The organism is Trinickia mobilis (assembly GCF_017315705.1).
In the GTDB taxonomy this organism is placed as follows: domain Bacteria; phylum Pseudomonadota; class Gammaproteobacteria; order Burkholderiales; family Burkholderiaceae; genus Trinickia_A; species Trinickia_A mobilis.
Map to the genome: position 1 here is coordinate 1 of NZ_JAFLRF010000029.1, position 57,671 is coordinate 57,671.

47 protein-coding genes and 4 pseudogenes (1 of these 51 running past the window's edge) are annotated in these 57,671 nt (G+C 59.9%); 26 read left to right on the forward strand and 25 right to left on the reverse strand.

Translation table 11 applies throughout. The features are described 5' to 3' along the window. Positions 1-153: 153 nt before the first annotated feature. The 8 genes and pseudogenes from J3489_RS27465 to J3489_RS27500 all read left to right on the forward strand — a co-directional run. Positions 154-564, forward strand: a pseudogene (locus tag J3489_RS27465) (transposase); the annotation flags it as partial. 371 nt (positions 565-935) lie between these two features. Beyond that, the gene (locus J3489_RS27470; RefSeq protein ID WP_207003560.1) at positions 936-2,195 is read left to right on the forward strand and encodes a flavin-dependent oxidoreductase; all 1,260 of its coding nucleotides are present in this window, start codon (positions 936-938) and stop codon (positions 2,193-2,195) included. 59 nt (positions 2,196-2,254) lie between these two features. Beyond that, positions 2,255-3,154, forward strand: coding sequence for a dihydrodipicolinate synthase family protein (locus tag J3489_RS27475; RefSeq protein WP_207003562.1), 900 nt, complete (start codon positions 2,255-2,257; stop codon positions 3,152-3,154). Continuing rightward, positions 3,154-3,588 (forward strand): GlcG/HbpS family heme-binding protein, encoded by a 435-nt coding sequence (locus tag J3489_RS27480; protein WP_207003564.1) that lies wholly within the window; start codon positions 3,154-3,156, stop codon positions 3,586-3,588. Before J3489_RS27475 ends, J3489_RS27480 begins: the two co-directional genes overlap by 1 nt. A gap of 43 nt (positions 3,589-3,631) precedes the next feature. Then, positions 3,632-4,297 carry a hypothetical protein gene (locus J3489_RS27485; RefSeq protein ID WP_207003566.1) on the forward strand — a complete coding sequence of 222 codons (666 nt, stop codon included), beginning with the start codon at positions 3,632-3,634 and terminating at the stop codon, positions 4,295-4,297. Positions 4,298-4,384: 87 nt separating this feature from the next. Beyond that, positions 4,385-5,782, forward strand: coding sequence for an MFS transporter (locus tag J3489_RS27490; protein ID WP_207003568.1), 1,398 nt, complete (start codon positions 4,385-4,387; stop codon positions 5,780-5,782). 199 nt (positions 5,783-5,981) lie between these two features. After that, positions 5,982-6,998 carry a porin gene (locus tag J3489_RS27495; protein WP_207003570.1) on the forward strand — a complete coding sequence of 339 codons (1,017 nt, stop codon included), beginning with the start codon at positions 5,982-5,984 and terminating at the stop codon, positions 6,996-6,998. A 70-nt stretch (positions 6,999-7,068) separates the two neighbouring features. Further along, the gene (locus J3489_RS27500; RefSeq protein ID WP_207003572.1) at positions 7,069-7,977 is read left to right on the forward strand and encodes a LysR substrate-binding domain-containing protein; all 909 of its coding nucleotides are present in this window, start codon (positions 7,069-7,071) and stop codon (positions 7,975-7,977) included. 413 nt (positions 7,978-8,390) lie between these two features. Here J3489_RS27500 and J3489_RS27505 read toward each other — a convergent pair whose 3' ends face one another. Further along, on the reverse strand, positions 8,391-9,449 hold the full coding sequence (locus J3489_RS27505) for a DNA-binding protein (RefSeq protein WP_207003575.1): 1,059 nt from the start codon (positions 9,447-9,449) through the stop codon (positions 8,391-8,393). A 162-nt stretch (positions 9,450-9,611) separates the two neighbouring features. Between J3489_RS27505 and J3489_RS27510 the strand changes: the two genes are divergently transcribed. After that, entirely contained in the window at positions 9,612-10,820 is a 1,209-nt protein-coding gene (locus J3489_RS27510) for a tyrosine-type recombinase/integrase (protein ID WP_374193492.1), read from the forward strand. Between the two features lie 76 nt (positions 10,821-10,896). Here J3489_RS27510 and J3489_RS27515 read toward each other — a convergent pair whose 3' ends face one another. The 4 genes from J3489_RS27515 to J3489_RS27530 form a co-directional block, all read right to left on the reverse strand. Further along, a complete protein-coding gene (locus tag J3489_RS27515; protein ID WP_207003577.1) occupies positions 10,897-12,474 on the reverse strand; it encodes an argonaute/piwi family protein in 1,578 nt (525 codons plus the stop codon). After that, positions 12,471-14,306 (reverse strand): PDDEXK family nuclease, encoded by a 1,836-nt coding sequence (locus tag J3489_RS27520; RefSeq protein ID WP_207003578.1) that lies wholly within the window; start codon positions 14,304-14,306, stop codon positions 12,471-12,473. Before J3489_RS27520 ends, J3489_RS27515 begins: the two co-directional genes overlap by 4 nt. Before the next feature lie 138 nt (positions 14,307-14,444). Next, entirely contained in the window at positions 14,445-15,104 is a 660-nt protein-coding gene (locus tag J3489_RS27525; protein WP_207003579.1) for a GNAT family N-acetyltransferase, read from the reverse strand. A 147-nt stretch (positions 15,105-15,251) separates the two neighbouring features. Further along, positions 15,252-16,514, reverse strand: coding sequence for a serine/threonine-protein kinase (locus tag J3489_RS27530; RefSeq protein WP_207003580.1), 1,263 nt, complete (start codon positions 16,512-16,514; stop codon positions 15,252-15,254). A 604-nt stretch (positions 16,515-17,118) separates the two neighbouring features. Here J3489_RS27530 and J3489_RS27535 point away from each other — a divergent pair. After that, positions 17,119-17,940 (forward strand): hypothetical protein, encoded by an 822-nt coding sequence (locus J3489_RS27535; RefSeq protein WP_207003581.1) that lies wholly within the window; start codon positions 17,119-17,121, stop codon positions 17,938-17,940. A 456-nt stretch (positions 17,941-18,396) separates the two neighbouring features. Here J3489_RS27535 and J3489_RS27540 read toward each other — a convergent pair whose 3' ends face one another. After that, the gene (locus tag J3489_RS27540; protein WP_207003582.1) at positions 18,397-19,149 is read right to left on the reverse strand and encodes a GntR family transcriptional regulator; all 753 of its coding nucleotides are present in this window, start codon (positions 19,147-19,149) and stop codon (positions 18,397-18,399) included. 276 nt (positions 19,150-19,425) lie between these two features. Here J3489_RS27540 and J3489_RS27545 point away from each other — a divergent pair, with 276 nt between their 5' ends. From J3489_RS27545 to J3489_RS27570, 6 genes and pseudogenes are all read left to right on the forward strand, one after another. Next, entirely contained in the window at positions 19,426-21,108 is a 1,683-nt protein-coding gene (locus tag J3489_RS27545; protein WP_207003584.1) for a thiamine pyrophosphate-binding protein, read from the forward strand. Positions 21,109-21,155: 47 nt separating this feature from the next. After that, positions 21,156-22,784: a GMC family oxidoreductase gene (locus tag J3489_RS27550; protein ID WP_207003586.1), complete on the forward strand. Its 1,629-nt coding sequence runs from the start codon at positions 21,156-21,158 to the stop codon at positions 22,782-22,784. Beyond that, positions 22,781-23,287, forward strand: coding sequence for a carboxymuconolactone decarboxylase family protein (locus tag J3489_RS27555; RefSeq protein ID WP_207003588.1), 507 nt, complete (start codon positions 22,781-22,783; stop codon positions 23,285-23,287). The genes J3489_RS27550 and J3489_RS27555 overlap by 4 nt, the downstream gene beginning before the upstream one ends. Next, entirely contained in the window at positions 23,284-24,018 is a 735-nt protein-coding gene (locus J3489_RS27560; RefSeq protein WP_207003590.1) for an N-acyl homoserine lactonase family protein, read from the forward strand. Before J3489_RS27555 ends, J3489_RS27560 begins: the two co-directional genes overlap by 4 nt. 48 nt (positions 24,019-24,066) lie before the next feature. After that, positions 24,067-25,395, forward strand: coding sequence for an MFS transporter (locus J3489_RS27565; RefSeq protein WP_207003591.1), 1,329 nt, complete (start codon positions 24,067-24,069; stop codon positions 25,393-25,395). A gap of 349 nt (positions 25,396-25,744) precedes the next feature. Beyond that, positions 25,745-26,215, forward strand: a pseudogene (locus J3489_RS27570) (IS6 family transposase); the annotation flags it as partial. A gap of 231 nt (positions 26,216-26,446) precedes the next feature. Here the strand turns inward: J3489_RS27570 and J3489_RS27575 are convergent. The 10 genes and pseudogenes from J3489_RS27575 to J3489_RS27620 form a co-directional block, all read right to left on the reverse strand. Next, positions 26,447-27,226, reverse strand: coding sequence for a GntR family transcriptional regulator (locus J3489_RS27575; protein WP_242540361.1), 780 nt, complete (start codon positions 27,224-27,226; stop codon positions 26,447-26,449). A gap of 20 nt (positions 27,227-27,246) precedes the next feature. Beyond that, positions 27,247-28,149 carry an allantoinase PuuE gene (locus tag J3489_RS27580; protein WP_207003593.1) on the reverse strand — a complete coding sequence of 301 codons (903 nt, stop codon included), beginning with the start codon at positions 28,147-28,149 and terminating at the stop codon, positions 27,247-27,249. Positions 28,150-28,184: 35 nt separating this feature from the next. After that, positions 28,185-28,907 (reverse strand): SDR family NAD(P)-dependent oxidoreductase, encoded by a 723-nt coding sequence (locus tag J3489_RS27585; RefSeq protein ID WP_207003594.1) that lies wholly within the window; start codon positions 28,905-28,907, stop codon positions 28,185-28,187. 59 nt (positions 28,908-28,966) lie between these two features. Then, positions 28,967-29,881 (reverse strand): NAD-dependent epimerase/dehydratase family protein, encoded by a 915-nt coding sequence (locus J3489_RS27590; RefSeq protein ID WP_309491433.1) that lies wholly within the window; start codon positions 29,879-29,881, stop codon positions 28,967-28,969. After that, positions 29,878-31,572, reverse strand: a complete 1,695-nt coding sequence (locus tag J3489_RS27595; protein WP_207003595.1) for an ATP-binding cassette domain-containing protein — start codon at positions 31,570-31,572, stop codon at positions 29,878-29,880. Before J3489_RS27595 ends, J3489_RS27590 begins: the two co-directional genes overlap by 4 nt. Then, on the reverse strand, positions 31,569-32,414 hold the full coding sequence (locus tag J3489_RS27600) for an ABC transporter permease (RefSeq protein WP_207003598.1): 846 nt from the start codon (positions 32,412-32,414) through the stop codon (positions 31,569-31,571). The genes J3489_RS27595 and J3489_RS27600 overlap by 4 nt, the downstream gene beginning before the upstream one ends. Continuing rightward, complete coding sequence (locus J3489_RS27605) at positions 32,411-33,451, reverse strand: ABC transporter permease (RefSeq protein WP_207003600.1); 1,041 nt, start codon at positions 33,449-33,451, stop codon at positions 32,411-32,413. Before J3489_RS27605 ends, J3489_RS27600 begins: the two co-directional genes overlap by 4 nt. Before the next feature lie 66 nt (positions 33,452-33,517). Then, complete coding sequence (locus tag J3489_RS27610; protein ID WP_207003602.1) at positions 33,518-35,068, reverse strand: ABC transporter substrate-binding protein; 1,551 nt, start codon at positions 35,066-35,068, stop codon at positions 33,518-33,520. A 202-nt stretch (positions 35,069-35,270) separates the two neighbouring features. Then, complete coding sequence (gene hydA / locus J3489_RS27615; RefSeq protein WP_207003610.1) at positions 35,271-36,707, reverse strand: dihydropyrimidinase; 1,437 nt, start codon at positions 36,705-36,707, stop codon at positions 35,271-35,273. 332 nt (positions 36,708-37,039) lie between these two features. Continuing rightward, positions 37,040-37,162: pseudogene (locus J3489_RS27620) on the reverse strand (IS6 family transposase); the annotation flags it as partial. Between J3489_RS27620 and J3489_RS27625 the strand changes: the two are divergent. Further along, positions 37,154-37,888: an IS6 family transposase gene (locus tag J3489_RS27625; protein ID WP_207003697.1), complete on the forward strand. Its 735-nt coding sequence runs from the start codon at positions 37,154-37,156 to the stop codon at positions 37,886-37,888. The pseudogene J3489_RS27620 and the gene J3489_RS27625 overlap by 9 nt on opposite strands. Before the next feature lie 738 nt (positions 37,889-38,626). Here the strand turns inward: J3489_RS27625 and J3489_RS27630 are convergent. From J3489_RS27630 to J3489_RS27665, 8 genes and pseudogenes are all read right to left on the reverse strand, one after another. Next, entirely contained in the window at positions 38,627-39,979 is a 1,353-nt protein-coding gene (locus tag J3489_RS27630) for an MFS transporter (RefSeq protein WP_207003613.1), read from the reverse strand. Positions 39,980-40,253: 274 nt separating this feature from the next. After that, positions 40,254-41,348: an enolase C-terminal domain-like protein gene (locus J3489_RS27635; RefSeq protein WP_207003616.1), complete on the reverse strand. Its 1,095-nt coding sequence runs from the start codon at positions 41,346-41,348 to the stop codon at positions 40,254-40,256. A 151-nt stretch (positions 41,349-41,499) separates the two neighbouring features. Next, positions 41,500-42,423: a 2-dehydropantoate 2-reductase gene (locus J3489_RS27640; protein WP_207003617.1), complete on the reverse strand. Its 924-nt coding sequence runs from the start codon at positions 42,421-42,423 to the stop codon at positions 41,500-41,502. A gap of 105 nt (positions 42,424-42,528) precedes the next feature. Then, entirely contained in the window at positions 42,529-43,089 is a 561-nt protein-coding gene (locus J3489_RS27645; RefSeq protein WP_207003619.1) for a TetR/AcrR family transcriptional regulator, read from the reverse strand. Positions 43,090-43,418: 329 nt separating this feature from the next. Further along, complete coding sequence (locus J3489_RS27650) at positions 43,419-43,739, reverse strand: cytochrome b (RefSeq protein ID WP_207003621.1); 321 nt, start codon at positions 43,737-43,739, stop codon at positions 43,419-43,421. A 53-nt stretch (positions 43,740-43,792) separates the two neighbouring features. Further along, complete coding sequence (locus tag J3489_RS27655; protein WP_207003623.1) at positions 43,793-44,572, reverse strand: 2-keto-4-pentenoate hydratase; 780 nt, start codon at positions 44,570-44,572, stop codon at positions 43,793-43,795. A gap of 119 nt (positions 44,573-44,691) precedes the next feature. Next, positions 44,692-44,793, reverse strand: a pseudogene (locus J3489_RS27660) (thioredoxin domain-containing protein); the annotation flags it as partial. A 28-nt stretch (positions 44,794-44,821) separates the two neighbouring features. Next, positions 44,822-45,628 carry an SDR family NAD(P)-dependent oxidoreductase gene (locus tag J3489_RS27665; protein WP_207003632.1) on the reverse strand — a complete coding sequence of 269 codons (807 nt, stop codon included), beginning with the start codon at positions 45,626-45,628 and terminating at the stop codon, positions 44,822-44,824. A gap of 326 nt (positions 45,629-45,954) precedes the next feature. Here J3489_RS27665 and J3489_RS27670 point away from each other — a divergent pair, with 326 nt between their 5' ends. From J3489_RS27670 to J3489_RS27685, 4 genes are all read left to right on the forward strand, one after another. After that, positions 45,955-46,566 (forward strand): TetR/AcrR family transcriptional regulator, encoded by a 612-nt coding sequence (locus tag J3489_RS27670; protein WP_207003698.1) that lies wholly within the window; start codon positions 45,955-45,957, stop codon positions 46,564-46,566. Between the two features lie 6 nt (positions 46,567-46,572). Continuing rightward, positions 46,573-46,887 (forward strand): site-specific integrase, encoded by a 315-nt coding sequence (locus J3489_RS27675; RefSeq protein WP_207003634.1) that lies wholly within the window; start codon positions 46,573-46,575, stop codon positions 46,885-46,887. After that, entirely contained in the window at positions 46,884-47,894 is a 1,011-nt protein-coding gene (locus J3489_RS27680) for a site-specific integrase (protein WP_207003642.1), read from the forward strand. Before J3489_RS27675 ends, J3489_RS27680 begins: the two co-directional genes overlap by 4 nt. Before the next feature lie 559 nt (positions 47,895-48,453). Next, complete coding sequence (locus J3489_RS27685; protein WP_207003644.1) at positions 48,454-49,038, forward strand: alpha-ketoglutarate-dependent dioxygenase AlkB; 585 nt, start codon at positions 48,454-48,456, stop codon at positions 49,036-49,038. Between the two features lie 134 nt (positions 49,039-49,172). Here the strand turns inward: J3489_RS27685 and J3489_RS27690 are convergent, their stop codons facing one another. Next, positions 49,173-52,976 carry a hypothetical protein gene (locus J3489_RS27690; protein ID WP_207003646.1) on the reverse strand — a complete coding sequence of 1,268 codons (3,804 nt, stop codon included), beginning with the start codon at positions 52,974-52,976 and terminating at the stop codon, positions 49,173-49,175. 380 nt (positions 52,977-53,356) lie between these two features. Between J3489_RS27690 and J3489_RS27695 the strand changes: the two genes are divergently transcribed. From J3489_RS27695 to J3489_RS27715, 5 genes are all read left to right on the forward strand, one after another. Beyond that, positions 53,357-54,202 (forward strand): RNA polymerase sigma factor, encoded by an 846-nt coding sequence (locus J3489_RS27695; RefSeq protein WP_207003648.1) that lies wholly within the window; start codon positions 53,357-53,359, stop codon positions 54,200-54,202. A gap of 1 nt (position 54,203) precedes the next feature. Further along, positions 54,204-54,740 carry a hypothetical protein gene (locus tag J3489_RS27700; protein WP_207003650.1) on the forward strand — a complete coding sequence of 179 codons (537 nt, stop codon included), beginning with the start codon at positions 54,204-54,206 and terminating at the stop codon, positions 54,738-54,740. A gap of 95 nt (positions 54,741-54,835) precedes the next feature. Then, complete coding sequence (locus tag J3489_RS27705) at positions 54,836-55,600, forward strand: sigma factor-like helix-turn-helix DNA-binding protein (protein ID WP_207003652.1); 765 nt, start codon at positions 54,836-54,838, stop codon at positions 55,598-55,600. Next, positions 55,597-56,235, forward strand: coding sequence for a hypothetical protein (locus J3489_RS27710; RefSeq protein ID WP_207003654.1), 639 nt, complete (start codon positions 55,597-55,599; stop codon positions 56,233-56,235). The genes J3489_RS27705 and J3489_RS27710 overlap by 4 nt, the downstream gene beginning before the upstream one ends. A gap of 47 nt (positions 56,236-56,282) precedes the next feature. Further along, positions 56,283-57,671 carry the beginning of an ATP-dependent helicase gene (locus J3489_RS27715; RefSeq protein ID WP_207003664.1) on the forward strand. Its footprint extends 2,007 nt past the window's final position, so the window shows 1,389 of its 3,396 coding nt (coding positions 1-1,389); its start codon is at positions 56,283-56,285; the stop codon falls past the right edge of the window.

A 57,671-nucleotide genomic window follows, 5' to 3' on the forward strand; every position in this document is an offset into this window, starting at 1 on the left:
GCCGGTATCAAGCACTTCGCGGAACGCTGGGGGTTCCTCGATTCGCAGCCGAATCACTAGGCCTACTATGACGAGCTGGGCGCTGAACACAAAGGAGCCTGTCAGATTTCTTGTGTGTCGAGGTCATGAGACGATACCGAAAGAAACGCCCTTATGACCGAAACAACAAACATGACCAAGAAGAGCAAGAAACCGAGCGCGCCGAAGCTGTTTCCGGATGAGCTGATCGATCAACTGCTGGCCCAGGTGCAAAACAAGGATGCCGAGTCGATTCTCGGCGAATCGGGATTGGCCGGCCAGCTCAAGAAGCGGCTGGCCGAGCGCATGCTGGCGGCCGAACTGACGCACCACCAGACAACCGAGGCCGAGCAAGGCAAGGTCGGCAACCACCGCAACGGCACCAGCCCGAAGACGGTCATCACGCCCAATGGCGAGCTGACGTTGGATATTCCGCGTGACCGGCAGGCCACCTTCGAGCCGCAACCGGTCGGCAAATACCAGCACCGGCTGCCGGAATTCGACGACCACGTGATCAGCATGTACGCGCGCGGCATGAGCGTGCGCGGTCGGCACCGCTGCCGTTGCGCGGCCGTTATTCGGATGCGGAACTCGCCGCGTTTGCCGCCACGTTCGACGGCACGCGAAAGCAGCTTGCAAAGACGTTGGGACTGAGCGAACGAACGCCTTATCGACGGCTGGCGAATACGTCGTCCGACTTGGCGGGATTCGAATCGTGACCGGCGAAAGTCAGGCGGCGAGCCGGTAAAAAATGTAAGAAGTCCGCTGGATAAGGCTTTCGAGCATACGTTGAACCTCTGCATGTGAGACCTAATTCATATTTTTAAAATATAAAACGCCTCTCTATACTGGCCTCCGCATAAGCACAAAGCCATTCGCGTGAGCGACGGGCTTGTTATTCACTGGAGGCAGGCGGAATGGAAAAAGATACCGAAGTGGCAATCATCGGCGCGGGCGCCGGGGGGCTGGTGCTGGCGTTGAGCCTGCATCAGATCGGCGTGAGTTGCCGCGTGTACGAGGCGGTCCAGGACATCAAGGCGGTTGGCGCGGGTATCAACCTGCTGCCGCACGCGGTGCGCGAGCTCGACGAACTCGACCTCGTGCCGGCGCTGGACAAGGTCGGCATTCGCACCAAGGATGCGTCGTACTTCAACCAGCACGGACAGCACATCTACACCGAGCCCGCCGGCGAGGCGGCCGGTTATCCGTGGCCGCAGTTCTCGCTGCACCGCGGCGACATGCAGCGCGTGTTCCTCGATGCGGTGCTGGAGCGTCTCGGTCCCGACAGCGTGGCGACCGGCCATCGCTGCCTGAAGGTCGAACAGGACAGCGACGGCGTGACGGTGTTCTTCGAAGCGCCGAACGGCGAGCGCATCGAACCGGTGCGCGCGAGCGTCGCGATCGGCTGCGACGGCATCAACTCGGTGCTGCGCCGTCAGCTATATCCGAACGAAGGCGATCCGATCTATTCCGGCCTGACGATCTGGCGCGGCGTCACGCCGTTCAAGCCGGTCCTGAGCGGCGCGAACACGATCCGCGCGGGCTGGATGACGTGCGGCAAACTGATGGTCTATCCGATCCGCAACAACATCGACGCCGAAGGCAATCAGCTGATGAACTGGGTCGCGACGCTCGAACGGCCGCGTCCAGCGTCGTACGACTGGAATCGCGCGAGCTCGCTCGACGCGTTTTTCGAGCCGTACCGCAACTGGCATTTCGACTGGCTCGACGTGCCGGGCCTGCTACAGAAAACCGATCCCGCGCTGATCTTCCCGATGGTCGATCGCGATCCGTTGCCGACATGGACTTCCGAGCGCATCACGCTGCTCGGCGACGCCGCGCATCCGATGTACCCGCGCGGCTCGAACGGCGCCGGCCAGGCGATTCTCGACGCGCGCTATCTGACCGGCTGCTTCAAGCGCAAGGGCGTGAGCGTCGAGGCGCTGGAGGAATTCGACGAAGTGCGCGTCGCGGCGACTTCGAAGGTGGTGCTGATGAATCGCGCAAATCCGCCCGACACGGTGCTGCGCGTGGTCTACGATCGCTCCGGCGGCAAGCCGTTCAATCACATCAGCGACGTGATCTCGGAAGCCGAGTTGCGTGAGATCGGCGCGCGTTACCGCGCGGTCGCGGGCTTCGACATCGAAGCGTTGAGCAAGCGTGCGTCCTTCGTATAGGCGATGCGCGAGGCGGCCGGCGCGATACGCCGGCTGCGCGAACCACATGGAGGAGACGCATGAGTAACGCAGGCTTGCTGGTCCCGCCGCTGACTCCGTTCAGCGACGATCTGAACGTCGATTACGCCGCGCTCGCACGGGTGATCGACTACGTGGTGCAGCAGTGCCGTCCGCAGATGGTGGTGGCGGCCGGCGTCGAGGTGCAGGAGTACCACTACCTGACGCTCGAGCAACGCAAGGAACTGATCGCCCGCACGATCGAGCTGGTGGACCGGCGCGTGCCGGTCGCGGTCGGCATCTCGCATTCGTCGTTCCGGATCGCGATCGATCTCGCGCATCACGCCGAATCGCTCGGCGCCCAGGCGGTGCAGTTGCTGGTGCCGTCGCGGCCGTTCGGCGGCGAGTCGACCCAGGCCGAACAGATCGCGTATTTCGAGGCGGTCGCGCGCGAAACGAAGCTGCCGATGGTGCTCTATCTGAATCCGGGACCCGGCGCCGACGTGTCGATCGACGCGACCATCGAACTCGCGAAGCTCGACAGCGTGCACTACATCAAGGAGAGCTCGCGCGACCTGTCGCGCGTCGCACGGCTGATCGTCGAGATCGATCGCGCCGGGCTCGCGAAGTACTACACGACCATGCAGATGCTGCTGATCTCGCTGCAGCTAGGCGGCTCGGGCGGCACCTTGCCGCCGCCGGCCGCGGCGCTCGGCGCACGCGTTATCGACGCGTGGAAAGCGGGCGACGTGCAGGAAGCCGCGCGCCTGCAGGTGCAGTTCTCGGTGTTCCCGGCGCGCTGGATGAAGCACGGCCTGCTGCCGGTTTCGAAAGCAGCGCTGAAAGTCGCCGGCGTCGACGCCGGCAATCCGTACCCGCCGTTCAAACCGCTGCAAGGCAAGGATCTCGACGATCTGACCACCTGCCTGCACGCCACCGACCTCTTCAAGAAGGAGCACTGATGCTTACCGTCCAGCGGCTGTCGATCGAAGAAAGCGCGATCCTGATCGAGGGCGCGGCCATCAAGGCGCGCGACATGAACATTCCGATGTGCATCGCCGTCACCGACGAGGCCGGCAACCTGATCCGCTTCGACCGGATGGACGGCGCGAAGATCAGCAGCATCGCGATCGCGATCGACAAGGCGTTCACCGCCGCGGCGGCGCGCAACGGCACGCACGTCTACAACAAGCTGTGCGTGCCGGGAGAGCCGACCTTCGGCATCCACGTGACCAACGGTGGCCGTTTCTGCGTGATCGGCGGCGGGCTGCCGGTGCGCGTGAATGGCGTGGTGGTCGGCGGCATCGGCATCAGCGCGGGCACCGCGATTCAGGACGTGGAATGTGCGGAAGCGGCGCTCGCCTACTTCTACGAAAAGACCAGCTATCCGGCATGACATCGCCGGCCGCGTGCGTGGCCGGCCGCACAGGAGATATGCAATGTTCGGAAAATCGATTCTGTTCTCCGAGATGACCCCGGGCGCGGATTGGGTCGACAGATTCAACGAGTGGTACGACACGGAGCACATTCCGGTGCGCATGGTGCTCGACGGGTTCGTCGGTGCGCAGCGTTACACGCGTGCCGATCAGCCGAGCAACCTGGTGGTGTACGACATGACCTCGCGCGGCGCGCTGAAGACGCCCGGGTATCAGCGCGTCAAGAGCGAGCCGAGCGAGCGCACGCGCTGGATGCTGCAGAACGTGACCGGCTTCACGCGCTACCTCGCCGACGAGATCGGCACGGCCGGCACGCTCAATGCGCGCGCCGAACAGGCACCGGTGCTTTTCACCGCGATGTTCGCGGTGCCGGAGGCGAACCTCGCCGACTTCGACGCGTGGTACATCGAGGACCACATTCCCATCCTGTTGCAGAACAGGGACTGGCTCGCGGTGCGGCGCTTTGCGATCGCCGATGGCGAACCGGGCAAGTACAACCGGCTCGCGATTCACTATCTGCAGAGCGACGCGGCGCTGTCGTCGCCCGAACGCGCGCGCGCCCGTGATACGCCGTGGCGCAGCCGCATGGCGGTGCACGCGTGGTTCAAGGAAGGTACTTACGCGACCTTCGCGCGCCACGGCAAACGGTTCGACACGGCAGGTTCGTAAGCCCCGTCAGGGGCACCGGACGATCGATAAAGCGGGCCACGAAGCCCGCACGATGTCCATAGCGCTCATGCATCTGGAGGAGACACCATGCAGGCGAATCAACAGAACTATCAGGACAGGGTAGTCGTTCAGGACCTCATCGAGGCGCGCGGGGTCACGTCGTTCAGCATCACAGTCGCGGTACTTTGCGCGGTGGTGCTGTTCGCCGACGGCTTCAACACGCAGATCATCGGCTTCATCGCGCCGGGCATCTCGCGCGAATGGGCGATCGACAAGGTGGCGCTCGGCATGGTGTTCTCGTCCGGTTTTGCCGGGCTACTGGCGGGGCTGATCCTGCTCGCGCCGTTTCCGGGACGCATCGGTACCGCGCGCGTGGTGCTGATATGCACGGCGATGTTCTCGGTCTGCACGATGCTGACCGTGATGGCCAACAGCGCGACGAGCCTGATGATCTATCGCTTCGTCACCGGCGTCGGTCTGGGCGGCGCGATTCCGGGCGCGATCGCGCTGACTGGGGAATACGCGCCGCGCAAGTATCGCGGCACCATCATGATCCTGATGAACACCGGCTTCGCGTTCGGCGCGGTGGCCGGCGGTTCGTTGTCGAGCCTGATGCTCACGCGCTACGGCTGGCGGCCGATCCTGTTCATCGGCGGCATCATTCCGGCGGTCGCGCTGCTGCCGCTGTTGCGCTATTTGCCGGAGTCGGTCAGCTTCCTGATCCGCAAGCCGGCCGAGCGCGCGAAGGTGCAGACGATTCTGCGACGCATCGATCCGTCGTGCCCGCCGCTCGCCGACCACACGCAGGTCAGTTACGGTCGCACGCCGCCCGTGCAACTGAAATCGTCCGACATTTTCTGCGACCGACGCCTGCTCGGCACGCTCGCGATGTGGGGCGTGTTCTTCGTGACGCTCCTCGAAACCTTCTGCCTGCAAAGCTGGCTGCCGACCGTGCTGATCGATCAGGGCTTCGGCATCGCCGCGGCGACCTCGACCGGCACGCTGTTCAGCGCGAGCGGCATCGCCGCGGTGCTCGTGGTCGGTCCGTTCATCGATCGCTTCGGTCCGTACCGCGTGATGAGCACGCTGTTCGTCGTCGGGACGCTGTTCATCGCGGCGCTCGGCCCCGCGATGACGCTGCCGCTCGGCGTGCTGGTCGCAACGATCGTGCTGGCCGGCTTCTGTGTCGGCAGCACGCAGAAGGCGGCGGCCTCGCTGCCCGTCTACTTCTATCCGACGGATCTGTGCGCGGCCGGCGCGGGCTGGTCGTACGGGGTAGGTCGGCTCGGCGCGATCGTCGGTCCGTATCTGATCGGACTCGCGCTGCACAGCGGTCTTCCGGTGTCGACGCTGTTCTACTTCAGTGCGCTGCCGATGCTGATGGGTGCGTTCTGCGTACTGACGCTCGGACGGCAATCGCGCAAGGCAGGGCACCAGGCGCGTGCTGTGCCGGCCAGCGTGGTGCCCGCGTCCAACCGTTCCTGACGGGCGGCGTTACCCGCCGCTGTTCCAACCGCAATCCGTTCTTCGCGCGCAGCGCATGCCTGTGGCAGGCCCCGCGCGCGGGGACGGCTGCGTCTCGAGTCGTCCATTGTCCGGGACTTCGCATGGCAGTGCGTGTTCGCGCGGCCGGATCAAAGCGGCAACGAACGACCAGAACAAGAATAGACATGAGGAGTCGGGAATGAACGGAAAGTCCTTGCTGCTGGCGCTTTGCATCGTCGCCGCGCCTTGGGTCGCATACGGGCAATCGCGCGTCGAGCTGTACGGCATCGTCGACACGTACGTCGGTTCGATCAAACGCAGCGATCAGAGCGGCGCCGCCGCGGTCGTCAACGGCGGCGGTACGTACACGTCGTTCTGGGGCCTGCGCGGCTTCGAGGATCTCGGCGGATCGATGAAGGCGCTGTTCGTACTGGAGAGCTTTTTTCAGCCGTCGACCGGCGCGATCGGGCGCAACAACACCGACCCGTTCCTGTCGAAGAATGCCTACGTCGGCGTGTCCGGCAATTTCGGAGAATTGACCGGCGGCCGCTACACGATTCCGCTGCTCAAGGCGACTTCCGCGACCAACCCATTCGGCGCGTCGCTGCAACTGTCGCCGCTGATGCTGCAGACGTGGATTCCGAATTACGGCCGCAACGTCGTCGGCGACAGCGTGTGGAACAACGCGGCGCGCTACGTGAGTCCGCGAATGGCGGGCTTCGAGGGCACCGCGTTGTTTTCGTTCGGGCAGGTGCCGGGCACGAACGGCGCGAACAACTGGAGCTTCTCGGTCGAATACCGGAACGGCCCGTTGATGGCGGTCGTGCTCAATCAATCGGCGAAAACGGGCCCGGGTTTTCCGGTCGGCGTGAGCCGTCAGACTACGTGGATGGGTGGCGCGACCTATAACGCAAAGTGGTTCACGCTGTACGGCAGCTACTACAAGACCAGTACGGTCGGACGCGACATCAGTGATCGAACGGGCCAGCTCGGCGTGTCGGTGCCGATCGGGCCTACCGCCCTGATCTCGGCGTCGTGGGCCGACAGCCGCATCGACACGCAAGGTGCGGCGAACCAACGCCGCGACGATTACGCGGTTGGCTACACGTATCTGCTGTCCGTGCGCACCGCGCTCTATGCGATCTATCTGCTCGACAAGATTGGTGGCCGCGGCGGTGCGAGCAGCGTCGCATTCGGCATGCGGCATACGTTCTGAGTGCGCGCGAGGCCGGTGCTAACATCGCAGCGGCGCCACTTCCGGCGCCGCGACATCGCAGGGGCGCCCCATGGAACTGAGACATCTGCGTTACTTCGTCGCCGTCGCCGAAGAAGAGCATGTGACGCGCGCGGCGTTCCGGCTCGGCATCCAGCAGCCACCGCTGAGCCAGCAGATACAGGCGCTCGAGGACGAACTCGGCGTCAAGCTGTTCGTGCGATCGGCACGCACGATCCGCCTGAGCGCGACCGGCAAGTTCTTTCTGAGCGAGGCGCGCAAGATCCTCGCGCAATCCGAACAGGCGATCGAACGCGTCAGGCGTTTCGACCTCGGCGAAGAAGGGCGCCTGCGCATCGGCTTCACCAGTTCGTCGTCGATGCACGGCGCGACGCGCAGCCTGATCCGCGCATTTCGCGCCGCTTATCCGCTGATCGCGGTGGAGATCGACGAAGGGGCGACGCACGATCTGCTGTGCGAAGTCGAACAGGAGCATCTCGACGTCGCGTTCATCCGCTCCGACGTTACGCGCTATCCGGCGCTCGCGACCATCAGTCTGCTCGAAGAAGAAATGGTGGTCGCATTGCCTGCCGAACATCCGCTCGCGATCGATCCGCGCGAACGGATCACCCTCAGCGAATTGCGCGACGAGTCCTTCATTCTGTACCGGCAGATCAACGGTTCCGGCATCGCGAATATCGTGCTCGACGCGTGCGAGCGCGAAGGCTTCGTGCCGAAGGTCGTCGGTGAGCCGTCGCGACTGATGAGCGCGCTTTATCTGGTGGCCACTGGAATCGGTATTTCCGTGATGCCGAAATCGATGGTGCAGTTCCTGAACTCGGACGTGGTCTACAAGTCATTCGAAGCGACTAGCAATCCGCGCGTGCCGGTCAACATCGCGTATCGCAAGGCGGCGGATTCGGTGAGTATGATCCGCTTTCTGACACTTGCAAACGAGGCGCGGCGGTTGCAACCGCTTTAGGCGATGTTCTCCCAGGGCTCGGAAGATGCAGCTCACAGCTAATGAGATGCAGTTAAATTAGACATAAGGCTGTCTCAGGGTGGGCTCCGACTCTCCGCTGGACCGCTTTGAATAGTAGTGGTCCGTGTCCCACTGGGAGAAAGATTGGCTGACGAAGGGCATTCGCCTTCGAACGAACGCCGAATTCGGCCAAAAAGAGACATCCGCGCATGCAAGCATGATCGTCAACAATCGGCTCCAGATTTGATGGCCGCATCCATTTTGCGAGACAAACGATGAAGGTAACGATCGCACACATCCAAGAACCCCCGTTCGGTTGGGCGGAGGCGGATGGTACCGCCCGCTGTCTCGCGTCGTGTCGTCATGGCATCCCGGACTTTTCATACAGCGGCGCGGTTGCACATGTCCCTTCCCTAATCGACGGCGCGCACACGCCTCCGAAAAACATCGTCCGAAAGCTTCAATTCACGCCGCTGTCTGCGGGCGCTCGAAACGGGAGAAGGCAGGGCAGAGCGGCGGCTGACAGCGCCCGGTCGCGCTGACGCCGCCTTTTCGTCCGACACAGCAAGTCGGTGGCGCAGTGACTCAGCTTCACGTCCAAGCTCCGCGAGAAAGGCGTCCTTCGCGGACAGCTGGGCTTCGAGGCCTGCGCGCTCTCGTTCGAGCGCGCCTTGTTGAGCCGTCAGGCGAGCGACGGTGTCGCGCAAGGCGTCACGCTCAGCGCGATGCGCAGACTCGAGCTGATTGATCCGGTCGGTTGCCAGCTGCAGCTCCTTTCTCGCCCGACCGGAGGCCGCCCGTTCGTTATCAATTTCGAGCAGCGCGCGTTTTTCGGCTGCTGCCAGCCGCTCTTCGTTCTGACTGAGTGACTGTCGCAGTTTCTCCAGTTCAGCCGCAAAGTCCCGGCGAGCGTCAGCGAGCGCCTCCGTGGTGGCGTTCGTCTCGGCACGCGCGCCCGCCAGTTGCTCGCGCAGCAACGTCTGCGCAGTCTGCTGTTGCAACAGCTCGGCTTCCAGCTGCGCGATGCGCGCCGCGTCGGCGGCAGCCTTTTCGCCGGCCGCCCGGATGGTTATCAGCGCGGACGCATGGCGGGCTTCTGCCTCGCTTGCACGTTCCCGGGCAGCGTCCACCTCCAGTTGCGCCTCCTGCCGGAAGGCCTCGAGCGCGCCGCCGGCGGCGTCGGCAGAGAGACGCCACAGCCTGGCGACCAGCTCGCCCGCCGCGTGGGCCACTTCGGCGGGCAGATCCGGTTGGCCGACGTCGACCCGGGATTTCTCCCGAACCTCGGTCCAGAAGTCCCGCAGCGCTTTCGCCGGCGCGCTCATGCTGCCTTTGCGCACCAGCTGGTACAGCTTGTTGGCCGTGGGCGTCTCGCCGTAGCGAAAGAACATCAGCGCGCAAACCTCGCGATACAGCGCCTGCGTGTCGGCGACGCGTTCGCGGACGGCATCAATGTCGGCTTCGAGGGTCATGAGGGGCCAAATGAGGTGGTTCGGTAGGATGTGTTGATAATACAACGTATAACTCGAAAAAACAACGTTCTGTACGCAATACACGACATTAGTACTATAATGTCGTGTATCATAGAACCAGCGTTCACCCCGATCAATCCCCGTTTTCGGAGCCTCCAGACCGTGCCCGATACCCAGCTCGCCACCGTCCAGCCCGTGGAATCGCTCGTCGTGCCCGACGTGCTCGACGGCCGCGACGGCATCAACCGTGGCTCGATCGAGCATTCGCAGCTGTCAGCCCGTAACGATCTGGACGCCGTGCGCGCCTGGCTGTCGAACTTTGCCGATACGAAGACCACGTTCGACAACTACCGCAAGGAAGCCGAGCGACTGCTGCTGTGGGCCGTCGTGCAGCTCGGCAAGCCGCTGTCGTCGCTGACGCACGAGGATCTGCTGCTGTTCAAGGGCTTCCTGGTCGATCCGCAACCCGTGGGCCGCTGGGTCTCGGCCAACGGCGGGAAATATCCACGCGGCGACGCACGCTGGCGCCCCTTCAACGGTCCGCTGTCGCCGGCGAGCCAACGCCAGGCGCTGATCATCCTCAACGCGATGTTCACGTGGCTGGTGAACGCCGGCTATCTGCGCGGCAACCCGATGGCGCTGCTGCGTCAACGCGCCAAGCGTTCGGCGCCACGGGTCACGCGTTACCTGTCGGTGTCGCTGTGGGACGAAGTCAAGGAATTCGTCCAACAGCTGCCCCAGGAGACGGAGGCGCAACGGGCCTATTACGCCCGCTGCCGCTGGCTGACGACGCTGTTCTATCTGCAGGGCATGCGGATCTCAGAGGTCGCGGGTGGTCAGATGGGAAATTTCTTTCGCCGACTTGGTGCCGACGGCCAGGACCAGTGGTGGCTGGAAACGCTGGGCAAGGGCGACAAGGAGCGCATTGTGCCGGCCTCGCCTGAGCTGATTCAGGAATTGCGCCGCTACCGGACGGCGAACGGTTTGTCCGCCCTGCCGACACGCGCGGAAGAAACCCCTCTTATCCTCCCCTTCAAGGGGAAAGCACGCTGCCTGTCGCGCTCCGCGATTCATGACGCGATTAAAGGTGTCTTTGGCAGCGCGGCAGCCTGGCTACGCAACAAAGGCCCCGAGTTTGCCGACCGCGCCGACGAACTCGAGCGCGCCTCGGCACACTGGCTACGGCACACGGCCGGCTCGCATCAGGCAGACGGAGGCGTTGATCTGCGAACCATTCGCGACAACCTCGGCCACGTCTCGCTGAACACGACGAGCTTGTATCTCCACACTGAGGACGATGAGCGCCATCGCGAAACGGTTGCCCGTCATCGCATGAACTGGAATGACGCGAAAAATCCGTCTGGCTCGTAGCGCGGATGCGATCGCGGTACGCCGCAGGCGGAACCAAGATCTAGAACTCCATAAACTGCGCTTACCGCATCTCGCTCTATGCGTAATATTTGAAGTTGTGTCGCCACTTTTCGGACGGCAGTCCCGGATTGGCGAGTAGAATCTCGCCGACCCTGTCAGAATATTTGACCGTGATAGGCTGGCCTTCGCCCAGCTGGCAGGCGTTATAGTTGAGCTTCGTAAGCCCAAGGATGTCTTTGGCAACCTGCACAATATCGGCGTCGCCGTGTTGAATGCTGATCGCCAATGGAACCGGCACCTCGAACCCATCGTAGGTTGCGATCCGTGGCTTAAAACCGTTCGTGAACAATAGCCCGTACCGCTCAGAGCGTTGCCAGAACACTCCACGTTGAACAGGATGCTGACCGCGCTTCGTCACGTTTGGATGTTCGTCGTATCGATAGAGTCGCAAGCCGCCCCGGTCCTGACGAACGCGTATTGCCGTCAGCTTGACGCCTGGCGGGCACGCGCGGAGAAAGCCAGCGTATTCTTCCGCGTCGATTCCCGAGCGGACATGCAGGAAGATCTCCTTCAGAGGACGTCCATCCTCCTGCTTATACGTCTCGATTGTGCCGCGAAGGAGTGCCTCCGCCTTGTCGGGCGGTAGATGGAATTCGCCGCGCTCCTTTGAGTACCACGGGCCGAACTCTCCGACGAAAACAACGCCATCTCCGCTGTCAAGGAACATCTGGGCGGCACAACACGCGTTGCGACCGTCCTCCGTCAGCTTGTATGCAAGACCAACGTAGCACACCCCGTCTCGCGCCCACGGCGTCTTCCACGGTTTGGCGCCACATTTATAGAAAACTGCTGTTCCGAAGTTCCAGAGCCTGTCCGACAGCGGATTGGTCCCAGGCTCACCATTGCGGACCGGTGGCACGATTCGTAGCGTCGACTCCCTGATGATCTGAACCGGCAGCTCGTGCGCCATCATTCTGGCCTTCAGCTGACGCCGAAAGTCGGGTGACAAGCCGCGAGCTTCCTCGAATTCGTCCATTTCTTCCAGCACCCCGAGAACGGCCGGATCTTCGTCGTCGAACATGCGGACCTGGCCGCTGTTACGATCGTCGATGGCTTTTTTGAGAAACTTCTCCTCCCGCCTGCTGCGGGCGCTATCGCTACGCTTCGCTAACGCAACTGATGAATTTGGTCGGCAGTTTTCGTACACCTCGTCGGGGACCACACAGACCGCGAGCGCCGGCCGGGCGTCGAGCTTCGAAAGCCGGTCAGTTGGCTCAATATATAGTCCTGCTACCGCATAAGCGCGCTCGTATTTGTCGGCCTTGCGCGAGGCGTCCGACAGACTGTCAGCGTCCACGAGGTAGCGCCGGACAGGATTCGGCCACCGTGCGCCGAATGCAACGTCGAACCCTGGAAATGGCGGCCACGCGCGGTGGCGCGCGGGATCAACGCAGGCTGCAGGGGCATTCAATGCAGTGCACCAATCGTTCCAGAGTTCGACCCCTTGAGGCGTGCCGATGACAATGTGGTCGGGCAATTGCGTGCGCGGTTCTGCCGGGCCAAAGAGTGCGAGACCATCATGCGGGTCTTCGGCGGTTTGGCCATGGCCGAATTGAAGCAGAGGCTCGCCAAGGAAGTGAAATACATCAGTCATGGCGCAGGAGCTCCTTTGATCGGGGATGACGCATCACCCTCTTCATCATCATCTAGTCGCTCGCGGTACTGAGCGATCTCCTCTCCAATATCCGACATGCCAGACAGTGCCAACACATCGAGCCCTACTGGACACTCCCAACTGAGCGGCCGGGTCTGCATAATTACCGCCCGCTTCCCTTCGCCTATCATGACCTGACCGGGCGAGGTCTCAAGCCCCTGAACTACGCCCAGCATGCGAGCGAGCCATTGCTGGTTCCACCACGACCTTGTCACGACCTTTCGACGTCGACCGATCTCGATTCCCTCGAACAATTCGCCTTCGAGTGTCGTGACACGCACATAAACCTTGACGACCACGTTCCATGACCCATCAATGTCAAGCTGTGGACGAAAAATCGGCGCTAGCTGGTAGAAGAACCGTGAGGCACGTTCCCCCCACCCTTTCGTGCGTTCGCCCGTAAGCTGCACACTTGTGGCGCGCCCGTCGACGTGACGTATAGCCTGATTCCACACACCTGACTCGCGGTCGGGAAAATAGAAAACCTTGCGGTCCGGGCAAAGTCGTAGCCCTCTCTGTGCGCACACCACCTGCAGACTACGCCAGGCAAGTTCCTTCGCAAGATCCTGAGTTCGCTTGCCGTCTTGCTCCTTCACGTGTTGCCACAGGAATTCAGGCGTACGGGTCACCTTTATGGCGGAGATGGCGTTCTCAGGGGGCTGAGTGAAAGCAACAAGCCGAGTCGCGCCCAGTTCGACATATGCCCATCGAGCACGCAGATCGACGGCCTGTTCTTCCGTAAGCGCCCTTCTAAGGTCGAAAAGAAGCATCGACTCCGGAAGCTGAAGGGGAAACACGTTCGCATAGACTGGCTCAGGCTTCGCGACCGTCACCCGCGTCGGCAGGTAATCACGAAGAGCAATCTGCCGCCCTCGATCCAGATCCAGCATTGGCTTGATTCCCAGCGTGTTCAGCCGAGCAAGAACCTGGCCCAGCCCGACGTTCCATGACTCAGCGAAGGCGGCTGGGACCAATTTGGCCAGTCGCGAAGGCATGCGTGCATCTGAAGCGACAGTTACAGTGCACGGAAGTACGAAGTCCGACTTGCTCAAGGCGATCGTGCATCGCTCAGCAAAAATGGTATCCGCCAGACTGGCAGTCGAAACGACTGGAAGGTACTGGACTGCACGGGTCCGAAGCAGCTGTTGGACCGTATCGTCGGCGTGCTCCCCCGCAAGAGGCGCGGTTCCGTGACACCACGTCCGATATCCCGCAAGTGTCAAACGGCGAGCTAGCCATGTGGCAACCGCGTGATCCTCCTTCACATGATCGATTAGCAACGTATCGTGGCTTTCAGCGATCGACTCGCCACCGCATTGCGGAAAGAACGGCGGTGCGAAGATGCCTGGGTGCTGCGCAATCAGATGCCGTTGTGGTCCGACGAGTTGCACCCGCAGTCGCTCAAGATCAAACAGGTCGAGCGTCCACCCGTACGTGTCGCCAACAAATTGATGCGCAAAATCCTTGTCGGACGCCGATAACGCCTCAGTGCAAACAAACACGAAGACATCCGGAGCATGACCTGCGTCATGAACCCGTTTGCAGTCGCTGCGGAGCTTGACGCGCCAGTCAGATCGGACCGTGTAGGCGAAGCTGATTTTTCGGCCTAGGCCGTCACTTCGGATAACCGCATCTCGACCTTCGTCACCTGTCCCACCAAGCGGATCGATCTCAGGGTATCCCAGCCCCGCCAAAACGGCTGAGCTCAGTCGTTCGAAATCTCTGTAATCGGAGATGCACTCAAGACAGTAGGTTATCGGATCGGCAGACATGACGATGTGAGGTTAGAAAATTGCCGCGCTGGGTTTCTATGGATATCTCGACAATCTTGCCACGGTAAGGACGGCCGCACCACGTGACACGTGCTCAAGTCCGTTGCGAGAAATTCGGTGAAACGGCTGACATCTGGTTCACGCGGAGGTCTCATTCCCATTCGACGTGACATCCCTCACCGGGACCTCGGGCGACCGCACCATGACCTGCGTACGCGGTACTTGAAGAAAGCCCACCTGACGATAATAACTTCGCAATTTGGAGGTCGCTTTGGGCATCGGTACATGGAACTGGTCATAGCCAAGTTTTGCTTCGTCAGGTCCCTCTGGCTTTACAGAACGATCTCCCTCGTATTGCAGCGGAAACGCTTTGAGGGCGATCAGGCCGGCCCCGGCGCGAAACCTGTGTATCAGCGCACGCAGTGCAACCAACCCCACGCCACGACCCCGGTATTCGCGATAAACGACCAATCGATCCAGGATCAGTAAGCTAGGATTCCACAAATAGTCATCGCCATGAGCAAGGCGAGCCACCCGGGGCTTTATATCGTCGTTTCCGTCATACAGCGCCTCGTAGTACTGGATGCACGTGCTATCGCTGTCAAAGACATCGAAGACGGACTCCCTCTCGGTCACGGCACCTCCGACATCGACGTATTTGACACTGAAATACCCTACATCAGTTTCTTCGTCGGCGCGGTCTGGCAGCAATAATTTTCCATCGTATTCGAATATGAACCGCGAAGGCTCATCGTCTTCAGCGAGGAACTCATTTTCCGAGCAACGTAGCGTCAACATGTTTGGCAACCAGATAAGAAAATGAGGTTCGATATTCGAGCGCCTTACTACGAAAAGCTGCCCCGAACAGATATCGATGACACGCTGGTTTTGCGAAGCCCGCAGTGGTCACGGCGATGTGGGCAGCAGCGTGCCCCGCTGATGAGATCAACCGGGAAACAGCCGATTTAGGGTGCTCTGCACCCGCATATTGTCCTCCTCTGCCTTGCGTCGTTGCAGCAATTCCGCACGTTCCGCCGCTGCTTTTGCTTCTGCATCTCTCTTCAACTGGTCCTCATATACACGTGTTGCTGTAGGAAGCCAGTTCTTGAAGTGTTGAACGATGGCCTCTATCTCGTGTTCCTGCGCGTCGATAGACGCTACTTTCCCCGAAAACTGAAACCGCTCGGGGCCTTTGTTCATCAGTGAGGAATAGTTGCCCATCTTACCAAGCGCCTGAAGCCACTTCGGGTTGACCGATTCGCTAAATTCGAGGCGAAGCGTTCCCTTATCCCACTTGCCTCCGACGACTCGGATACCGTTGGCTACGATCGGATCATCCACGTCGCTAGCCCGGATCACAGCCTGGTCAATCCGGCTGATCTTCTGCAGGGATACAGCGTTCTCGTGCTGGAATCCAATTTCCCGCTTCAGCGCGTCGATTGACGCCGGGCGTGCTGCGGGACCCTGCCGCAGCATTGAATCAACAATTCCGTCTAGCCACGCGAGATCGGGCACTGCGTCAGCGATCTTGCGATACCCTGTGCCGTGAGGGATCTGGCCGGTGAACATCTCGTTCAAAATCAAACCCAAGGAATAGATGTCAGCCGGAACGCCTACCGGCTGATCTCGCATGCGCTGCTCGGGAGCTGCGTACTGGAAGTTTGCCAGGCGGGTGCCCGGCTTGGTCTCGATGGCCGTGATCAAGTCTTCGGCATTGAACCGCGCGACGCCAAAGTCAGCAACCGCCAGACGGTTCGTAGCAGAACGGTAAAGCACATTTTCTGGCTTCAGGTCGCGGTGCACAACGCCTTTCAGGTGCGCCGCTTCCACGCCGTCCAGAATCTGACCGAATAGCGGTAACACATCGGCAGTTGCAATCCCTCGCTGCATCAACCCACGCAAGCTCTCGTCGTACGTCTCCATGACGTAGAACGGGATGCTCGACTTGTCGGTGAACTGGACGCCATGGTCCACCACGCGCACAACGTTCTCGTGTTTTGTACTCTGCAGGAAGCCGATTTCGTTCTTAAAACGGCGACGTTTGTCTGCAGTGACGCCCTGTCCATGCAACAACTTCAGGGCGTACGCCACGCCCGAGTCGTCTCTGACAAGGTACACCCGACCCGCGCCGCCCTCTCCTAGCACGCGCTCAATCGTATATCGTGCGAATGTCGTTTCGAAATCTGCTTCTTTCGCGTTCGTGGCCATGCCAAAGTATCCCATTAGTCTCGGGCGCTCTTAAATGAGGAGCATCGGCGCTAATGATACGGGCGATATCGATTCGCAGGGCGACGCGTAGTGATAAACGGCATGCTGCACTGCAGCGATTCTTGTTTTGTGAGTTCGATGTATGGACCAGGGCACATCCTGGGGCGGCGATAGGCCCGATGCCGCGACGGTACCGATCGTTGTTCGATCGAGCACTCGCAGCTCCCACCGGCATCACGATCTGTTCGCCGTGTGCGTGGGATCCCCTTCAACCAAGAAAAACGTTGCCTTTCAAGGTCTGCTATGCACGACGCCATGGGTGTCTTCAGCGGCGCAGCTCACTGGCTGCGTTCCAAGGGACCGGAGTTCGCTGATCGCGCGGACGAACTTGAGCGCGCATTTGTACACCGACTACGACATACCACCGCTTCTCACCACGCCGATGGCGGCGTGGTGCGGACAATGCGCGACAACCTTGACACATCTCACTGAACGCTACGGGTATGTATCTGCAGACCGGGGGTGATGAGGTAGATCGCCACCAGATGAACTGGGATGGTAAGGCAACAAGATAGAATCCAACTGACACCCAATAGGTACGCAAATGACCATCGTCGTGCTTTGGCATAACGCTGAAACTAACCAGCATTGCTGTGCAGCGGACACGAGAATCTCAGGCGGCGGCGATACTGCGACTGACAACGGCCCAAAGATTCTGCCTGTTCCCGTGACGTGCTTCGAAGAGATGCCCGGACAGAGAATCTGGTTTCCTACCCAATTTCGCAGTTTTGGTTTCGCCTATTCCGGTTCGAGCCTCTCGGCGATGAGCGCGTATGGGCTCGCGACTGCATGCACGCAAAATCTCTCCGGAGTGCCCGGTCTGAAACGTCCGGTTTCCGTCGCGGCCGTCGCCAATCTTTTCAGGAGCGTGGCGCAGCACTACATATTGGACATGTCGTCCCGACTGGCCATCAATGACGACTACAGTCGCTTCTTCTTCAAGGCAATGCTGTTCGGTTTTTGCCCTGCCGATCGTGCATTCAAAGCATACACAATGGAACCGTCAATGGTCGCTGGGGCATGTCAGGTTATCCTCCGTGAGCTTTCTACGGCGGCAGGCGCTATTCATCCGATGGGCAGTGGCAGTCACGTTTTCACGAAACTGCATGACAACCGCGAGCGCGAGCATGGCGACCGGGACCCGATTCACACACTGCAGGAGATGCTTGCTGGTGAAGTACAGGATGACGTCGGTGGCTCCGTACAGATTGGCGTCAGCGGACAGAGCGGTTTCCGGGTTCTTCCCGTGTTAGCGCAAGGGCGCGAGGCGGACGCCCCTACCGTGAGCTTTCTTGGCTGGGACGTCGCAACTGCTGGTGACATAGACGGCTACGAAATCGGGTATAACGCCATTGGCTTTGATTGAGCGCGTGCAATGTTCCGCAACCTGTAATGAGGCGCCCTTCACGCTCCTAGCATCCGGCTGCCGCGCCTGGCGCGGAAAGAGCCGAGAATTCTTCAGCATGACGTGACGAGCCACCGCGCCGCGATCGAACTTAAGGTGCTCGCGCATGCGCAGGTCAATAGGTCGCCGCGTCTTGCCGACGTAAAAGTAATTTTTCGTGTCCGCGTCGCCGCGCGTAAATAGTCCGTAGACGATGTAGGTCATTAGTTTCAGTCGTCAAGGAATCACACGGAACATCGACGGTACACGTACAGGACACTGCAGCTCGATTGCATAGCTTTTCTGTGTGATTTTGATCGGGCTAGTGGTCGAGAACCTGGTGTTCGGCCTAAGCGGAAAAACACACGATCAGGGTGGGGCACGGAATCGTGAGGCGCGTGCGTGAATGCATCGGCCGGCTCGCAATTCGCTGAAGTTTCAGGCCGGCCCCGACTTACGTGATTTGCGCGCGGTCTTCGGAGCTGCGCCCGCACTGGCGCGTTCGCGCGCTTCGATTTCGGCGATCGCGGCGTCGCGATTTTCGAGCGCCAGTTGCCGGTGCGTGGCCTCCGCGAGATTTTCATCGCGTGCGGTGATCGCGTCGATCAGGCGGCTCCAGCTCGCAAGCGATTGCGTGCGCCGCTTCTGCGTGGCAAGACCGAGCCGCGCATAACGACCGATGCGCTGCGCGAAGCCGACCAGCAATTCGGCGAGCTGGTCGTTACCTGAAAGCTGCGCGACGTCGGTCACGATCATCCCGCTGGCTCGCGCGTACGCATTGCCGTCTTTCACTGCCGCCTTCAATCGCGCGAATCCCGCAGCCAGTACCGGCGCGTGTTCGGGCTGGAAACGCGCGGCCGCGCGGCGCGACGCCAGCGCGACCAGCATTGCGCGAATCTCGAACAGGTTCATCAACTCCTGAGTCGACAGTAGCGTCACCTGTGCACCGCGTTGCGGAAGGATCCGCACGAGGCCGCGGCTTTCGAGGATGCGCAATGCGTCGCGCACCGTGGCGCGGCTGACGTTGAAAGTGGTCGCGAGATTGACTTCGCGCAGGCGCTCGCCGGGAGCGAACTGTTCTTCGGTGATTGCGACGCCGATCTGCTCGGCGATCTGGATCGCCAGCGTCGCGGCTAAGGCTGCTGGAACGAAATTGGGCTGCAGGGAGCCGGTGTTGTCGCTGAGTGGCACAGCAGTTGTCGTATCGAAAGAGGTGTAAGGGGTCGAGGAAAGCCGATGGTGAATGTCGGCATTCGGACGAGATCGTGCAGACGATTCTAGCAGGGTCTCTCGGCGAAATCCGTCACTTCTGGGCATCGTGCTCACGCCTCAAAGCGAAAGTCATTTCATTCAAAACTTGACCTAATGTCGACATTTGGTCAATATTGAGAAAAGACCGTTCGTCGCGAAGTGCGGCGAGCAAACAATCGAGGTTCGTCCCACGTCGTTTTTTTGAGGAAACAGACAATGAACAGCGTCTCAGGAGGCAGTGCGGTCGTCGAAAGTCTACGCAGTGAAGGTGTCGATCATGTGTTCGGGCTGATCGGTTCGGCCGGCATGGAAATCTTCGATGCGTTGTACGGCGCGCCCGATATCCGTTTTATCGGCGTACGCGACGAACGTACCGGCACGCATATGGCCGACGGCTATGCGCGGGCGAGCGGCAACGCCGGCGTGATCCTCGCGGGCCAGAACGGTCCTGGCGCCACCAACCTCGTGACGGGTCTAGCGCAGGCGTATGCGGCCTATTCGCCGGTCGTCGCGCTGGCGGGTTCGCTGTCGAGCGCGCATGTGTATCGCGATGCGTTTCAGGAAGTCGACCAGCAATCGCTGTTCAAGACGGTCACAAAAAAAACCTGGACAGCGACGCAGACCAAACGTCTGCCCGAACTGGTGCACGAAGCATTTCGCACGGCGCTGACGCCGCGTCGCGGACCGGTCGCGCTGAACCTGCCGCGCGACATCCTCGCCGAGACGATCGAATTCGATCCGGGTCCGAGCGCGTGGCACGATGCGCCGCCGCCGGCCGGCCCGGCCGATGTGATCGAGCGCGCGGCGCAATTGCTCAAGGGCGCTGCGCGGCCCCTGATTCTGGCAGGCGGCGGCGTCAAGAACGGCCGTTCCCACGCGGCCGTGCTGAAGCTCGCCGAACTGCTCAATGCGCCGTTGGCGATGTCGCCAGGCCACGGCGATGCCTTGCCTTGCGGCCATCCGTTGTACGCGGGACAGATTGGCCCGCGCGGCAACGTCGTCGCGACCGATTGTGCGAGGCAGGCGGACGTGATTCTCGCACTCGGCACGCGGCTCGGCTTCAATACCACCTTCTACACGAACGACAACCTGAACCCGCAAGCCGCGATCATTCAGGTCGAAACGGATCCGCTCGCGCTCGGCCGGCTGGTGCCGATCGAGGTCGGCGTCTTCGGCGATGCGGGTGTCGTCGCTACGCAACTCGCGGCGGAACTGTCGGCACACAAAGCCACCGCCGCGGTGCAATGGGCCGCCGGCTTTCGCGAGCGCCGCGCGGCGCTGCTCGCCCAGCGAGAGGAGGTCGGCGCGCAGAACGCGACGCCGTTGCAGCCGGCCGCGCTCTTCAAGATGCTGCGCGCGCTGAGCCCCGCCGATTCGATGTTCACGATGGATGCCGGCACACTGTGTCTGCAAGCCACCGATCAGATGCCCTACGTGCAACCGCCCGCGCTATTCACGCCGCTCGATTTCGGCCTGGTCGGTTTCTCGTATGCATGCGGACTTGGCGTCAAGCTTGCCTGTCCGGAGCGGACCGTGATCAGCCTGATGGGCGACGGCGGGTTCGGCATGACGATGAGCGAGATCGGCACCGCGGTCCAGCACGGCATCAACTCGATTTGCGTGGTGATGAACAACGGCTGCTGGGGCGCGGAAAAAGCGTATCAGCGCGATTTCTTCGACGGCCGTTATATCGGCGCGGACGTGCCGAATCCGCCATACGACAAGGTCGCCGAACTGTTCGGTGCAAAGGGTTTCCGGGTAAATCATGCGAGCGAGTTCGAAGCCGCGTTCGGCGCGGCGCTCAGTTGCGGCAAGCCGGCGATCATCGATGTCCAGATCGATCCGAACGCGCTCTACAGCTTCCGCCGCGATTCGTTCAAGCATCGCGCGAAGAGCTGACACGAACCCGCAAAACTCGCAAAACAGGTAACCAGATCGACACTCGCATGACTAGCGATTACGACTACATCATCGTCGGGGCGGGCTCGGCGGGCTGCGCGCTCGCTGCCCGGCTGAGCGCAAGCGGCCAGCAGCGGGTGCTGCTGCTCGAAGCCGGCGGCCCGGACAACAATATCTGGATTCACATACCGCTCGGGGTAGGCAAGCTGCTCGGCAACGAACGCTATGCATGGAAGTTCGAGACCGAACCGCAGGCGTCGATGTGCGGCCAGCGCGTCTACTCGCCGCGCGGCAAGGTACTCGGGGGATCGAGTGCGCTCAATGGCATGGCCTACGTGTGGGGAGATCCCGCCGAATACGACAGGTGGGAAACGCTCGGCTGCGAAGGCTGGAATTTCGACACCCTGCATCCGTACTTCAAACGGCTCGAATGTTATCCATACAACGACGATCCGCGACGGGGCCACACGGGGCCGGTGCGCATCACCGACCGCGCGCAACGCGACACCGATGCGCTATCCGATGGCTTTGTCGCCGCTTGCGTCGAAGCGGGTGTCGCACGGACCGCCGACTACAACGGACACAACTACGAAGGCGTGCGCTACCTCGAACAGACGGCATGGCACGGACGCCGCTGGAGCACCGCCGTCGCGTATTTGCGCGCCACGCGCCGACGGCCGAACGTGCGTATCGAAACGAATGCGCTGGTTTCGCGCATCCTGTTCGCCGGTACACGCGCGACCGGTGTCGAGTACTGGAAGAACGGCGAGCGATGCGTCGCGCGCGCGCATCGCGAGGTGTTGCTGTCGGCCGGTGCGATCAAGTCGCCACAGTTGCTGGAGTTGTCCGGGATCGGCAACACGGCGCTGCTCGACCGGCTCGGCATTCCGGTGGTAGCGCCGCTGGCCGCGGTCGGCGAAAACCTGATCGATCATCTGCAATTGCGCTGCACGTATCAAACGATGCTGCCGATCACGATCAACGACGTGATGCGCAGTCCGCTGCGACGCATGCAAGTCGGGCTGCAATACATCGTGTCGCGGCGCGGGTTGATGGCGGGCACATCGTCCACCGCGCACGCGATCATGCGCACCGATCCGGCGCTGCCCTCGCCTGACGTGATGATCCGCATCTATCACATCAGCGGCAAGGATCGCTATTCGCGCACACCTGGCGCCGGCATCGATCAATACTCGGGCTTCTCGATTGGCGGCTTCAAACTGTATCCGGCTTCGCGCGGCACCGTGCATATCGGCTCGGCCGATGCGCGCGAACAGCCTCTGCTGCAACCGAATTACCTGTCCGATCCCGAAGATGCACAGCATGCGGCACAACTGCTGCGATCGATCCGGCGCATCGCCGCGCAGCCGGCGATGGCGCAACTGATCGTCGCGGAACAGCGGCCCGGCACCGGCGTCGACGATGCGGATGATGCGACGTTGCTCGACTACGCGCGCGAAATTGGCCAGACCGCATGGCACACCGTCGGCACTTGCCGGATCGGGCCACGCGGCGAGGGCGTCGTCGATAGCCGGCTGCGGGTGCATGGGGTCGACGGCTTGCGGGTGATCGATGCGTCGGTGATGCCGACGCTCGCCTCGTCCAACACCAACGCCCCCGCGATCATGATCGGCGAGCGCGGCGCGGACTTCGTCCTGGAGGATGCAAGATTATGAGCAAGAAAGCGGCTGAAAATGAAGGTGCAAGTGGCAACAGCAAAGGTTCGAAATCTCTGGCGCCCTCGCCCGCAAACCACGCAACGCCCTACACCGACTCGCAGATCGCACGCGGCGACTGGAATCCGCTTTGGGACACGCTGCGCGCCTGGGACCCCGCGTTCATGGAAGCGTATCTCGCGTTTCGAAGCGTGCCGCATCAGAACGGTCCGCTGTCGCCGAAGGTCAAGGAACTGGTGATGATCGCAATTAATGTCGCGACCACGCACATGTACGGCCCCGGCGTGCGGCGCCATATGCAGAACGCGCTAAAGCAAGGAGCGACCCGCGACGAGATTCTCGAAGTGATCCAGTTGACCACCGTACTCGGCATTCACGCGTGCAATCTCGGTGTGCCGATTCTGGCTGAAGAGATGGCTCGCTGGGAAGATGCGGGGACCGCTTCGACGCCTTTGGCTAAGCAGCCGCGCAAGAAAGCGAAACACAGCGGAGCGAAACCGTGAGCGACGTCGTGTACACGATCGAGCCGATCTATCTCGGCAAGCGCACCGCCGATACGTCGATGTTTTTATATCTGACGGAACCAGGCGTGCCGATCGAGATTGCCTACCGGTTGTGGCTGTTGCGCTCAGTGCACCGCAGGCTCATCATCGACACGGGTCCGCCGACCAGCGAAGGGCGCGCGCGCGGCCTGACCGAAGCGCTCGATGCCAGCGACGCGCTCGCCGCACACGGCGTGGATGCGAAAACCATCGATACCGTGCTGCTCACGCATCTGCACTGGGATCACGCGGCCAACGCCGATCAATTCCCGAATGCACAGTTTTTCGCGCAACGTGGCGAGATCGAATTTCTGTGCAGCCAGCGCCGGCAACATCCGGCGTTCGACAGGTTTTTTAGTCAGCACGTGCATTTGGAGCATCTCGTCAATAACGGCCGCTTGCATGCGCTCGATGGCGACGTCGAGATCGACCGGGGTCTGCGCGCGCTGCGCGTCGGCGGCCATACGCCCGGCTCACAGATGTTCTGCGTAGATACCGAGGAAGGCCGCGCCGTGTTGACAGGCGATGCCGTGCCGCTACACCGCAACTATATCGATCGCATTCCATCAGGAATTCTCGTCGATGTCTTCGACGCGATCGCTGCGATCGAGCGGGTTCACGCGCTCGATCCCGTGCGGATCTACACCGGCCACGACATCGAACCGAGTCTTCGACTCAAACGAAGGCGCTAAGCGCGCCGGGAACGCAGGAATAAACGAGATTCCAATCAGGAGACCACCATGAAAAGCACCTCGCTGTTCGAAGCGTTCAACAACGCGCCACTCAACGCCTTCCACAAGAAAGTCACGTTTCTATCGGGAATGGGCGTGTTTCTCGAAGGTTATGATTTCACCAACATCGCCTCCGCGCTGATTTTTCTGATTCCATACTTTCATCTGAAGCCGGCGCAGATCGCGCTACTCGCTACGTCCACGTATGTCGGCACGATTGCCGGCGCGATTTCGATCGGCTATCTCGCGGATCGTTTCGGGCGCAAGTTCATGTATATGGCGGACATCACGCTCTACGCGCTATTTGCGCTGCTGAGCGCGTGTTCGACCTCGTACGAAATCCTCGTGATCGCGCGTATCGGCCTGGGCTTTGCGATCGGCGCGGACCAGGCCCTGAGCTTTACGATCATCGCCGAATTCGCGCCGCGCAAATTGCGCGGCAAGCTCAACGCCAGCACATGGATCATGTGGACCGTCGCCAGCGCGGCGACATATCTGCTCAGCTTCGGACTCAATCCGCTGCTCGGCGGCGAAACGTGGCGCGTGCTGTTCGGCATTGCGGTGATTCCGTCGATCATCGTCTTCATCGGCCGGCGCGATATTCCGGAATCCCCGATGTGGCTGGTTCGGCAAGGACGTCTCGAAGAAGCGCGCGAAGCGATGGACACGGTCGTGCCCGGCAGCGGCGCGAGCCTGAGCGGTGCGATCGATACGCCGAAGGGCGCAGCGCGGGGGATCGGCTCGCTGTTTCGGACTAAAGCGCAGACGTTCAATACGCTCTACATCTTTTTCATGTGGTTCTGCATCACGTTCAATACGTATGGCGTCGGTTATTTCACGCCGTACATTCTGCGCACGCTCGGCTTCACCGACACGCTTTCGCTACTCGGCGGCGTCGTGGTGTCGCTGTTTGCCGTGATCGGCTCGATCATCATGTTCCTGTCGGTCGAACGCGTGGGACGCAAGCCGCTCGCGACCGCCGGTTTCATTCTGCTCGCGATCATCGATCTGGGCCTCGCACTTGCCAGCGACTCGCACGTGTTTGCGCTGCTGCTGGTGCTGTTCAGCGTGTTTCAACTGGTGGCGTGGATCGGACCTGCGGGACTCGTGGGCGTCGTGGCGCCGGAAGTATTCCCGACCGATATCCGCTCGTTCGGCACGGGCCTCGCTGCGGGTATCGGCCGGGCCGGTGCGATTGTCGGCATCGTGATGTTTCCGATCATGATGCGAGCCGGTGGCCTGAAGTGGGCCATGCTGATGTTCTGCGCCGATGCGGCGATTGCGGCGATCGCGATGATCGTATTCGGCCGCGAAACCAAGGGGATAGTGCTGGAGTGAAACCCGCAACCAGTTGTGGCAAAGGTATTGTCAAGTTATCAAGCGATATGCGCTCGAACACGCAGTATATTAGAATAACTAATTTAAATGGCAAGACGCTACAACATCGGAGCGCCCGTCACGCTTTCTCACGCCTCGAAGGCCTGGGCGCGTAGCGCCCGCTTTTGCTTTGCGTCGGTGTGGTAGCGGCAATGCATCGGCGTTGTTGAATAAATCGATCTTCCGGCCTGAGGGCGGGCGATCTGGCGTTCTGTCGCGCTAACGCGGTGAAGTAGAATCGGTCGAACCACAAAGCATGACGCGCATGATGGCAAAGACGAAGACGCCACGCAAGACGCTGCCCACCGGCATTGGCAGGAGCTGGCGCGTCGACGAGACCTACGTCAAGATCAAGGGCCAATGGAAATATCTGTATCGCGCCGTCGACAAGGCGGGCAATACGGTCGATTTCCTGCTGCGCGCCCATCGTGACAAGGCCGCAGCACGGCGTTACTTCGAGAAGGCGATTGATCAGAACGGCGAGCCCGAAACGATCACGGTGGAAAAGAGCGGCGATAATCTGGCCGCCCTTGAAGCGCTCAGAGCTGAGCGGCCAACGCCGATCAGGATCCAGCAAAACAAATACCTGAACAATATCGTCGAGCAGGACCACCGCGCCATCAAGCGCATCATCAAACCGATGATGGGGTTCAAAGATTTCCGCTCTGCGCGCATCATCCTGTCCGGCATCGAGATTGCGCACATGATCCGCAAGGGACAGATGTGTGACGATGGCGTCGCTTCGACTGCTGCCGAGCAATTCTATTCTCTCATGATATAAGCAGTCCTCTTCATTATAGGCACTTGCTCGCCCTATCATCCTTAACGCGACACAACCCTCGAAGCGGACTCATTGCTGGCTCGCTCGTCAAAAACCCGAGGATAACCAACCGGCCCTCCTCCGATTTGCACCAGAACCCCATTCGCGACCGAACGATGCTCGACGGTAGCGAGCATGCGGCCCCGAGGCGAACACTGCTGAGGCGCGGCGATGCCGGACACCGCTATCGCGTCACCGCTTGAATATTGCTTCCAGATCCACTTCATCTTCGACGACATCAAGATTCAGCGCGCCCTCAATGTGGTTGAGATGATCAAGCATGAGTTGCGCGGCTTTGTCGCCGTCGCCTTGGGCGATTGCATCGGTGATGGCGGTATGCTCGTCGGCACGGCAACTGACGCTGATCGGCGTGTTGTACAGCAAGACGACCAGACACGTTAGCGTAGAAAGTTCGCGCAGGCTGCGCGTGTACGAAGAGTTTCCGGCGAGCGCTGCCGCGAGATTGTGAAATTCGCCGGAGAGCCGGATGACCGCGCGCTTGTCGTCGCGTGCGCGTGCGTCCATTTCGAGGCGCACGTGCTCTCGCAACTGCGCGAGTTTCTCCGGTGTAATGTCGCGCGTCAGTCGATGCATGACGGCAGGTTCGATCAATCGGCGGGCTTCGAACACATCGCGAGCCTGGTCGACCGATGGCTTCGCCACGAACCAGCCTTTCTTCGGGTAGAGCTCCACGATCTGTTCGTAGGCCAGCCGGCTCAATGCATCCCGGACTCGCGCCCGGGTCACGCCGAAGATGCTGGCGAGCCGCTCTTCCGCCAGCTTGGTACCGGGCACCAGCCGATGCTCGAGCAACGCGGCATAAATCTTCTCATAAATCTCTTCACTGCTGTTGTCGCCGTCACGGGTCTTGCGGGGCTTACGGATTTTAGTTTCGCCAGCGGTTTTTAGCATGTGCCACGTCTGATTGAAAATAAGTCGCACGTCCGCATTGACATGTCGATGCTCTGACATCGGTATTGCCTCGCACAGCACTACCGCGTATACGGATGTTCTTTGATCCAGTGCCGCGCGATGTCGACACGGCGAGCGATCCACACGTCATCATGCTTCATCACGTGGTCAATAAACCGCTCAAGCCCGGCCGCGCGTGCCGGATGCCCGATGAGCCGCATATGCAGTCCGACCGACATCATCTTAGGCTGCGTCGCACCCTCGCGATACAGCATATCAAAGGTATCGCGCATGAACTCGAACCACTGGTTGCCAGTGCCTACCGAACGCGCGTACTGGCCGTCGTTGGTAGTCAAAGAATAGGGTATCACCAAATGCGGCTTGCCCTGAACGGTCTTCCAGAATGGCAATTCGTCGCCATAGTAATCGGAATCGTAGAGAAAGCCGCCCTCCTCGACCAACAGCATGCGTGTGTTCACGGAAGGCGAGTAACGGCAGTACCAGCCGTACGGACGCTCGCCCGTTGTGCGCGCCAACGACTCAATCGCCAAGCGAATGTGCTCGCGCTCGATCTCCTCGCTCAAACCGTAATGCTTGATCCACCGCCAGCCGTGACTGCACACGTCGAAACCAGATGCACGGATCGCAGCGGCCGCTTGCGGGTTGCGCTCCAGCGCGAGGGCGCAACCGTACACAGTGAGCGCGAGACCGCGATCCTGGAAGATCCGCATGAGACGCCAGAAGCCGACGCGGCTGCCGTATTCGAACAGGCCCTCCGCCGCGAGGTCGCGGCCGATCACGCCTGAATTGAGTCCATGCGATTCCGTGAACCACGTCTCCGTCGCATCTTCGCCATCGGCGATGGACGGCTCGGAACCTTCTTCATAGTTCATGACGAAATTGATGGCAATGCGAGCGTTGCCCGGCCAGTTTGGACTGGGCGGATTCGCGCCATAACCGATGAAATCGCGGCCCGGATCCATGTGGTTTCTCCCGTTCCTTAAAGATAGAATGCGGGTCAGAGCATCACATCGCCGCCGTTCGGCGACAGTGTCTGCCCGACGAAATACGCGCCGCCCGTCTCGGATGCGAGCAGCAACGCGGTCGGTGCAATTTCATCGGTCTGGCCGAAGCGGCCTGCCGGCAACTCCGTGAATTTCATCGCACGCCATTCGTCGCTTAAACCGGCGAGCATTGCGGTCTCGACCGGTCCCGGCGCGATGGCGTTGACCGTGACGCCGTGCGGTGCACCTTCATATGAAAGCGCCCGCGTGAAGCCGACCACGCCTGCTTTGGATGCGCAGTAGTGGCTCGTGTCGTGCGCCCCCTTGTAGGCGAGTTGCGATGCAATGTTGATCACGCGGCCGTATTTGCGCGCGATCATGTCGGCGAAAAACTGCTTCGTGACGAGGAAAGTGCCACGCAGGTTGACGGCCATCATCCGGTCCCACTGCTCGATCGATAGATCCACGAAGGACGTCTCGCCGCCGATGCCGGCCGCGTTCACGAGAATATCGACCGGGCCCAGATGTTCGCGGCTCCAGGCGCCGAGGTCGCGAACCGAGGCCACGTCGGTCACGTCGCACTCTGCCACAGCGACGTTGGCGCCCTTTGTTGCTAGCTCGGCGGCCAGCGTGCTCGCCCCCTGCGGATCACCGAAATGCGAGATGCCAGTCTTGGCTCCATGTGCCGCGAATAGCTGCACGATGGCCCTGCCAATCCCGCTGTTACCGCCTGTCACGAGCGCTGTCCTTCCGCGAAGAGAAAAGGATTCCACGATGCTGCTCCTTCAAATAAGGGTTAATCGTTGTTCGACAGCCAGTTCGCGTAAGCGCGAATGCCGGCTTCGATGTCAAACCGCGGGCGATAGCCTAGGTCCGCCGCCGCAGCGGAAATATCGAAGCGTTCCTGCATTTCGTCGAGCGGATCGGGGCCACGCGCAAGCTCGATATCGGCAGACGGCAGCACGCGGCGCACGATCCCGGCCACCTCGCCGAGCGTTAGGCGGCTGTCGCCAGTAATGTTGTAAGTACGGCGGCGCAGGCTCGGTGCATCGAGTGCCGCGACCAGCGCAGCGGCGGCGTCTTCCACATAGATGTACTGGCGATAAAAGTCCTCGCCGTACGGAACGCGCGTCGGGCGTCTCGCCATCGCATCAGTAAGCATGGTGCGGATCATGCAATCCGTCGTGCGATGCGGACCGTACACCCACGACAAGCGCAAGCTCACGCCATCCACTCCGTATTGCTGCGCGTAGGCCGCCACCAGTTGTTCGCTCGCGACTTTGCTCGCGGCGTAGAGACTCGCCGGCGCCATCACGACGTCCTCTTTCACCGGCGCCGGCGGCGTGTTGCCGTATGCGCTGGTCGACGAGCAGAACACGAACCGGCGCGCGCCGTAAATGCGGGCGAGTTCCAGCATGTTCGCCGTGCCGACAATATTGACCTGGACCATCGAGACGGGGTTGTCGCGTGCGACCATCGGACCGGAATAGGCGCCGCAATGAATCACGCCCGACAGCCCCCCGCCCGCGAGCGCATGCAGTCGATGCACGTTACCCACGTCGCATTCAGTCACCGTCATATCGTCGATTGAAGCACCGCCAAGGCGATCAATCGCGACCACTTTGTCGCCGCGCGCGAGCAACTGTCGGCATACCGCGCGGCCTACCAATCCTGCCGCGCCGGTGACCATGATTCTTTGCTGGACGCTCACTGTTTTTCTCCTGCAACGTCGAGATGATGAACACTCATAGCGACTTCTTCGATAGGAAGTTCCGCTTGCAGCAGCTTCCGTGTGTAATCCTCGACCGGCCGGTTGAAGACCGTCGCCGCTTCACCCATTTCGATGATCTTGCCGTTGCGCATCACCGCGACGTAATGCGCGAGCGAGCGCACCGAATTCAGATCGTGCGTAATGAAAAGCGCCGACAAGCCCATTTCCGCCTGAAGATTGCGCACGAGGTCGATAATCTGCGCGCGCACGCGAATATCGAGTGCAGTGGTGGGTTCGTCGAAAACCACGAAGTCGGGGTTCGCCGCAAGCGCGCGCGCAATACCCACGCGTTTCTGCTCGCCGGCCGTCAACTCATGCGGATATGCGGACGCGTGTTTGCGCGAAACGTTGACGAGATCCAGCAACTGCAGAATTCTTGCGTCTCGGTCGGCGCGCGAAAGCCTCGGCGCGAGCGCCAGCGGTTCAGCAATCAGCTCCCGAACCTGCCAGCGCGGATTCAGCGAGACATACGGCTCCTGAAAGACCATCTGCATGCGGCGCCGCATGGCGCGGAATTCGCGCCCTGTCATGTCGAGCGTGTTTTTGCCGTCGAAGCGAATCACGCCGGCGTCCGCCTCGAGCAGCCGCAGCAGGCACTGGCCGGTGGTCGTCTTGCCCGAGCCGCTTTCGCCGACCAAAGCGAGCGTTTCGCCTTGAGCGATGGAAAACGATATGTCGTCTATAGCGCGTACGACCGCGTGATTCCGGTCGGACACGAACGTTTTGACCAGATGCTCGACCTCGAGCAATGGAGGACGCATCTTTACGGCCGCGACGGGGACAATCGCGCGGCCCGCATCCCGATCGATCTGTTCATTCGACTTGAGCAGCGCCGGGCGAACCTTCGCGGCATCCAGCATTTCGCGGCTATAGGGCCGGTCCGGCGCCTTCAGAAACTGCCCGACAGGCGCCAGTTCGATAAGCTTGCCGTCTTTCATGATGCCGACGCGGTCGCAATAATTGGCGACCACGCCCAGGTCGTGAGTCACAAGCAACACGCCCAACCCGAGGTCCTTGCCCTTTTGCACCAGCAGATCGAGGACTTGCAGTTGAATGGTTGCATCGAGCCCGAGCGTGGCGTCATCGGCGAGCAAGATCTTCGGCTGCGCGATCAGCGCCATCGCGATCACCACGCGCTGCGCCATGCCACCCGACAACTCGTGCGGATACGCATGCGCGCGCGCTTGCGGATTGACGATACCGACTTGCCCGAACAATTCGATTGCTTCCCGCCATGCCTCTTTCCTGCCGATGCGCTTATGCACTCTCAGCACGCGTACGAGTTGCGCGCCGACCGTCTCCACGGGATCGAGCAGCATCTTCGCGTTGGTGCCGATCAAGGCGACATCGCCCCCGCGATAACGCCGTTTCTCGTCTGCCGGCATATCGAATACGGACTGCTGGTTAAGCGTTATCCGGCCGCTTGTTATTCGTCCGCCTTCCGGCAACAAGTCGATGATTGAGCGCGCAAGAATCGATTTACCCGCGCCTGTCTCTCCTACGATCCCGAGGATCTCGCCCTTGCGCAGGGAAAAGCTGACCGCATCGAGGACTCGCCGCGCAGGCGCGTTGTCGAAGCAGACTGAAAGATTCTCGACTTCCAGCAGCGCCTGATTCGCATGCACACTCATTGCCCACCCCGCGATGTGGGCTCAGCCAGGCGCTTGACGGCATCGCCGAGAATCGCGAACGTCAGCACCGAAATGATGATGGCGAGACCTGGGAACAAGGCCGCCCACCACACGCCGAGGATCATCTGCTGCGCGCCGTTGGCAACCATCAACCCCCATTCCGGCGTCGGCATGCGGACGCCGGCGCCGACGAACGACAACCCGGCGGTCAGCAGGATCGCCATGCCGATGCTGATGGATACCTGCACGATAGCCGGCGTCATCGCATTCGGCAGGATGTGCCTGAACATGATGGTGAGGTCGGTGGCGCCGCTGCAACGCGCCGCGCTGATAAACGGCCGGTCGCGCAATGACAGCACCTCCGCGCGGATCTGCCGCGCGAACATGGGAATGAACAGGACGGCCAGCACGATCGCGACATTCCAGATCTCTTGTCCCATCACCGAAACCAGCGCCATGCCGAGAACGAAAACCGGAAACGACTGTATGAAGTCGAAGATGCGCATGACAAGCGTGCTCAGCAGGTTCTTGTAGAAGCCGATCAGAAGCCCGATTGGAACGCCGACCACGAACGCGGTCACGACCGCGGTCACGCTGATGAGCAGGTTGATCCGCGTGGCGTAAATAACACGCGAGAGTATGTCCATACCCGATACGTCGGTACCGAACCAGTAGTGCCACGACGGCGGCCTTAGCGTGTTCGTGGGATCGGCATTGACCGGAGAATGCGGCGCGATCAGCGGCGCAAACACGATCAACACAACCTGAAGCGCGAGTAGCGAGAGACCGAATATAAGCGTGGCGCTTAGCCGGCCGCCGCGGTAACTGGAGGGCAGTTTCATATTTCAATCCTCGGATCAGCCAGGCCGTAGAGCACATCGACGGCGGTGTACACCACCAGGATAAAGACCGCCGCGACCAGCACAAAGCCCTGTAGCGCGGGGTAGTCGCTGTTCAGGACGGCTTGCACCGCGTACTGGCCCAGTCCGCCCCACGCAAAAATGGTTTCGACCAGCACGGCTGCTCCAAGCAGGAAGCCGAACAGAAAGCCGATCATGGTGATGATCGGCGGCAAGCTGTTGCGCAATGCGCTCCGCACCAGCGTGCGTTCGGACAAACCCGATGCGCGCGCATGACGAATGAACTCGCTTTTGTAATTGTCGGCGAAGACGGATTGCGTCATCTTCATCAAGCCCCCCGCGTTGACGATGGTCAACGTGAGAACCGGCAACAACAGATGCGACACAGAAGAGCGGAACGCTTCCCAGTCGCCGGCCAGCGCGCTGTCCACGGTATAGAACCCTGTGACGGTCGGCGGCGGCGTGATGAAAGAATCGACCCGACCGAAAGGCGCGGGCGCCACACCCGCCAGATGAAACAACGTATAAATGAGCAGCAACCCGACCCAGAAGTCAGGAATCGCGCCTGCCGCGAGTCCGTAAATGCGGCTACCGCGATCCGCCCAGCCGCCCTTGCGGACCACCGACGTCACCGCCACGCCCACGCCGAGGATCACGGTGAGGATCATCGAGTACGTAATCAATTCGAGCGTGGCCGGTACGCGTTGCAACAGATCAATGGTGACCGGGTTCGACGTGAACAGCGAGGTACCGAGATCGCCGTGAAGCAATGCCCTCAAATAGGCGCCAAACTGCGACCAGATGGAGCCGTTGAGATGCAGACGCTCACGTAACGCCGCAATCGCGTCGGGCGTCGCCAGGTTGCCCAGCATCAGCAACGCCGGATCACCAGGCAACAAGCGAATGAGCATAAAGGTGGCGAACATCACGGCGAACATCTGCGGAATCAGGACGCCGATCCGCGCGATGACAATGCGAACCGATCGCGGGATCGAACGCCAGCTAGAAAAGAGAACCATTGCGCAACTCCTCGAGCCGGGGTCATACAGGTGAGAATGACATCCGTTTGTTCGCACCTGCCTCGATCAGCTCTTGGAAAAGTCGTACCAGGTGTTGCCGTTCGTCGTGTTCCAGCTATAGCCCTTCACGTTCGCACGGGTCGCGAGCTGGTAACCGGGGTTGATCAGGAACACCCAAGGCGCCTGTTCCATGACGAGTTGTTGCACGCGTTCCATCGACGTCTTGCGCTTCGCCTCGTCGGTCAGCGACAGACTGTCGTTGATCAGCTTGTCCACCTCCGGGTTCTTGTAGCGCGAGTAGTTGATCAGCGATGCGCTGTTGAGCCATAGGTTCGTGACGTACGCAGCATCGGGTACGATCGCCATATCGCGGAAGAAGTACATCGGGATCTCGCCCTTGGAATAGCGCTCAACCAACGTGGATGCTGGCAGCTTCTCCAATTCGACGTCCACTCCGATCTTCGAAAAAGCCGTCTTCAGGATGATCGCCACTTCCTCTTCCGTCTGGTCGCCCGTGGGATAGCCGAGCTGCGTCTTGAAACCTTTTTCGAGCCCCGCTTCTTTCAGAAGAGCGCGTGCCTTGTCGAGATTTTCGGAATAGCTGTAATACTTGTCGGTGTACGCGGGATAGATCTCGGAATCCGGGCTCTTGGTCGGGCGCGCCGTACCGTAGAACACCGACTTCAGAATCTGGTCGCGTGGCACCGCGTAGTTCAGCGCCTGTCTGACCTGCTCGTTATTGAACGGCGCCATCGTGTTGTTCATCTCCACGCGTTGGACGTAATTGCCGTAGACCTTCCACACCTTTACGGCCGGCAATTTTTCGAGCGTGGCCAGCTCGCGCGGCTCGAGCCATTCCGCTACATCGACAGCGCCGGCCTCCAGCGCGGCCAGGCGGTTTGCCGAAGTCGGCATCTCGCGAAAGATAATGCGCGTCAGTTTCGGCGCGCCACGGTAGTAATTCTTATTGCCCTCGTAGATCACCTCTTGCCCGGGCGCATATTTGGTGACCTGGTAGGGCGCGAATGACGCGGAATGACTTGCAAGCCAGCGCGAGCCCCACGGGTCGTCCGGCGTAGTGTGCTTCTTGACTTCAACTGAATCGATGATGCCAAGATCGTTATTCACCCACAGCCGTTCGATCAGCGGCGACGGCGTGGGCAACGTCACCTTTACGGTCTGATCGTCGATTTTCTTGAACGCCGCGTTGAAGTCTTTGATCTTCAACACCTGCGTCATGTACCAGCGGAACGTGGCTTTCAGATTCCATCCGCGTTCGAAGGTCCACATGGCATCGTCGGCGGTGAGCGTATTGCCCGCGTAGCTTTTTACGCCCTTGCGCAAGTGAAACGTGATCGAACTCTTATCCGGCGACGTTTCCCAGCTCTCCGCAAGCGCGCCCTTCAACTTGTCGAAGTTCTCGACCATGACACCGTTCTCGCCCGGCTTCATCTCATATGACAGCAGGCGCTCATAGATATTGCGGCGCGCTTCGTGACCCGCTTCCGTGGGCGGGTACTCTTGATCCAGCGATTCCGGGGTGCGTGGCCCCGCGACGAGCAGCACCGAATTGTTGCTCTGGGCCAGCACGGGCGCCGAGCCAGTGCCAATTGACATGACAACCGCCGCTATCAACAACCGTGCAACATAGGTGGCTCTTACCCGTGCCAACGCTGACACGCAGCTGCCGTCGTACAGTTTCGACATGACGCACTCCTCGCTTCGATGAGATGGAATAAGGCGATGCAGATTCATAGATATTTTGGATACCTATCCTTTGCTTGCGGTGACCGGCAGACTGACACATCACGTTACAGCTTCATTTACCGCCGTTTCCCGGCGGCTTGCGTGGGACGATGGTCGGCAACCCGCGTGGAAGGAACCATCCTCGGCCCGGCGTCCCGAGAAATTGCCGTCCGTCCCACACAACGTCGCCCCGGGCGATCGTATAGGCCGGCCACGCGTCGAGCGCCCAGCCTTCATACGGCGTGTAATCGACAGCGTGGTGCAACATCGAGTTGGTGAGTGGCGTACGGTGTTCGTCCCAAACCACGATGTCTGCGTCGGACCCGATCGCGATTGTCCCTTTTCGCGGATGCAACCCATAGGTCTTCGCCGGATTCGTGGCAGTCAGTTCCACGAACCGGTTGAGCGAAATCCGGCCTGTCAGTACGCCTTCCGAGTACAACAACGGCAGACGCGTTTCGAGGCCCGGGATACCGTTCGGGATGTAGGGGAACGCCACTTCGCCGCCGCCCGGCTTTTTGCCGAGGTCGTCATCGAACGAAAACGGTGCATGGTCAGAGGAAAAAACGGTGAACGTACCGTCGGCCAGAGCGCCCCAGATCACCTGCTGATTGGCGGCGTCGCGTGGCGGCGGGCTGCACACGCATTTGGCGCCTTTGTAACCGTCGTCAATACCGAGATCGTCGGCGGTGAGGAAAAGGTATTGCGGGCAAGTCTCCGACAGAACCGTCAACCCTCGGCTGCGCGCCCACTGGATCTGTTCGACCGCTTCGCGCCCGGAGACGTGGACGATCAGCACCGGCACATCCACCAGCTCTGCCAAGCTGATCGCCCGATGCGTGGCTTCCCGTTCAACCAGCATCGGCCGCGATGTCGCGTGATAGCGCGGCGCAGTCAGCCCCGCTTCGAGCAGGTTCTCGGTCAGCCAGGCGATGCACTCGGTGTTTTCCGCATGGAGCATCGCCATTGCGCCATGCGATCGGGCGAGTGCGAGCAGGCGAAGGATCTGACCGTCGTCGAGCTTCAGATCGTCGTAGGTCATATAGATCTTGAACGACGAATACCCCTGCGCGATGAGCGCCGGGAGTTCGTTCGCCACGACTTCGGGCGTGGGGTCAGTCACGATCAGATGAAAACCGTAGTCGATACTCGCCCTACCATTTGCCCGCCGATGGTAGTCGTCGACCGCCGCGCGCAACGAACCGCCCTTTTGTTGAGCAGCAAATGGAATCACCGTGGTCGTGCCGCCGCAGGCCGCCGAACGCGTGCCTGACTCGAAGTCGTCCGCCATTCTTGCGGGCGGCGGAATCGGCTGATCGAAGTGACAGTGCGCGTCGATGCCGCCCGGTGTCGTGATGCGGCCCTCCGCGTCGATTTCGCGCGCTCCCTTCGACAGCTTTACACCCAGTTGAACTATCTGGCCGCCGGCCACGCCGATGTCGGACATGAACGTATCGCTGGCTGTCGCCACCTTGGCGTTGCGGACCACGAGGTCAAATTCTGCGCTCATTGATGCTCCTGTCAAACGGATCTTGTCGACAAGCCTGCCGGAGTATAGCGCTCCAAAAAAATGTCAATAAAATTTTTCGTATGCTTGCAATATTGCATATATGTTGTCAACATCATTGCTGACAACAGACCGGGTGGCACGAAAGAACAGGAAGAGATTGGGGTAATCGTACTTTTCGTGCATGCATGGGCCCGACGTCTTTTGCAAGCTTCTTTTTCGTGATGTCGAAACGGTCTGCACGCATGTATCCGGCTTGCCCGATGGGCGATCGCCGAAGGCATTGTCGCGATAACGATTGCAGGGTGAGCAAAGTTTGATATGAAGAGGACTGCTTATGTAGCCAACGAATAGAACTGCTCGGCGGGAGTTTGTCGGGCGCCGTTGTCTTTCATCTGCCCCTTGGCGGGCATTGTCAGGTTGTTGGGTCGATCACGTAAGATGGCGTGATGACGAAATCGAAATCGCTTTATCACGGCCACCGTTTCCCAGCCGAGGTCATCAGTTGCGCTGTTCGTTGGTACTTCCGCTTTCAGTTGAGCTTGCGCGACATCGAGGAACTGCTCCTTGAGCGCGGTATAACGGTGACATACGAGACGATCCGATGTTGGTGCGATAAGTTTGGCAAGGGCTTTGCTCACCGGGTGAAAGCAGCACGACGCGAGCCGGGTAGCACGTGGCACCTCGACGAGATGTTCGTCAGGCTGCGTGGCGAACCGTACCTGCTGTGGCGTGCGGTGGACGAGCATGGCGCGGAACTCGACATCCTGGTGCAAAAGCGGTGCGACAAGGCCGCGGCCAAACGCTTCTTCAAGCGTTTGCTGCGCTCGAGTCTGGTGCCGCGCAAGATCGTCACCGTTCAGTTGCGCAGCTATCCGGCGGCAAAAGCCGAGATCCCAGAACTTGCGAACGTGAAGCACGTGTTCGTCAAAGCGGCAGCCCAACTGAACAACCGCGCGGAGAACAGCCACCAACCGACCCGCGAACGCGAGCGCCGCATACGCGGCTTTCGCGACCCTAAACGTACACAGAAATTTCTCTCGTACTTCGGGCCGATTCGACAACATTTCGCTCTCAAGCGGAATTTGCTGCGCGCTTCACTCTATCGCAAAGAACTCGCAGCCCGGTTCGTTGCATCGTGCGAATTCGCCGAACTCGCCCAAAATCCGTCGACTGCTTTCTGATAGTCGTCACACCTGCCGTCGTGCCGTCTCACTTTCGGCAACTTGACAATGCCCCTGCGACACCTACTTCCTGACCGTTTCGGGCGTCGCGGCCACGCGTGTTTTGTAAGTGCGGGTCTCGGCAGGTATTCCGATCTGCATTTCCAGATTTGTCTCGTTATGAAATTGCGTTTGCAAGCCGCGCTTCCGTCGCGCTCGCCGTGTCTCTCTCCGAGGGGCCTTACTCGTTCCCTTTCGCCTGGCGTTGCCCGAGCGGCCCCGCCATAGCTTCACTTCCACATTCTGCCCATCGGGGAGTTACGAGAACGGGCGCGCACCGGAGGGCGCTTGGTGATTCCTGCGATGTTGGGATGGTTTGCAGTCCGGCAACCAATGTCACGTTGCCCCTTCACATGCTGAACGCTCAGGCCCTACGATCCCACTTCTAACCGGCCGCCTCCCGCCAAGGGAATTCGCAGTTGCATGGACTCTACATTGGCAATCTTCACGGTGTTCCCCTTTCATGTTCTCGAATGGACCCGGTGCCTCGATCGTGTCGCCCGTCGAGATGACATTCAGATACAGCGCCTGGCAGCGCTGCACTCACGCGCGGGGACATTCCACACGTACGGCGGCACGACCGATGAATTGAATTTCAAGCCTTATCCTCACCGACCGCGCGCCTTCGGCACGTTCACTCGAATCGATGCGGCGGCCGCAAGTTTCCGATTTCGACAATCCTATTCTCAACTGAAACCTTTACCACCTTCTATTTTTTGCTTCAATCTCTTCGTACACCATTTCCGAGCTTTGCTCTTTGGACTGTACGCTGGCCTTCTTAGTCCACGTCGCATTACGCGTTATCAGAAGCACTAGTCCGACAGCGACCATACCGAAACCCGCGACGACTTGCATGCCACCTGCAAAACTGCCAGTCGCTTCTTTAATCGCACCCACGACATAGGGACCAGCGAAACCAGACAGGTTGCCCACTGAGTTCATGACCGCAACGCCTGCCGCTAAAGTGCCGGCGGGAAGCAAAGCCGCCGGTAATGTCCAAAAAATGGTCAACGTGGCATACACGCCGAAGGCAGCAAGGCATAGGAGTGCCAGCCTCAGCACTGGCGGATCTACGAGCGTGGAGCCCGCCAAGCCGATCACTGCCAGCATCAGCGGTACTACCAGGTGAAAGCGACGCTCGCCCAAGCGGTCGGATCGACGACCCCACCAAATCATCCCGATCGCCGCTACAGTGAATGGAATTGCGACTACGAAGCCGGCTTGTACTACCGACAGGCCGAATGCGCGCACGATCTGAGGCAGAAAAAAACTCAACCCAAAGTTAATGCCGTTAGCACCTGAATATGCAACCCCTAGCGCCAGCATCAAAGGGTTGAAGAGGCGCTTCAGCACACCTCCGTGACCCGAGGGAGCTTTCACGGCCTCGGCGGCCAAACTGCGATTTAACCAATCTCGCTCTGCATCGGTCAACCACTCAGCTTGCGCAGGAGTGTCGGAAAGCGTTCGGAGAATGATTGGCGTAAGCGCAAGCGCCGGTAGTGCTTCTATGGGGAACAACCATTGCCATCCGTGCAAGCCGCCTATTCCGTTGAGCTGCATCAGCAAGCCTGACAGCGGAGCCCCTATCACACTGGCTACAGGCATCGCCACCAGGAAGCCGGCGATCATGCGGCCGCGTGCAGCCGCTGGCACCCAAAGAGTAAGAAAAAACATAACCCCGGGCACGAAACCCGCCTCAGCGGCGCCCAAAAGCAAACGTACCGCATAAAAGGATTTTTCTCCTTGCACGAACACCATCGCGGCCGAAAAAATCCCCCAGCCAAACATGATCTGAGCTATCCAGCGGCGTGCGCCAAAACGCTCGAGCAAGAGGTTGGAAGGCAGTTCGAGAACAACATACGTCAGGAAGAAAATGCCCGCACCGAGCCCATAGGCTGTAGCCGACAGGCCAATATCCCGGTTCATGGTAAGCGCAGCGAAGCCTATGTTGACGCGATCGAGCCAGGCCGAGACGAAACATATAAATAGCAGCGGAATAAAGCGGCGATTGATTTTTCGCAGCGCGGACGCGGCGAGTTGCTCTTCACGCATCGATGTCTCCAGTTACATATTCTCGAATAGTTTGGATGCCACACAATACAGATCGATCAACACTGCCAGGCGCCGCCAAACCCTTCTCGCCGACGCATCGCGTAGCCTAAGACTGTCAATACTCCAGCAATGAGTTCCTGCCTCCTTACTCAAGATTGTGTACCAACTACTATGTACAAAACGAAGTTGAATGTTGCTCGCTGCTGAATAGTCGGGGGAGTTTAGCGGTCACAGAGTCGGGAGAGTGCTCCTGACATCTCCATCCTGCGCGGCATCACACAAGCCGATACCTTTCGACGGTCTCCGTGTCCCATTTGATGCCATTACCCGGTTGATCAGACAGGATGGCCATTCCGTTCGCAATACGTAGTGGCTCTTGAAGCACCGGATTGGCCCAGTCGACATATTCAAGCCAATGCTTCGTTGGAGTCGCCGCGAGCAGATGCGCGCTGACTTCCGGAAACAGATGAGACGAGACTTGGCGTCCTGTTGCTGCGGCCAGGCCGCTCGCAAGTCGCCACCCGGACACGCCGCCAATGCGGTCAAGATCGAACATGACATAGTCGGTCGCGTCCGCCTTCAGCGCATCAAACAATGGCGCAACGCCCACAAGATTTTCGCCGAGCTGTATTGGCGTTCGCGTTGACGACGCGATTTTTGCCGTATGCGTGAAATCGTCATGTCGGATCGGTTCCTCAATCCAGTACACCCCTTCGTCGTCCAGCAAGGGACAGTACTCCATCGCGCTCGCAAAACTCAGCGCCTGATTGAAGTCAACCATAACGGATACATCGTCGGGCAGCCGCTTGCGCACAGCGCGAACTGCAGCGACATCCTCGGCGAAGCTCGGACGCCCCAACCGCATCTTTACCGCGCGAAAGCCGGTTGAAACCAATTCCTCAGCCTCGTCGGCCGCGCGCTCAGGGGGCATCAACCCAAGACCGTTGCTGTTATAGGCTTGGATCGGCTCCGTTGTTCCGCCTAGAAAAGTGGCGAGCGGCAAGCCTGCCGAAATCGAAAGTGCGTCCCAGGCAGCCGCATCGATCACAGATGCAACCATGCAAAGCGGCCCATAAAGACCAGTGAGCTTGAAATATCGTGCAATCGACCTCGAAAGTTCAATGGGTGCCAGTTCCTGTCCGGCCAAGAACTCATTCAGGTCGCTAACCATCACCCGCAAGGAGCGAGCCACCGATTCGAGATAGCAGAACGCGTATGCCTGGCCCGATACGCCCCCTTCGGTTTCAAGCGTTACCAGAAGCAGCGGCGCGTGGCGGATTGTTTGGGCACTGGTGCCCAAGGGACGTTTCATGGGTACCGAGACTGCGACGGCATTCAATGACCGGATCCTGATGGGATGAGACGTCATGTCTGAATTACCTCTGCAAGTGAAAGACCTCGCATGCCGGGGTGTAGCGGGCGCACGCGTCGCGACGGAACGGTGACACCTGCTCGAATGATGCCCGGCTCGCGAGTGCCAGTCGGATCTTCCGAAATCTTGATCTTGGCTGCAAACAGGCCTACTGATGCGTACCAGCGGCGTACAGCTCAAGGATGTCGGCGATAGCGGTGTTCTTCGGCGTTGGAATATTCAACTGCGCACCGAACTCGGCGACGCCGCCGCTCAGCCAAGGCAGTTCGAGACGATTGCCTCGTTCGAGGTCCTGGTGCATCGACGACGTCATGGTTGCGGGGATGGTGTCGCAGAACGCCAGTCTGTCCTCTGCAAAATTGACCGGCAGGTCGACTCCCTTTGCGCGCCCGACGGCGACGACTTCGTCCATGACCTGCAGGAGAAACGCCCTCGTACGGGGGTTCTCGCGAATGGGGCCAATGGACTTGCGGATTGAAGCCGTCGTGCCGGACAAGCCGACGAGGAACACGAACTTCTCCCAGATGAGGCGCCCGATGTTATCGCTGATTTCAGCGGTGATGCCCGCCTTCACGCACGCTTGGTAAAACGCTTCGACACGCACGGAGCGGCTACCGTCATATTCGCCGAACACAAGTTTCTGCATTGCGCCGGAATGGGCGATGACGCCCGGCTCGGAGATCACGGCTGCGATATAACAGACCCCGCCGATAATCGACGCCTTTGGCACATATTTGGCCAGGATTTCGTCCTTATGAACACCGTTCTGGAACGAAAGGACCGCCGCGCCTTGATCAACCAGCGGCTTGAGTGACTTGGCCGCCGCTTCAGTATCCCAGAGCTTGACCGCCACCAGTACAAGATCGACTTTGTCGACGGCGCTCACGTCCTCAACAACTTTGGGGGTTTCGACGACGAGGTCTCCAAGCGGGCTCGAAACGCGCAAACCGTTCCTGCGCATTGCTTCCAGATGTTTGCCGCGAGCGACAAAAGTTACATCGTAGCCAGCTGCGGCGAGCCGCGCCCCAAAATACCCGCCGACACCTCCAGCGCCCAAGACAGCGATTTTCATATGTCATCCTTATTGGGGTAAATATCTGGAGCCCTTCGGTTCGCTGGGGCCCCCCTATACGGAATCACGTACCTACTAGTAGGTACACTTTCCATCAAAAAAAAATTAATCGACGATGGCCAAGTCGAGAAAAGCCAGGAGGGCTGCTCGCGCGTCGTTAGCGCGGGCTTTTCCCATCGCCCTGCTGACCGTGTAGCTACCTTGCACGACCGACATGATCATAAGCGCGATCTGCCACGCCGGTATTGTCAACCTGACACGCCCAGCCGCTTGTTCTCCTTCCAGCGTTGCTATCAGTCGCGTCTCGAGGTGCCGAAAGTAGTGTGCCAACGGCCGCCGCAACTCTGCATCGTCAATCGCTGAATCCCATACCAGCCGACCTACCCGACACCCCAACAGCGGCTTGGTATTCTGTGCAATGTAAGTCGAGATGCGATCCTTGAAGCGGCCTTCACGGGCCATTACTTCTTCGAAATCAGATATGCGCTCGTCCACGATTTCCTCGATGGCGGTGCGCGCCAACGCCTGCTTACTTGGGAAATGATGATAGAAGCTTCCTTGCCCCGCGTTGCTCTTGAGCTGGATATCCCGAGGGCTCGTTGCCTCGTATCCCTTCTGCCAAAGCAGAGCCTTGGTTGCTTCAATAATCTCTTCTCTCTTACTCATTGCTGCACACCAGAGCCTGACACTAGATGGACAACAAACTACTAGGTACACAATCGGATGTCAAGGTCCTTTCGACTGCTGCCCTGGTCGGCCCTGATAGAAGCGACGCGCAGCCCGTCTATAACCGGCATGCGCGCCTCAGTGGAGGCGCCGATCGCATCGTTACCGAGCCGTCTCACTTCCGGATGCGTCATCGTGTTGCGGCGGCAGCATCCGCTCCAGTACCGCATCGTGTCGTACGGCAATGTGCCAAACCGTGGCGAGGCGATTGAACGAGCGTCCCAGGAAAACCCTGAACTACGAAACGCCAGCCGAACGATTTCAGCAAACTATTGCGTCCACCGGTTGAATCCGCAGGCGTAGAGCAGCCAGTGGCTGCACCGCGCCGCCGCCAATTCCCAGTGAGCGATCCTGCCGGCCATGGCCGGCGGCCGGTGCAACCGTCGCCAGACCAGCCTGAATACAGCGAGGAAGAAGATTGTCTGTCCGAGCGATTTGTACAAAGTGATGTAGGTGAACCGGTCGCCCGCTTGGTCGGGTTCGGACATGAACACCCATGCCAAGATTACCAACGCCAACATCAGTACCGCCGTGGTCCAGTGCAGCGCCTGGGCCAGCGGAGTGTATCGGCCGACTCGGCTTGGGCTCATCGACTATCTCCATAGAAGCTGCCACTCAATCTGTAAGCGCTTGCCGGCCGCGACTATTCGGTTTGTGGGTGCGACACGCGGCTTGTTCGGCTAACCGAGCATTGGGCCACCAGGTCGTCGTCGATGAAGACGGCGATATGGTCGCCGGGTTCGACCGGATAGAGGCCCAAAGGCGTGCCTGCAAGCACGATATGGCCGGGGACGAGAGCAAGCCCGTACTCGGCGAGATGACGCCGCAGCCAGCTCAGCGACGCGGACGGCCCGCCGGGAAGCGGCCACAGCTCGCCCGAACCGAGCAGGTTGCCATTGACGCGGACCGACAGCGTGGCTCGCTTCGCAAGGAAAGTCCGAGATGACAACCAAGGCTCGTCCGGCAAGACGACGCCGGCATTCAAGCCGTTGTTCGCGACCAACTCCATCAGCGTCGGGCGCGGCGCCCTGAAGACGAAGTGATGTAGTTCGATGACGGGAAACGCGGCTGCGATCTGACCGTCATCGCCGATCCGCAAGGCCATTTCGCCCTCGATTGCCAAATGAGCGAAGGCGGCGATGTCGAGTTTGTCACCAGTCTGGCGGATCTCGCTGTCGAAAAGGCAGCCGCGAATCGGGCCTTCCATCCCGAATTGCGCGACCGTACCCGGTCCGGTGCAACCGACCTTGTAGCCAATGACACGATCGCCTGCCGCAACCCGCAAAGCCGTGATGGCCTGTTGAAGATCGTATGCCTGCGGCAGACTCAGGACAAAGCCCGGATCTGCGAAACAGGTGCCGGGCTCGCGCGCGCGGTAATCCCGCCACTGGCGGTCGGCCAGTTTAGCCAGCGCGCCCGTCATTCCGTCGCCCCGATCACGCTTTGACAACGCTTGCCGCCGTCTGGCCGAACAGCAGCTTCTTGCCCTCCTCCGTCACGGCTGGTTGAGCGGAATAGGGTTCGCCCTGGGCATAGGCGCGCACTGATGTTGATGGGATGAATTGTGTAATCCAACGCTGCCTCTTCGAGGAACATCGTTTTTTTTTGGCCGTTCGGCGTCGGCCAGTAATAGAGATCAATCATTTTCGGTTGCTTCCTTTGAATGATTCCGTCAAAGCGCCGAATGGTCCTTCACGGCGTCCTCGAGAGCAGGTTTCAGACCCAGGAACCGTTCGTCGACGGCCGCCGGGTTGTCGCGGTTGAGAGCGGTCATTTGGGCACGCGCTTCGCCACCCCGGATCACCTCGAAGGCATTCGCCTCGATCCCCTCGACGATGGCGGCGGCGACGGCCGAGGCCGGCTCGAGCGAAAAGCCCAACTCGGGCCCGGCGCGGTTCGACTTCATCATCGGTGTGTCGGTGCCGCCGGGATAGGCGGTCAGCACATGGATGCCCTCGCCCTTCAGCTCACGCCGCAGCGCCTCGCCGAAGCGGGCGAGGCCAGCCTTGGCAGCGGCGTAGGTCGCGTAGAACGGCGCGCCGATGAGGGCGATGCTGGAGGCGACGTTGACAACCATTGCGTCGCCGCTGGCGCGCAGCGCCGGCATGGCTGCGCGCGTCAGCATGATCGGGGCCACGAGGTCGACATCGATCATGGCTTGGAGTTCGGCCTCAGGCGTGTTCTCCAGGCGGCCAGCCCGAACACCGCCAGCGTTGTTCACAAGGATGTCGAGACCGCCCAGCGCCTCCATCGCGACAGTGAGCGTCGCCTCACGCCCCTGCGCCGTGGCGACGTCCGCCACGACCCCTTGCATGATGGTGCCTTTCGCCTTGAAATCATCGACGACCGCCGCAACGACCTCAGGCCGTCTGCCCGAGATGGCGACCTTTGCGCCTTTGGCAACGAGCACTTGCGCCACGGCAAGTCCGATGCCACTCGATCCACCGGTGATGAGGACGCGTTTGCCTGCAATATTCATGATTGCCTCCTCACGCTGCCGACGGATAGTTCGACGGGAAGAGCGCGCGGTTGGTCTCCTCGTCGTTGACCCTCTTGATGTCGTGGTTCTTGAGTAGGTTGGAAATAAAAGCTGATCATGGTCGTCTCCTTCAGAGCGGGTTGCTGTTCCAATCCCATAGGGGCGATTCTTTCCGGGTTCCGGCTCGGGCCCAGGAGGGACTCAAGTCGGTGGGCGCGGCGTGTCGAGGCGCCCACCGACTTGGATTTTAATATGCTCGTTCTAAAATAGAGTGCGGCTGTGAATATGGCAAGATGTCCGCCGGTTCAAATCGCATGGATCAGGGAATGGCAAGGCCGAGGGAATTTGACGAAGAGGCCGTGCTCGACGCGGCGATGCAATGCGTCTGGCGCTGTGGCTACGAGGCGACGTCGGTGCGTGATCTCGTTGAAAAGACTGGGATCACCAGCGCCAGCCTCTACAACGCCTTCGGCGACAAGCGTGGGCTCTATGAGAGCGCGCTCGACCGGCATGTCGAAGAGAGCATTGCCGACCGCATCCGGCGCTACGAGGAACTGGAGCCGCGCGATGCGATCAGAGCGTTCTTCGCGGAGATCCTGAAGCGCTCACTCGGCGACCCTCAGCACAAGGGTTGCATGATGGTGAACGCGGCGCTCGACGTGGCGCCGCACGATCCTAAATTCCAGAAGATCGTCGCTGGCGTGCTCGTCCGGATCGAGGAATTCTTCCTGGGTTGCGTCAAGGCCGGCCAGGCTGACGGTACGATCACGCGATTGCTGTCGGCAGCAAACCTCGCCCATCATCTCCTTGGCGTGCTCATCGGCGTCCGCGTGTTGGCGCGCGTTCGACCGGAACGGGCGCTGCTGGAAGGCGTCATCGCGCCAGCTCTCGCCCTTCTGGACAGCGAAGGCGGAGCGTCAGCGGTGTCAAAGCAGTGAGGCCCTTTGCCGAAATCTTTGCGCTGGCCGCCGAGCGCAAAGGCGGCGCTGTTGCGCTGCGGGGTCCCGCATGCCGGCAGAGGCAAGGGGCCGCGCTTACATGATCTTCGTCATGTTTTTGCCGTCCATGCCTTGCTGCGGTGGTGCCAGGAGGGAGCCGACCTCGATGCGAAGCTCCCGGTGCTGGCGACCTACCTGGGCCATCGCTTCCTCGCCGGAACGCAGCGCTATCTGCATCTGATTGCCGAACTGTTTCCGGAGATCACGGCGCGCACCAGCGCCGCCTTCGGTGACGTCATCCCGCGGAGGAACGGATCATGAAACCAACGGATTTCTCCATGCTCGTGACCGACTTCCTGACACACCATCTGGCCGCACAGCGCAACCTAAGCCCCAACACGATCAAGGCCTATCGCGACGTCTTCACCCTGCTGCTGCGATTCTGTCGTGACGGGCGGGAAATCGCACTGGAGCGTCTGTCTCTGGCACAGATCGACGTACCCCTGGTCGAGGCATTCCTTGATCACCTGGCCAACGACCGGCACGTTTCGGTCAGCACACTGAATCATCGCCTCGCGGCGTTGCACGCGTTCTACCGCTACGTACAGTCGGAAGTACCTGAGCGCCTGCGGCAGTGTCGGCAGGTCCTCGCGATTCCGCTGCGGCGACAGCCGCGCCCCAGTGTCAGTTACCTCTCCAGGGAATACCTTGCACAGCTTCTCGCGCAACCGGACCTGCGTACGTCTGAGGGCCGTCGGGATGCAGTGATGTTAAGCGTACTCTATGACACCGGTGCCCGGGTACAGGAGTTGATTGACCTGAACGCGGGGGACGTGCGCCTGGATCCTCCATCGCAGGTGCGGCTCATGGGAAAGGGTCGAAAGCCGCGCGCCGTGCCCTTGATGGACTCGACAGTCGAACTGCTGCTCCAGTATCGACGCAACAACAACCTCGACCGTCCTGAACACGCCGACAAGCCACTCTTCCAGAACCGGCAAGGCACACGGTTATCGCGCTCGGGTGTACGTTATCTCCTGCAAAAGTATGTGATTCCTGTACGGCGAAATCACCCCGACTTCACACAACGGGTGAGTCCTCACAGCCTGAGGCACACAAAGGGAATGCACCTGCTGCAGAGCGGCGTGCCGCTTGAGATCATCCGCGACTTCCCGGGTCACGTGGATGTGAAGACAACGGAGATCTATGCTCGCGCAAATCTTGAGATGAAGCGCAAGGCTCTCGAGAAAGCCACCGACGGTGCGCCGCTTCCAAAGATCCCATCCTGGCAGCAGAACAAAACACTGCTCGAATGGCTACATTCGCTGTAGGACAGCGGAGGTTACGCACGTCGCTTGTTGGCTGCGGGCCTCCCCATCCAGGCCAACTTTTATGTAGAGTTCCTACGACCGGAAACCTTTGCTATCGCGAGCGGGATTCGACACTGCACATAACAACTTTCGGCCGGTAATAAAGAGAAGTCGTCGCGATCGAGGCATGGCGCAGATTGTCCCGTACCGTTGTCAGTTCAGCGCGTTGCGACAGCGCGTAGGTGGCGTGCGTGTATCGCATCCAGTGTTGACTCGCGACGCAGCCTGGCGGCAAGTAGCGGATTGCCACCGTCAAGCTGTTCGGCGGCGGTCCGGAAGAACCGTTTCATGGCTGCCCACAATCGCACGCCGCTCATCGTCCCGGCAGCATCAACGCCCAAGCTGCCGACGACCGGTGTCCTGGGATGCCACCACCGCATGGCGATCGGACAGGTTCCGCTCAAGTTGTAGACGATCGCAGTCGGTACACGACCACCAAACACTGTATAAAAACACAGGTATAATGTGTCGCGTGTGCCAGCTGCGAAGCTGAATACCAGCGCGATTCGAGGTGTATTTGATGGCCTTTCAGGAAGTTCTTTTCGGACCTGAACCCGTTTCGGTGGTTCGTGACGAAGAAGGCGGAGTCCGTTACCTGCCCGCATCTATAGGCCCACAGCTTGCCCATCGCTGGTTCGATCTGTTAATGCGTAACGCTAGCTGGGGTGCTTACCGTCGCATGATGTACGATCGCGAGGTTGCCGTTCCCCGTCTGATGGCTGGCTATGCGGAAGATGCGCAAGCCGAATTGCCGGAGCCTTTGACGGAAGCCTTCAACGTGATGCGCTCCCTGGTGGGAGCTCCATTCAATCATGTTGGGTTGAATTTGTATCGTGACGAAAACGACAGCGTCGCACCGCACGGCGATAAGGTTGAGAAGCTCGTTATCGGCCAACCTATCGCGGTCCTGTCATTAGGTGCAACTCGACGCATGTCAATTCGGCCAAGGCGTGATACGGGCCGCGTCAGACACATCGATCTGGAGGCAGGAAGTGTCCTGGTGATGAGCTATGAATCTCAGTTGACGCATGAACACGGAATCGCAAAGATGGCGCAAGCCTGTGAACCACGGATCAGTCTGGCGTTCCGCTGCTTTGCCCTCTGACTTAGGTAATCATGCTCTTTTGCTTTCCGTTTCACCTTTTTGACTCGACGGTCGGAGGAGACATGGCTGTAGAAGTGGAGAATGGCGTCCGTCGCTCAGTCTAGGTGGGCCATGGACTGAGCGACTCTCATCAGCTACGCGCTGTAAGGGCCTCGCAACCGGTCGCGCTCAGCCTGGCTGCTGTACGTTTCTGCGAGCTTACGTATGTCTTGCGCTAACCGAGGGTAGCCGGCTTCACCGATAGCTGTTGCGCGATCGGCATATCGTCTCGAGATTTCCAGCTCAGCCGCGCCGCCAGAAAAACCATAGGTTCCGCGCGAGTTGAACAATTCGGTGACCATTCCGCCTCGCATGGCCTCTGCGTCGCGCCCGTTTAGCGCGTGCGCTAAGGTCCGATCGAGCCATAGACCGTCCGGATCTGCTGGAGCACTAGCAAGGCATTTGCCGAGCATACTCATCGCGACATCAAGATGACCACTTTCAGCGCTTTCTCGCCTAACACTGGCTAGCCATGCTGTGAAAACAGCGGCCTTTATTTGCCCGCTATCGCCAAGTCCCGGACAGATGCGCCAACCAGCAAGGAGCCGATAAGCATTGCTCGCAACCCTCTCCTTGAGAGCAGCATCTACACCATCGTCCGAACCGGACGGGCCATTCTTCGAGTGGAACGCGAGCTTCACTAAATCGCAGAAGCAATCTGGGTCGCTCGCCATCCGTCGATGCAGGAAAATCGGTTTGTGCTGAGGTTGGCGATCCAGAAGCACAAAAAACTCCCACTCGATTTTGCACACCGCGTCGGCGCCAGCATCCGCCCTGCTCTGTAACTCTTCAAGTAACCTGCCGATCTCGTGTAGGCCGATACTGGCGAAATCTGCTGTTGGAGAAATAGCAGTCAGGAACACCTCAGTTAGGAGCGAGGTTGATACCTCTTGTCCGATGTGCAGCGCCCTATGGAGCAACCGCATCGCCGCAAAGGGCCTGTTGTTCGCAAGAAGCTTCTTTACGCCGAGCAGCAACTCATCTGGCTCGATGTTAACATTCGCTCCGACAGCAGCCCAGTAGATCTCGCCGACCGCCGACTCGAGAGTCTCGAGGCGTTGCCAGGCCTCGTTGCCGAAGGGCAACGAAGTGAGCAGACGTGCAGCCTCGGTCGGCGACCAGTTCGGCAGCGATAGGCTATCTACCCACGCCCAACCTTCCTTCCTGAATCTCGCCCAGGCATAGCTCGACGCCCCGTCACGAAGAAACTCGGCGTCGTTGACAAGGTCAGCTGGTAGGACCAAGCGATCAACGTCCGTATTCCCAATCTCGCCCCACGCAATCCCCAGCAAACGCGGAGATTTCACCGCGACCATAAATTCGACAAGCGCTTGATGTCCTTGGCTCAGCAGTTCGCGAACGGCGGTGCGCCGCCGCTCGGCCAGCACCCGTACATGCTTGTGCCAATCTCCATCGTCCTGATAGGTGACGGGATCATTGGGATCGAACAGGCCAAGATGTCGGAGGATCGGAGACTGAGGTGCGAGCATGGTCGCAATATCGGCGAGGCGATCGACTTGAGTGGGTCGCATCGCCCACGCCGCGCCGGGAAATTGACGGTGCTTCCCGATCATCTCGCACAAGGCTTTCCACAGCCCGTAGCGAGCATGTTCATCAAGCGCTCCCACTTGCTCGCTCTCGAGCAGCGACGCTGCGTCGTTCCATGACGGCAACGGCAGAGAATCAATCCTCGCTACCAGGTCGGCAAGCTTGGCCTTGTCGGATTTCGCCGCGTCTGTGGCAAGCCTGATGTATTCGCGGGTTTGCTCTTCAAATGACGTGTCACCCACTGAATCGGACCAGTCCTCCGGAATGGAACCCCTGTAGGTGGGCTTATGCGTGCCATTCGAAAAGACGTTGGCGTTCGGAAGCAGTCCGAGAAGTAGTTTCCACCCGATTTCCGGAAACGACCGCTGGAGCCCTGCCACAGCAGCGAGGCGTGCGGAGAACGGCGCGCAGGTCTGCGGAAGCCAGGGGAGGAAAATCGTGATGAGCGAATTTAAAGGACGATTGCTCCAATTCCCGCCTGGGTCAAGGAGGGCGAGCTCGGCGAGGCAGTTCACGACCTGCCCCAGATGCTCCCGCTCCCATGCTAATGTCTCGAGCGCCCATAGAAGTCCAGTCAGATAGTTGCGTCCGAACGCCCCGCTATCTTCCTGTTCGAAGACCTCGACAAACGGCGATGGCTTTTCACCCAACGCCGTGTCGACGCAATCGAGGAAAGACGATGGCGATGCTTCTGCGAGCATCGGCAGTAGCATGTTCAAGCTCGCCCAACGGCTCGCCGAAGCGTTTTCGAGGAGCCCGTGGACAATCTGGGATGCAACCCACGCCGGGCGCCCGACAGTGCATGATCTCAATGCGCGCGGCTGCGCACCCATGAACGCGACTGTTTCCGAGATGCCTTCACGAAGCCTCGAAGAATATGAGAACGCCTTCCCGAAGATCCCTGCTGCGTAGCGGCGCTCCTTCGCTAGTTGCAGCTCGGGAGCATCTTCAGCCAGTATCCTGAGCGCAGCCGCTTTGAACGCATCCAGATGGGAGTCATAGACGTGACTCGCCAACGCCTGCCATCCGTCGTGTCGTGAGACGAATTTCCAAACACGATCCTGGTGTGTCAGAGGAGCGCTCGGTTCCACAGCGGCGTTGCGAAGCACGCTAACCCAGTCGTTGTATGGCTTACCTGAAATTGCTTCTACCGTAGCGACGTCGTCTGCCTTCTCCTCGTTCCATCCGCCCACCAACATAGCGACGGCGAGATCTGCGGCATACGGTCCCGACGCCCATCCCGGGACGGCTGAGTTTCCCTTGAAGCAACGTACGAGCGAACTCAAGTCGCCGTTGCTTCTGCGCGCCAGAATTCGAGCGCGTTCGTCGGGAAAGCCAGCCTCTCTTAGCGTGCGTTCTATCTCATGCGTGGCCGGAGTGGCCAGTTGTACGGCGAATGGCTGCTTCACGCCTCCAGGAGACCCAGCGAACACGACCCGATGACCAGCCCGCCGAGCCTTTTCGAGTAGCAGTGCGCCCCGCTCACTCGCGACGTCAAGCTCCGGATCGGCGACCAGAACATGGGGCTGGCGTCGTGCGACAAAGTCCGTCCATGCGTCCGCCCCAGAAATCACTACGCAGCTACCTGCCACGTCTGCGCGCCGCTCCTGCTCAAGGCTCGCGATGTAAGCTGAAACAAAATCCACAGCCTGTCCCGGGTGATGAGTTTCGAGCCGAAGCTTCGCGACGTCACCTCGCAGAACCGCGTCAAGCCGTTCACATGCGTCCTCCCGTCCGACGAGGAACGTCGCTGGAGTCAGCGCGACATCTCCTTCGCCGGAGCTGACAAGCGCCCAATGCTCTCCCGGCAGTTCGAGCTGATGCACGGCAAGATTCAGGCGTTTTGCGAGCCACAGCTCAACCACCGGCATCTCGTGCAACCAGTCGACCAGCTTCGTGCCGTCGATAACGCGCACGCTGGCCCACTCCTTCCGCTGCTGGCGAGTTTCGAGCCAGGCTAGCTGATTCTCGTCCCTCCAATCGCCCTTCCACCCCCTGCGACCGGAAAGCGGTGTGACGAAAATAAACGTGGACTCAACACGCACATTCGCTGGCACAGCCTCGGTGCGCTCCCGGTAGTCGCTCGTCGCCTTGTCGCCCGCATCCAGGTTCGTGCCGATCTCCCAATACGAGCGACCTTCCGGCACGAACGGCTCACAGGCGAATATGGTTTGCAACTCTCCGTCGGGGCCCGATTGGCCGATGCTGTCGCCTAGCGGGAAACGGCGATTCCTCGGTTGCGGGGACGATGCGGCAACAAGGCGCCAAACGAGCTCCACGATGATGCCTTGGGCTTCGACGGCATGCCCTCTTACCCAGTCATCTAGCAAATTTTCGGTGATGAGACTCACAGGATCTCCGACGACTACATTGTTCTCTTGGCGACAGCAAACCGAATTCAAATGCAATCCGATCGTCCTTACAGGACGAAAGACCTGTCGTAGACGGCAGGGCCGATCTCGCTGATACGCACGCAGGATTGTAGGAGTGCGTATTCGCGGAAACAATCGTATCGGTGCCCTGGAAACGGGCGGCGCAGCATCGTGAGAAATTGCGCATCCAGGTCCGTGAGCCAGGTCCAATGGCCGCGCTCGGCGCTACGTCCGGGTCGGGGTGAAAAGCTACTCCTGGAATCTGGAAAGTGGTCGCGCTCCGGATGACAATACGATGATGCCCGACTTAACATCCGTACCTGTCGCGCGCGTGCCGATGGGCCCGAGCACTCCAATTTATGCCTCTTGAATTGATGAGCTGTGCGTTGGCGGCTGGTATCCCGAGTCCTGACGCGGGAATCGTTCGTCTCGCAGACACTCCGGTACGCGCAAAACCGAGCGAAATTCAATCGAGCAAAACACCTCTTTTTGCCACATCGAAAAATATTTCTGGAATCTTGTCGAAAACCGCTCTGAACGGAGCATTACTAGGTGAGGCGATGATGTTTTTAGGAACCATGGCAGCTGTTTCACGGCCATCGGCCAGCAGCGGCGCAGTTGCAACCCCGAGTCAGGTGCAAGCGGCGATTGCAGGATTGACGGATCGTGACTTCGCGGTTTTGCAATATGAGGCAGGACGGATATGTGGGAAGTATCGCGAACTGTCGCCAGACGACGCTGGGGATCTGCTCCAGGATGCCTTTCAGTCAGTAATCGAAGAGCGGCGGTACTGGCAGCCGGCCAATGTGGCGCTCGTGCCGTTTCTGATAGGGGTGATGCAGAGTCTCGCGCACAACTACCACAAGCATATGAAGGGATCGCGTTCTGTGAGCATTACCTACGAGCATCAGCTGCCTCCGACTGAAGATGGCAGTTCCGCGATCGACACGATCGCAGCGGACGGCCACGCATCACCGGAGGAGACAGTCAGCGAGCTGCAGGAGCTTGCGCTTGTCGAGACAGGAATCGCGATTCTGCGAGCGCAATTGACGCAGCATCCGGAGTCGCTCGCCATCCTCGAAGGGTTGCTGGACGGCAAGGAGAAAAAGGAGATCAGGCAGGACCTAAACATTGAATGGACCACCTTCTGGTCAGCCGACCGACGTCTCACCCGCGCAATCGAAGCTTACAAACGGAGCATCTGATATGAACGCCAGCAAGAAAACGCAGTTCGACCGCGCCCTTGAACACAGCACTGTCGACTTCCTGACGAACGCCTCCGACAATGAGGTGACGGCGTTCTTTCAGGAAGAAGGCTTCGATGTCCACACTCTCGCCCAGCAAGGTCGAGATGCACTTGCACGCGCTCAAGTGGCCGCTGCCGGCAGCGAGGCGAAGGAAGCATCGACCGGCAGCGTGAATCCCTTCTCGGACATCGAGCGGCCGGAATACAGGAATCTGGCTCATGAACTGGGCATCAACACCATGTTCCTCAATCGCATCAGGGACCGCGAAGTGTTGCTCTCCGACTTCCCGGCCATCTTTCTGGAGCGGCTCGCTGCCGGACTACGCGTAACGATTGAAACGCTCCGACAGTATCTATCGCTGCCGCCCGCACCTACGGTCGGCGGCATGTTCCAGTCGGACGCGAAGCCGGTTATCGCCGACGAAGCCAGTCCTTTCACTACGGTCGCACGGGAATCCGGCCTGTCCGAGGATGAAATCAAACGCCTGTTTGAATGAGGCGTGCCGGCGTCGTGTTGCGAGTCGAAAAAATTTTGCCGGTTTGATGGCGCCGGACCGGTTTACTGGGATGGCGCTCGTCAGAGGAGGACATCTTGCCAAGGCCCTTAACTCGAAGAAATGCGGAAGGTGAAATTTACAAACGCCTTTCGACCGTCGATGACGATATCGCCCAGTGGGAGACGGTCGACGCAAAGATTGTCGCAAGCACAGCCGAAAATCTTGACTATCGTGCGGGCGGCTACATCCGGCACGAAGTGCTTCTCCACCTGCTGCGCATAGCCGGCAAGGACCGACGGTCCGACGATTTCTATGCACTCTTTCAGGTCTTTATGGCGCGGGTCAGGCACCTGATACGACCTTGGCTCGCACGCCGCCCCGGCAACCCCGACGAGCTGGTCATGGAAACCTGTTCAGCGATCGCAAAACTGTTGGCCGAAGATGCTGCGGATCCGGCCAGCGACGAGGTGGACTACTTCGAGGTCCGCTTCGCGAAAGCGTTGTATTTCTTCGTGCTTGACCGGCTCGAGGAGAACGAGCGCTGGTACTCGATGCATCAGTCCAGTGAGGATCTGGTAGACAACAGCGAATTTATCGACGTCACGTCCCTCGACGACAGCCGGGGCCTGACGGGACCGGAAAAAGCCGCCCTCGGCGCGCAGATCATCCGTGCGTTTCACGCCCTTTCAGATGAAGAACGTTCGATTCTTGAACTACGCTATCTCAAAGGGGTGAAGACGAGTTCAAAGGATGCCGACGAGGAAACGATTTCCAAAAAACTCAACCTCAGCGAGCGCACCATCCGCAACCGCCTCACGAGTGCTACCAAGAAGCTGTCGAAATTCAAGGAGCGTCAATGACTTCCATCAAGAAATCGTCTCCTGTGCTGCGCGAAGTATTAATACAATTTTCCGTTGAACAGGACACCCCCGACCAGCAACTTCTCGACTCATACATCGAGAAGTATCCCCAATTTGAGTCCCAGTTGAGGAGTCTTGCGTCCCAGCTTATGGACGCAAGTCTGGAGGCAAGTCAATGTGAAGATGAAACAAGGAGCATTGACTCTCAAGATATCGAGGAAGCGGCAATATCTGTGAGTGTGTTCCAGAGCCGATACTTCGAAGAGACTGGGTGTGTGTTCGGAGAACCTCAGGAAGATGCCAAAACTATCGAAAACCGACTGAGTTCTCTTGAGAGACCGGCCTACAGGAGCCTCGCTTCCCGGCTTGGAATAAACACAGTAGTTTTGAATCAGCTACGCGACCGGGAGATTGATTCCACAACGATCTCGCAACGCTTCACAAAGCGTCTTGCACATGAGCTTAATGCGAGTGTTCAAGTGATTCTGCAATTTCTCAACTCGCCATCTGCGGTATCACCCATGGCAAGTTTCAAGGCCGACGACAAGCCACACAGCACCTCGAAGGAAAGCTTCGAGGAAGCTTTAATGCACTCCGGACTAGATGAAGAGCAAATTAGGTCCCTTCTCGACTGAGGACAACAATGAGTTCGTTTCGTGGGGCAAGACAACGAGCTGTAGAGTTGCATACGAAACTGGTGGCTGCAGGCGTGGATCCCCTTGACATCAAGGCCCTGATTAATGCTGCAGCGAAGGACCTTGAACTTGAAATCATCCCTCTTCCCTCTGGTCATAAACAACTGAAGGGGGCAAAGGGAGTGCTTGATCCGCAAAGCGGAGATATCTACCTCGAAAAGGGAGCGTCATTCATAGAGATGGCGGTCGTGGCGGCCCATGAGATTGGCCACGCCTGTCTTCACGTGGAGCACCTCTTTTGCAACGAGGATGATATGGCCGGTGCATCGGCGCAGCCGAGCCAGGCGCCCTCCAGCAAGGTAGGAGACTATGGTCCACATGAGCGGCGTGAACTCGAGGCCAATGTATTTGCCCGGGAACTCTTGCTACCTCGCGAACTTTGCGAAGGGCTATACCTTGACCAGGGTATGAGCGTAATCGACATCTGTTCTGCGACCAGCCTGCCCAGCCGACTCATCAAACAGCAATTGCTGGATGCTCTTCTGCTTCCGCCACAACCAGAGCCTCCGTCAGAAACCCCCTCGACGAGTGCTGTCGGGCTTGATCCCACACAAAAGTCAGCTGTCGCCCATCGTTCAACCCCGTTTCAGCTGATTGCTGGGCCCGGAACTGGCAAAACTCGCACGCTCATAGCGCGAATCGTCGATCTGGTCGAGGAAGGAGTGGCGCCCGAATCTGTCCTCGTCCTCACTTTCTCGAATAAGGCTGCCACCGAAATAACGGACCGGCTGCAGCTTGCGCTTGGAGAGAAGGCCCGACGTGTTTGGGTGGGGACCTTTCACTCGTTTGGACTCGATCTGGTGCGTCGGTATTACGACCAACTGGACCTGCCTTCCGATCCGCCCATCTATGATCGCAGCGATTCCATCGATGCGCTCGAGGAGCTTCTTCCCGTGCTGCCGCTGCAGCACTACTACAGCCTCTCAGACCCTGCAAGAATTCTGAAGGATGTTCTCGTCGCCATTTCCAGGGCCAAAGACGAGCTCATCGACCCGCAGGAATACCGTCGGCTCGGCGAACAGATGCGAAGCGCGGTGTCCGCCTCTGCAGATCCGGCGGCAGCAGAGGAAGCAGCCGAAAAAAGCTTGGAGGTAGCTGTAATCTACGACGAGTACCAGAAGATGCTGAAGAGTCATGGGGCGGTTGACTTCGGCGACTTGGTCATGCGCCCTGCGCTGCTGCTCGCCAGTGATGACACTATCCGTCAGCAGGTTCAGGAGCGCCATCGGCATGTATTGGTAGATGAATATCAGGATGTCAACTACGCCAGCGTACAGATGCTTAAGGGCATTGTTGGCGCCGGAAACCGCCTCTGGGTCGTCGGAGATCCGAGGCAATCGATTTACCGGTTTCGTGGCGCAGCTCCGGCCAACATG

Bases quoted from the DNA above. Each gene is read 5' to 3' on its own strand.
- J3489_RS27640 (WP_207003617.1), bottom strand. From the start codon at position 42,423: ATGAAAATCGCTGTCTTGGGCGCTGGAGGTGTCGGCGGGTATTTTGGG.
- J3489_RS27520 (WP_207003578.1), bottom strand. From the start codon at position 14,306: ATGTCTGCCGATCCGATAACCTACTGTCTTGAGTGCATCTCCGATTAC.
- J3489_RS27710 (WP_207003654.1), top strand. From the start codon at position 55,597: ATGACTTCCATCAAGAAATCGTCTCCTGTGCTGCGCGAAGTATTAATA.
- J3489_RS27485 (WP_207003566.1), top strand. From the start codon at position 3,632: ATGTTCGGAAAATCGATTCTGTTCTCCGAGATGACCCCGGGCGCGGAT.
- hydA (WP_207003610.1), bottom strand. From the start codon at position 36,707: ATGAGCGCAGAATTTGACCTCGTGGTCCGCAACGCCAAGGTGGCGACA.
- J3489_RS27495 (WP_207003570.1), top strand. From the start codon at position 5,982: ATGAACGGAAAGTCCTTGCTGCTGGCGCTTTGCATCGTCGCCGCGCCT.
- J3489_RS27475 (WP_207003562.1), top strand. From the start codon at position 2,255: ATGAGTAACGCAGGCTTGCTGGTCCCGCCGCTGACTCCGTTCAGCGAC.
- J3489_RS27575 (WP_242540361.1), bottom strand. From the start codon at position 27,226: ATGTCAGAGCATCGACATGTCAATGCGGACGTGCGACTTATTTTCAAT.
- J3489_RS27545 (WP_207003584.1), top strand. From the start codon at position 19,426: ATGAACAGCGTCTCAGGAGGCAGTGCGGTCGTCGAAAGTCTACGCAGT.
- J3489_RS27650 (WP_207003621.1), bottom strand. From the start codon at position 43,739: ATGAGCCCAAGCCGAGTCGGCCGATACACTCCGCTGGCCCAGGCGCTG.
- J3489_RS27555 (WP_207003588.1), top strand. From the start codon at position 22,781: ATGAGCAAGAAAGCGGCTGAAAATGAAGGTGCAAGTGGCAACAGCAAA.
- J3489_RS27695 (WP_207003648.1), top strand. From the start codon at position 53,357: ATGCCTCTTGAATTGATGAGCTGTGCGTTGGCGGCTGGTATCCCGAGT.
- J3489_RS27700 (WP_207003650.1), top strand. From the start codon at position 54,204: ATGAACGCCAGCAAGAAAACGCAGTTCGACCGCGCCCTTGAACACAGC.
- J3489_RS27550 (WP_207003586.1), top strand. From the start codon at position 21,156: ATGACTAGCGATTACGACTACATCATCGTCGGGGCGGGCTCGGCGGGC.
- J3489_RS27645 (WP_207003619.1), bottom strand. From the start codon at position 43,089: ATGAGTAAGAGAGAAGAGATTATTGAAGCAACCAAGGCTCTGCTTTGG.
- J3489_RS27580 (WP_207003593.1), bottom strand. From the start codon at position 28,149: ATGGATCCGGGCCGCGATTTCATCGGTTATGGCGCGAATCCGCCCAGT.
- J3489_RS27500 (WP_207003572.1), top strand. From the start codon at position 7,069: ATGGAACTGAGACATCTGCGTTACTTCGTCGCCGTCGCCGAAGAAGAG.
- J3489_RS27505 (WP_207003575.1), bottom strand. From the start codon at position 9,449: ATGACCCTCGAAGCCGACATTGATGCCGTCCGCGAACGCGTCGCCGAC.
- J3489_RS27665 (WP_207003632.1), bottom strand. From the start codon at position 45,628: ATGAATATTGCAGGCAAACGCGTCCTCATCACCGGTGGATCGAGTGGC.
- J3489_RS27630 (WP_207003613.1), bottom strand. From the start codon at position 39,979: ATGCGTGAAGAGCAACTCGCCGCGTCCGCGCTGCGAAAAATCAATCGC.
- J3489_RS27610 (WP_207003602.1), bottom strand. From the start codon at position 35,068: ATGTCAATTGGCACTGGCTCGGCGCCCGTGCTGGCCCAGAGCAACAAT.
- J3489_RS27670 (WP_207003698.1), top strand. From the start codon at position 45,955: ATGGCAAGGCCGAGGGAATTTGACGAAGAGGCCGTGCTCGACGCGGCG.
- J3489_RS27470 (WP_207003560.1), top strand. From the start codon at position 936: ATGGAAAAAGATACCGAAGTGGCAATCATCGGCGCGGGCGCCGGGGGG.
- J3489_RS27595 (WP_207003595.1), bottom strand. From the start codon at position 31,572: ATGAGTGTGCATGCGAATCAGGCGCTGCTGGAAGTCGAGAATCTTTCA.
- J3489_RS27625 (WP_207003697.1), top strand. From the start codon at position 37,154: ATGACGAAATCGAAATCGCTTTATCACGGCCACCGTTTCCCAGCCGAG.
- J3489_RS27605 (WP_207003600.1), bottom strand. From the start codon at position 33,451: ATGGTTCTCTTTTCTAGCTGGCGTTCGATCCCGCGATCGGTTCGCATT.
- J3489_RS27480 (WP_207003564.1), top strand. From the start codon at position 3,154: ATGCTTACCGTCCAGCGGCTGTCGATCGAAGAAAGCGCGATCCTGATC.
- J3489_RS27685 (WP_207003644.1), top strand. From the start codon at position 48,454: ATGGCCTTTCAGGAAGTTCTTTTCGGACCTGAACCCGTTTCGGTGGTT.
- J3489_RS27655 (WP_207003623.1), bottom strand. From the start codon at position 44,572: ATGACGGGCGCGCTGGCTAAACTGGCCGACCGCCAGTGGCGGGATTAC.
- J3489_RS27525 (WP_207003579.1), bottom strand. From the start codon at position 15,104: ATGTTGACGCTACGTTGCTCGGAAAATGAGTTCCTCGCTGAAGACGAT.
- J3489_RS27530 (WP_207003580.1), bottom strand. From the start codon at position 16,514: ATGGCCACGAACGCGAAAGAAGCAGATTTCGAAACGACATTCGCACGA.
- J3489_RS27600 (WP_207003598.1), bottom strand. From the start codon at position 32,414: ATGAAACTGCCCTCCAGTTACCGCGGCGGCCGGCTAAGCGCCACGCTT.
- J3489_RS27490 (WP_207003568.1), top strand. From the start codon at position 4,385: ATGCAGGCGAATCAACAGAACTATCAGGACAGGGTAGTCGTTCAGGAC.
- J3489_RS27635 (WP_207003616.1), bottom strand. From the start codon at position 41,348: ATGACGTCTCATCCCATCAGGATCCGGTCATTGAATGCCGTCGCAGTC.
- J3489_RS27680 (WP_207003642.1), top strand. From the start codon at position 46,884: ATGAAACCAACGGATTTCTCCATGCTCGTGACCGACTTCCTGACACAC.
- J3489_RS27565 (WP_207003591.1), top strand. From the start codon at position 24,067: ATGAAAAGCACCTCGCTGTTCGAAGCGTTCAACAACGCGCCACTCAAC.
- J3489_RS27515 (WP_207003577.1), bottom strand. From the start codon at position 12,474: ATGACTGATGTATTTCACTTCCTTGGCGAGCCTCTGCTTCAATTCGGC.
- J3489_RS27535 (WP_207003581.1), top strand. From the start codon at position 17,119: ATGACCATCGTCGTGCTTTGGCATAACGCTGAAACTAACCAGCATTGC.